Annotated in this window: 37 protein-coding genes; 23 read left to right on the forward strand and 14 right to left on the reverse strand. The window is 69.4% G+C overall.

Translation table 11 applies throughout. From position 1 onward, the window contains the following. The first annotated feature begins 186 nt into the window (after nucleotides 1-186). The 3 genes from nbrcactino_RS16600 (at nucleotide 187) to nbrcactino_RS16610 (ending at nucleotide 3,420) form a co-directional block, all read left to right on the forward strand. A complete protein-coding gene (locus nbrcactino_RS16600; RefSeq protein ID WP_228460883.1) occupies nucleotides 187-1,785 on the forward strand; it encodes an acyl-CoA synthetase in 1,599 nt (532 codons plus the stop codon). A gap of 66 nt (nucleotides 1,786-1,851) precedes the next feature. Further along, nucleotides 1,852-2,481 carry a TetR family transcriptional regulator gene (locus nbrcactino_RS16605; RefSeq protein ID WP_161928076.1) on the forward strand — a complete coding sequence of 210 codons (630 nt, stop codon included), beginning with the start codon at nucleotides 1,852-1,854 and terminating at the stop codon, nucleotides 2,479-2,481. A gap of 12 nt (nucleotides 2,482-2,493) precedes the next feature. Further along, nucleotides 2,494-3,420, forward strand: a complete 927-nt coding sequence (locus nbrcactino_RS16610; protein WP_161928075.1) for an oxygenase MpaB family protein — start codon at nucleotides 2,494-2,496, stop codon at nucleotides 3,418-3,420. Nucleotides 3,421-3,438: 18 nt separating this feature from the next. On the opposite strand, the gene nbrcactino_RS16615 is transcribed toward nbrcactino_RS16610, so the two are convergent. The 4 genes from nbrcactino_RS16615 to nbrcactino_RS16630 all read right to left on the reverse strand — a co-directional run bounded on the left by nbrcactino_RS16615 (nucleotide 3,439) and on the right by nbrcactino_RS16630 (nucleotide 8,613). After that, entirely contained in the window at nucleotides 3,439-4,179 is a 741-nt protein-coding gene (locus tag nbrcactino_RS16615; protein ID WP_161928074.1) for a hypothetical protein, read from the reverse strand. A gap of 63 nt (nucleotides 4,180-4,242) precedes the next feature. Continuing rightward, nucleotides 4,243-5,322, reverse strand: a complete 1,080-nt coding sequence (locus tag nbrcactino_RS16620; protein WP_161928073.1) for a DUF6670 family protein — start codon at nucleotides 5,320-5,322, stop codon at nucleotides 4,243-4,245. After that, nucleotides 5,315-8,161, reverse strand: a complete 2,847-nt coding sequence (locus nbrcactino_RS16625; protein ID WP_161928072.1) for an MMPL/RND family transporter — start codon at nucleotides 8,159-8,161, stop codon at nucleotides 5,315-5,317. Before nbrcactino_RS16625 ends, nbrcactino_RS16620 begins: the two co-directional genes overlap by 8 nt. Before the next feature lie 8 nt (nucleotides 8,162-8,169). Then, nucleotides 8,170-8,613, reverse strand: coding sequence for an MmpS family transport accessory protein (locus tag nbrcactino_RS16630; RefSeq protein ID WP_228460881.1), 444 nt, complete (start codon nucleotides 8,611-8,613; stop codon nucleotides 8,170-8,172). A 166-nt stretch (nucleotides 8,614-8,779) separates the two neighbouring features. On the opposite strand from nbrcactino_RS16630, the gene nbrcactino_RS16635 reads away from it, so the two are divergent. Further along, the gene (locus nbrcactino_RS16635) at nucleotides 8,780-9,121 is read left to right on the forward strand and encodes a winged helix-turn-helix transcriptional regulator (protein WP_161928071.1); all 342 of its coding nucleotides are present in this window, start codon (nucleotides 8,780-8,782) and stop codon (nucleotides 9,119-9,121) included. Between the two features lie 78 nt (nucleotides 9,122-9,199). Here nbrcactino_RS16635 and nbrcactino_RS16640 read toward each other — a convergent pair whose 3' ends face one another. Continuing rightward, entirely contained in the window at nucleotides 9,200-10,018 is an 819-nt protein-coding gene (locus tag nbrcactino_RS16640) for an acyl-[acyl-carrier-protein] thioesterase (RefSeq protein ID WP_161928070.1), read from the reverse strand. Nucleotides 10,019-10,109: 91 nt separating this feature from the next. Between nbrcactino_RS16640 and nbrcactino_RS16645 the strand changes: the two genes are divergently transcribed. From nbrcactino_RS16645 to nbrcactino_RS16665, 5 genes are all read left to right on the forward strand, one after another. Further along, complete coding sequence (locus nbrcactino_RS16645) at nucleotides 10,110-11,774, forward strand: FAD-dependent oxidoreductase (protein WP_161928596.1); 1,665 nt, start codon at nucleotides 10,110-10,112, stop codon at nucleotides 11,772-11,774. 31 nt (nucleotides 11,775-11,805) lie between these two features. Then, entirely contained in the window at nucleotides 11,806-13,077 is a 1,272-nt protein-coding gene (locus tag nbrcactino_RS16650; protein WP_161928611.1) for a glycosyltransferase family 4 protein, read from the forward strand. Continuing rightward, nucleotides 13,077-13,790 carry a class I SAM-dependent methyltransferase gene (locus nbrcactino_RS16655; RefSeq protein ID WP_161928597.1) on the forward strand — a complete coding sequence of 238 codons (714 nt, stop codon included), beginning with the start codon at nucleotides 13,077-13,079 and terminating at the stop codon, nucleotides 13,788-13,790. Before nbrcactino_RS16650 ends, nbrcactino_RS16655 begins: the two co-directional genes overlap by 1 nt. 2 nt (nucleotides 13,791-13,792) lie before the next feature. Continuing rightward, nucleotides 13,793-14,878, forward strand: a complete 1,086-nt coding sequence (locus nbrcactino_RS16660; protein WP_186343415.1) for an alpha-L-rhamnosidase-related protein — start codon at nucleotides 13,793-13,795, stop codon at nucleotides 14,876-14,878. Nucleotides 14,879-15,093: 215 nt separating this feature from the next. Next, nucleotides 15,094-15,951, forward strand: a complete 858-nt coding sequence (locus tag nbrcactino_RS16665; RefSeq protein ID WP_161928598.1) for an LLM class F420-dependent oxidoreductase — start codon at nucleotides 15,094-15,096, stop codon at nucleotides 15,949-15,951. A gap of 88 nt (nucleotides 15,952-16,039) precedes the next feature. Here nbrcactino_RS16665 and nbrcactino_RS16670 read toward each other — a convergent pair whose 3' ends face one another. Next, on the reverse strand, nucleotides 16,040-16,738 hold the full coding sequence (locus tag nbrcactino_RS16670) for an MspA family porin (protein WP_161928599.1): 699 nt from the start codon (nucleotides 16,736-16,738) through the stop codon (nucleotides 16,040-16,042). A 212-nt stretch (nucleotides 16,739-16,950) separates the two neighbouring features. Here nbrcactino_RS16670 and nbrcactino_RS16675 point away from each other — a divergent pair, with 212 nt between their 5' ends. Then, complete coding sequence (locus tag nbrcactino_RS16675; protein WP_161928600.1) at nucleotides 16,951-20,793, forward strand: AAA family ATPase; 3,843 nt, start codon at nucleotides 16,951-16,953, stop codon at nucleotides 20,791-20,793. 59 nt (nucleotides 20,794-20,852) lie between these two features. Here the strand turns inward: nbrcactino_RS16675 and nbrcactino_RS16680 are convergent, their stop codons facing one another. Beyond that, a complete protein-coding gene (locus nbrcactino_RS16680) occupies nucleotides 20,853-21,518 on the reverse strand; it encodes a class I SAM-dependent methyltransferase (protein ID WP_161928601.1) in 666 nt (221 codons plus the stop codon). Nucleotides 21,519-21,593: 75 nt separating this feature from the next. Here nbrcactino_RS16680 and nbrcactino_RS16685 point away from each other — a divergent pair, with 75 nt between their 5' ends. Both nbrcactino_RS16685 and nbrcactino_RS16690 read left to right on the forward strand, forming a co-directional pair. Beyond that, nucleotides 21,594-22,562 (forward strand): NADPH:quinone oxidoreductase family protein, encoded by a 969-nt coding sequence (locus nbrcactino_RS16685; protein WP_161928602.1) that lies wholly within the window; start codon nucleotides 21,594-21,596, stop codon nucleotides 22,560-22,562. A 5-nt stretch (nucleotides 22,563-22,567) separates the two neighbouring features. Continuing rightward, complete coding sequence (locus tag nbrcactino_RS16690) at nucleotides 22,568-23,710, forward strand: acyl-CoA dehydrogenase family protein (RefSeq protein ID WP_161928603.1); 1,143 nt, start codon at nucleotides 22,568-22,570, stop codon at nucleotides 23,708-23,710. A 6-nt stretch (nucleotides 23,711-23,716) separates the two neighbouring features. Here nbrcactino_RS16690 and nbrcactino_RS16695 read toward each other — a convergent pair whose 3' ends face one another. Further along, on the reverse strand, nucleotides 23,717-24,625 hold the full coding sequence (locus tag nbrcactino_RS16695; protein WP_161928604.1) for an amidohydrolase family protein: 909 nt from the start codon (nucleotides 24,623-24,625) through the stop codon (nucleotides 23,717-23,719). A gap of 37 nt (nucleotides 24,626-24,662) precedes the next feature. Continuing rightward, entirely contained in the window at nucleotides 24,663-25,640 is a 978-nt protein-coding gene (locus nbrcactino_RS16700; protein WP_161928162.1) for an NAD-dependent epimerase/dehydratase family protein, read from the reverse strand. Between the two features lie 174 nt (nucleotides 25,641-25,814). Here nbrcactino_RS16700 and nbrcactino_RS16705 point away from each other — a divergent pair, with 174 nt between their 5' ends. The 4 genes from nbrcactino_RS16705 to nbrcactino_RS16720 are packed head-to-tail and all read left to right on the forward strand — an operon-like array spanning nucleotide 25,815 to nucleotide 30,889. After that, the gene (locus nbrcactino_RS16705) at nucleotides 25,815-26,633 is read left to right on the forward strand and encodes a lysophospholipid acyltransferase family protein (RefSeq protein ID WP_371864583.1); all 819 of its coding nucleotides are present in this window, start codon (nucleotides 25,815-25,817) and stop codon (nucleotides 26,631-26,633) included. A gap of 4 nt (nucleotides 26,634-26,637) precedes the next feature. Continuing rightward, on the forward strand, nucleotides 26,638-28,278 hold the full coding sequence (locus nbrcactino_RS16710) for an AMP-binding protein (protein ID WP_161928043.1): 1,641 nt from the start codon (nucleotides 26,638-26,640) through the stop codon (nucleotides 28,276-28,278). Beyond that, nucleotides 28,275-29,735: a wax ester/triacylglycerol synthase domain-containing protein gene (locus tag nbrcactino_RS16715; protein WP_161928044.1), complete on the forward strand. Its 1,461-nt coding sequence runs from the start codon at nucleotides 28,275-28,277 to the stop codon at nucleotides 29,733-29,735. Before nbrcactino_RS16710 ends, nbrcactino_RS16715 begins: the two co-directional genes overlap by 4 nt. Before the next feature lie 11 nt (nucleotides 29,736-29,746). Then, nucleotides 29,747-30,889, forward strand: coding sequence for an alpha/beta fold hydrolase (locus tag nbrcactino_RS16720; protein ID WP_161928050.1), 1,143 nt, complete (start codon nucleotides 29,747-29,749; stop codon nucleotides 30,887-30,889). Between the two features lie 134 nt (nucleotides 30,890-31,023). On the opposite strand, the gene nbrcactino_RS16725 is transcribed toward nbrcactino_RS16720, so the two are convergent. The 5 genes from nbrcactino_RS16725 to nbrcactino_RS16745 form a co-directional block, all read right to left on the reverse strand. Continuing rightward, the gene (locus tag nbrcactino_RS16725; protein ID WP_161928045.1) at nucleotides 31,024-32,355 is read right to left on the reverse strand and encodes an alpha/beta hydrolase domain-containing protein; all 1,332 of its coding nucleotides are present in this window, start codon (nucleotides 32,353-32,355) and stop codon (nucleotides 31,024-31,026) included. Between the two features lie 2 nt (nucleotides 32,356-32,357). Continuing rightward, nucleotides 32,358-32,756: a carboxymuconolactone decarboxylase family protein gene (locus nbrcactino_RS16730; RefSeq protein ID WP_161928046.1), complete on the reverse strand. Its 399-nt coding sequence runs from the start codon at nucleotides 32,754-32,756 to the stop codon at nucleotides 32,358-32,360. Then, nucleotides 32,753-33,622 (reverse strand): NAD(P)-dependent oxidoreductase, encoded by an 870-nt coding sequence (locus tag nbrcactino_RS16735; RefSeq protein WP_161928047.1) that lies wholly within the window; start codon nucleotides 33,620-33,622, stop codon nucleotides 32,753-32,755. The genes nbrcactino_RS16730 and nbrcactino_RS16735 overlap by 4 nt, the downstream gene beginning before the upstream one ends. Beyond that, entirely contained in the window at nucleotides 33,619-34,356 is a 738-nt protein-coding gene (locus nbrcactino_RS16740; protein ID WP_161928048.1) for an SDR family oxidoreductase, read from the reverse strand. Before nbrcactino_RS16740 ends, nbrcactino_RS16735 begins: the two co-directional genes overlap by 4 nt. Before the next feature lie 147 nt (nucleotides 34,357-34,503). Further along, the gene (locus nbrcactino_RS16745; protein ID WP_161928049.1) at nucleotides 34,504-35,970 is read right to left on the reverse strand and encodes an aldehyde dehydrogenase; all 1,467 of its coding nucleotides are present in this window, start codon (nucleotides 35,968-35,970) and stop codon (nucleotides 34,504-34,506) included. Between the two features lie 97 nt (nucleotides 35,971-36,067). Here nbrcactino_RS16745 and nbrcactino_RS16750 point away from each other — a divergent pair, with 97 nt between their 5' ends. The 7 genes from nbrcactino_RS16750 to nbrcactino_RS16780 all read left to right on the forward strand — a co-directional run. After that, nucleotides 36,068-36,667 carry a TetR/AcrR family transcriptional regulator gene (locus nbrcactino_RS16750; RefSeq protein ID WP_161928605.1) on the forward strand — a complete coding sequence of 200 codons (600 nt, stop codon included), beginning with the start codon at nucleotides 36,068-36,070 and terminating at the stop codon, nucleotides 36,665-36,667. A gap of 55 nt (nucleotides 36,668-36,722) precedes the next feature. Further along, the gene (locus tag nbrcactino_RS16755) at nucleotides 36,723-37,937 is read left to right on the forward strand and encodes a cytochrome P450 (RefSeq protein WP_161928613.1); all 1,215 of its coding nucleotides are present in this window, start codon (nucleotides 36,723-36,725) and stop codon (nucleotides 37,935-37,937) included. Continuing rightward, entirely contained in the window at nucleotides 37,937-38,734 is a 798-nt protein-coding gene (locus nbrcactino_RS16760; RefSeq protein ID WP_161928606.1) for an SDR family oxidoreductase, read from the forward strand. Before nbrcactino_RS16755 ends, nbrcactino_RS16760 begins: the two co-directional genes overlap by 1 nt. A 13-nt stretch (nucleotides 38,735-38,747) precedes the next feature. Beyond that, nucleotides 38,748-40,118 carry a cytochrome P450 gene (locus nbrcactino_RS16765; protein WP_161928607.1) on the forward strand — a complete coding sequence of 457 codons (1,371 nt, stop codon included), beginning with the start codon at nucleotides 38,748-38,750 and terminating at the stop codon, nucleotides 40,116-40,118. Between the two features lie 11 nt (nucleotides 40,119-40,129). Then, nucleotides 40,130-40,321, forward strand: coding sequence for a ferredoxin (locus tag nbrcactino_RS16770; protein WP_161928608.1), 192 nt, complete (start codon nucleotides 40,130-40,132; stop codon nucleotides 40,319-40,321). Between the two features lie 47 nt (nucleotides 40,322-40,368). Next, on the forward strand, nucleotides 40,369-40,944 hold the full coding sequence (locus nbrcactino_RS16775) for a Cif family virulence factor (protein ID WP_161928609.1): 576 nt from the start codon (nucleotides 40,369-40,371) through the stop codon (nucleotides 40,942-40,944). A 5-nt stretch (nucleotides 40,945-40,949) separates the two neighbouring features. Further along, nucleotides 40,950-41,962, forward strand: a 1,013-nt coding sequence (locus tag nbrcactino_RS16780) for a hypothetical protein (protein ID WP_161928610.1), incomplete at its 3' end; no start/stop codon positions are given.

The raw sequence follows: 41,962 nt of genomic DNA on the forward strand, positions 1-41,962 counted from the left end.
TCATGATCCCGGTGCTCATGCTCGAGTCGCAGTTTGCGCCCGCAGACGATCCTCATCGACCCCCGCCATCCCAGCTACGTCAACCTGCCGGTCAGCCGCCCGATGCCGACGGCGCGGTAACCGTCCGCCGGGGCCGGTGGAAAGCGGTAACGTGCGCCACAGGAGCAGACCGGTCGCGAGGAGTTGATGGGCATGGCGCAGGGGAACGAGAAGTCCGACGGGCAGAACCGGACCCTGGCGCGCCAACACGCGCTCGGCGACCTGCCTCGTCGAACCGCGTTGCGCGTGCCGGACAAGGTGGCGATCGTCGACGGCGACACCCGCCTGACCTTCGCCGAGTTCGACGACTGCATCGAGCGCACCGCGGGCGCGTTGGCGGCCGCGGGATTGGTCAAGGGCGATCGGCTGGCCCTGCTCAGCCACAACTGTTGGCAGTTCGCGGTGCTCAACTTCGCCGCCGCCCGGGCCGGGGTGGTGCTGGTGCCGATCAACTTCATGCTCGGCGCCGACGAGATCGCCTTCATCGTCGACCACAGCGGCGCGGTGGGTTTCGTCGCCGAGGACGCCCTGGTGCCGACCGCCGACGCGGCGCTGGCCGCCGCGGGTGACGCGCAGGTCCGGGTGCGCGCGGTCATCGGAGCGGGGGCCGAGGGTTGGACCGACATCGCCGACTGGCTCGACTACGACGGCCCGGCGTTCACCGTCGCGGTCGGCGACGACGACCCGGTCCGGATGATGTTCACCTCCGGCACCGAGTCGCGCCCGAAGGGGGCCTTGCTGAGCGGCCGCTCGTTGATGTGGCAGTACGTCTCCTGCGTGATCGACGGGTCGATGAGCGCCGACGACGTCGAGCTGCACACCCTGCCGCTCTACCACTGCGCGCAGCTGGACTGCTTCCTCGGCGTCGACGTCTATCTCGGTGCGACCAGCATCCTGCTGCCCGGGCCCGACCCGGCGACGGTGCTGCGCGCCATCGCCGAGCACCGCGTCACCAAATTCTTCGCCCCGCCGACGGTGTGGATCGGCCTGCTGCGCCACCCCGACTTCGACGGCGCGGACCTCTCCAGCCTCCGCAAGGGCTATTACGGAGCGTCGCCGATGCCGGTCGAGGTGCTCAAAGAACTGCAGGAGCGACTGCCCGACGTGCAACTGTGGAACTTCTACGGGCAGACCGAGATGGCGCCGCTGGCGACCATCCTCGGACCCGAGGAACAACTGCTCCGGCCCGGATCGGCCGGGCGGCCGGCGATCAACGTCGAAACCCGGATCGTCGACGACGCCGACGAACCCGTCGCGCCCGGCGCCGTCGGGGAGATCGTGCACCGCAGCCCACATGCCACCCTCGGCTACTACAACGACCCGGCGAAGACCGACGAGGCTTTCCGCGCCGGCTGGTTCCACTCCGGCGATCTCGGCTACTTCGACGACGACGGCGTGCTCTACGTCGTCGACCGCAAGAAAGACATGATCAAGACCGGCGGGGAGAACGTCGCCAGTCGGGAGGTGGAGGAGGCCATCTACACCCACCCCGACGTCGCAGAGGTCTCCGTCTTCGGCATCAGCCATCCGCGCTGGGTGGAGGCCGTCGCGGCCGCGGTGGTGGCCCGCGAAGGCGTCGAGCTGACCGCCGAGGACGTCATCGCCCATGCCCGCGAGAAGCTCGCCGGCTACAAGGCGCCGAAGTACGTGGTCGTCGTCGACGCACTGCCCAAGAACCCGAGCGGCAAGATCCTCAAACGCCAGTTGCGCGACACCCACGCCGACCTCGCCGCGGGGGATTCCTGACCCCTATCCCGCGGCCGTGACAAGTAATCCTTCACATCCGTAGGAAAATGGTTTACCGTTGTCGGTATGAGCGTCGATACCGCTGCGCGACGAGAACGCGCCGCACACCTCGGGCCCGACCGTCGCCGTCCGCTGGTCCTCGACACCGCGCTGAAGATCGCGGTGGACAAGGGGCTGTCCGCGGTCAGTATCGCCGCCATTGCCGCCAACATGGGGGTGACGCGCCCGGTGGTCTACTCCTGCTATCCCGATCGCGTGGTGCTGCTGCAGGCGCTGATGGAGCGCGAATCGTCGCTGCTGCTCGAATCCACCCTCGCCGCCCTGCACACCGCCTCCGGCGACGACCCGGACCAGGCCTTCGTCGACGGCTACGCCGCGCTGCTCGCCACGGTGGCCAGCCGCCCCGAGTCCTGGCGCCTGGTCTTCGACGGCCGGCCCGACGTCGAACTGGCCAAGCCGGTCGCCGACGTGCGCCACATCATCTCCGAAGCGTCGACCCGCTGGATCGTGCCCGCGCTCCAACGATGGTGGGGCACTGAGGATTTGGAGCGCAAGACACCGGCGCTGATCGAACTGTTCGTCTCGTCGTGCGAGGCGGCCGTGCGCGTCATGCTCGACCCGGCCAACGACCTCACCGCCGAGGACCTCGCGCCGCTCTACGGCGCCATGATGTCTGCCGCGTACCGCGCGGCCTAAGGAGGACCAGCCTTGTTCGACCTCGCCGACTACCGAAGCACCGACTACGGGTTCTTCGGGCCCGACTCTATCTCCTGGAAGCTGTGGACCGCCCCGACCGCGCTGCTCGCCTTCCAGCGCTCGGTGGTGTTGGAGCACTTCGACCCGATCCTGACCGCGGCCGTCGCCGACATGGGCGGCATCTACGACGATCCGCAGCGCCGCCTCGACGCCACGCTGGCGTACTTCGTCACCGTGGCCACGGCCGACTCGCGCACGGCCATCGCCGCCTCCGAACACCTGATGGGGGTGCACGCCAAGGCCACCGGGATCGAGCCGATCACCGGACGCCGCTACAGCGCCAACAACCCCGCATCGCAGCTGTGGATCCACGTCACCGGCTGGCACTCGATCCTCAAGTGCTACGAGATGTACGGCCCCGGCCGCCTCTCCGACGAGGAGGTCGCGAGGTACTGGGCCGAGTCGCGCATCGCCGCCGAACTGCAGACCTGCGACCCGGCCGACATCCCGGCCGACCGCGACGAGGTGCGCGCCTATTTCGAGCGCGTGCGCCCCGGACTGTGCGTCACCGAGCGGGCCTTCCGCGGCATGCACTATCTCCTTCGCTCCGACGGCAACGCCAACCTGCGGCTGCGCATCGGGAGCCGGCTCATGGCCCCGGCGGTGATTGCCACGCTGCCGCGGTGGATGCGCGAGGTCGGCGGGTTCGACCAGCCCGGGCTCGTCGACGCCGCGTGGAAACCGATGGTGAAGGCGGCGGTGCGTGCCACGGCACACCCGGCGGTCGCGCAGCGGGCGATCCTGCCGCTCTCACCGATGACCTCGGCCGCCCTGGCCGCCCACCGTGCGGCGGGCGTGCCGGACAACCCGGTCGTCGTGACGCCGTCGCAGGGCCGCGAGCGCTACGGGACGGTCAACCGCCGCGTCGCCGTCGGCTGATCGTCGTCGTCGCGCGGGTCAGCCGTTGACGTAGGCTCCGAGGACGCGCTGGAGTTCGTCGAAGTCCGGCTTGGTGTGCAGCCGGTTGTCCTTGACGTCGCCCTGGATCATCGTGATCATCGGGCAATCCTTGGTCCGGTTGCCGTCGACCTGCACGTCGGCGACCTTCTTGCCGGTGCGTGCCTCGACGACCCGGCCCTTGTAGCGGCCCTGGTAGACCGGCACGTTGCCCTTGTCGAACTCGCATTCATCGACCTTCTCGCCCGACGACACGTCGTCGAGGCAGGCGACCAGCTGCACCTGGTGCTCGTCTCGGGTGCGCCACGCCTCCGGCGCGGTGTACGGCGCGCTCACCTGCTGCAGACTGGAGCCGGTGCCGCTGCGGGTGAAGATGATGATCGGGTGCGGGCCGGAACCGGTGTGCTCGGCCGCCTGCGGGAAGTAGGTCTTGTCGCAGACCTTGGACAGGTCGCCGGTGTACTTGAGTTCCTTGGCGGGCTTGGTCGACCAGAAGGTCCAGTACACCGAGTAGGCGAGGGCGGCGACGAGGACGACGCTGACCGCGGAGAGGATGCCCTTGGCCGCGCCGTTCAGCGGCTGCGACGCATTCCGGCCGCGCAGCGCGAACGCGATCCATCCGGCAATCGGCGCGAGTGCGCAGACGGCGAACACGATGCCGGGGAACACCCCGCCGTTCTTGAACGCGAGGAGAGAGAGGACCCCGCACGCGACGGTGACCAAAAGGGCGAGACGGATCATGGCGAACCCCCGGTGTATTGGCTGCTAGAACGCGGAAAAGCGTAGCACCGCACCGTCGCCCGGTCAGTCCGTCACGCGCATGTCGATCCACTCCAGGTAGCCGATGCCGGAGACCTCGCGCCCGTCGTAGGTCCCCGAGTAGTCGTAGGACCCGACGTAGCCGTTGCCGTGTCCGTAGCGCAGGGTGTCGTCGACGTGGCACTCCAGTCGCAAGACCTCGCGGCCGTCGCGGCGCGCGATCCAGGTGAAGCCGGCGGGCACCCGCATCGCGTTGCCATCGGGGTCCAACCGGGGTACGGCGGCCAGCTCGACGTCGCAGGTCACGTCCTCGAAGACGTCGGCGCGGCCGCCGACGGTCCGCACGTGCACCGTCCGGGCGGCCACCGCGCCGCGGGCGGTCACGTCGGTCAGCAGCAGTTGGGTCACCTCGTCGAGTTGGATGATCTGGTAGGTGAAGAAGTCGACCGGGAGGCGCAGGAGGCGCCCGACCGGGCGGCGCAACAACGACTGCGGACCCGCGCAGCGCGCGTACTCGACGGTGCCCAACCCGCTGATCGTCGTCGTCGTGTCGTCTACCAGGTCGGTGATGGCCCCGCGATACGGCGCCAGCAGGCTCAGATGTTGATAGACCGGGGTGTGGGTGAAGTAGGAGACCTGGTCGGTCAGGCTCAGGTCCAGTTCGATCTCGAAGGTGTCGTACCGGCCGGCCACCGACACCCGGTTGCCCGACCGCTCGACCGCCAGGTCCGTGGCCCAGCGCAGGCTCGACCCGTCGTCGGCGAACGACCCGTCGGCGGCGGCGTCGTATCCGGCGTAGTGGTGCTGGGCGGCGTGCGCCGTCGAGGACAGCACCGTCGTCGCGAGGCGCGCGTCGGCGCTGGCGTTGGCGCTGACGGTGTTGTCGAAGAGCTCGGTCCCGGTGGCGCCGATCAGCGTCATGACGTTCAGAAACCGGTGCGGCGCAGGCAGACTCGGGATGAAGACGCCGTAGTGCGTCCAGGCCCACCGGTTGGCGCCGACGTGCGGGCGCATCGCCGGGGTGCCGGTGTATGGCTCGCGCGACGCGGTGATGCGGCGGTCGAGCCGCGGGGCCACCCCGTCGACGATGAGTCGTGCGGCGGCGGTCGACATCGGTTTAGCCATTGCTCGTCCTGCTTTCCATGGTGAAGAACTTGGTCGGCCACCAGAACCAGCGGCCGCAGAGTCGGGCGACCGCCGGCATCACCAGCGAACGGATGATCAGGGTGTCGATCAGCAGGCCGAGCGCCACCGTCGTGCCGATCTGGCCGACGTTGCGCGCATCGCTGGCCAACATGGCCAGCATCGTCACGCCGAAGGTGATGCCAGCGGTGGTGACCACGCTGCCGGTGCCGACCATCGCGCGGATCAGCCCGGTGCCGCCACCGCCGCCGTACTCCTCGCGGAACCGGCTCACCAACAGCATGTTGTAGTCGGCACCGACGGCGACGAGGAAGCTGAACGCGATCGGTGTGACCGACCAGTGCAGCGGGTGGCCCAGCAGGCCCTGCCACACCGCCACCGAGACGCCCATCGCCGCCAGGTAGGACAGCGTGACCGTGCCGATGACCGCGATCGCGGCGACTAGGCTGCGCAACAACAGCAGCACCACGCAGAACACGAAGGCGAAAGCGGCGACGACGATCGCGATGAAGTCCTCGTGCGCGAAGGACTCGATGTTGAGCAGCGTCCCGCCCGGGCCGCCGATGCTGACCGTCGAGCCGGCGAGCGAGGTGCCCTTGAGCGACGAGGTCGCGGCCGGGATGACCTCGGCGCTGATGTCCATCGCCTCGCGGCTGAAACCCTCGACCTCCGGCGTCACGACCATGCGGGTGACCTTGCCGTCGGCGGAGAAGAAGTAGGGCATGCCCGACTTGAACAGGGGGCTCTCCAACGCCTGGCTGGGCAGGAAGAAGAAGCTGCCCGGCGAGCCGGCGGCGAAGGACTTGCTGACCTCGTCGATGAAGTCGGTGATCTCGGTGGTCTGCGGCAACAGCGCCGACAGCGTTCCCTTCAACGGCTTGATCACCGCCCGCGCCTGGCCGAGCGCCGAGCGCAGGACCGGGATCTGCTGCGACGCGGTGGGCAGGGCGCGGCTCACCGAACCGGCGCCGGCGGAGAGTTCGGCGATGGCCGACCGCAGCGCGGGCAGGTCGTCGAGGGCCGACAACCCGGCCAGCGCCTGGCGGCAGTCGCGGTTCTGCCGGCACTGGGGCGTGGCGCCGAGGGCCTTACGCGTCGGCGCGATCGACCGGGACAGGCCGTCGACCTTCCTCATCGTCGTATCGGTGGTCGTCGAGAGTCGTTGCGAGGCGCTGGCGAGTTGTGCGGCGCCGGCGTTGCCCTGGGCCAGGGCGTCGGCGAGGCCGTCGACCGCGGTGTTGAGCTCGTCGAGGGAGGTGGAGATCGAGTCGAGGTCGGCGATCCGGTGTTTGAGCAGGGTGGTCATCTGTGTGAACCGGTTGCCGATGTAGCCGATCTGGTTGGTCAGCGTGCCCTGGTCGAGCGGGCGGGCCAGCGGGCGGGTGATGCCCTGCACGGCGTCGATGCCGCGGATCGACGCGACCGAGTCGGTCATTTTGGCCAACGCGATGAGGTCGGCCGGGTTGCGCATGTCGTGGTCGGATTCAACGATCAACACGCTGGGCGCCATCACGTTGGGCGCGAGGTGGCGGTCGGCGGCGGTGAAGCCGAGGTTGGCCGGCGAGTCCGACGGTTGCGCCTTGCGCTCGTTGTAGCTCGGCGCATAGAAGGCCAGCGGGGCGATGGCGACGGCGAGAACGGCCAGCGACGCGGCGAGCACCGGCACCGGCCAGCGCACGACGGAGGTTCCGATGCGGTGCCAGCGGCGCAGGGACTTCTCGTCGCCGCGCGGTTCGGCGTAGCCGCGGCGGCTCAGTAGGGCCAACACCGCGGGTCCCAGCGTCAGCGCCGCCACCAGGGTGACGATGATCGCGATGGTGCACGGCAATCCGGCGGTGCTGAACATCGAGAGTCGGGTGGCCGTCAGGCAGGCCATCGCGCCGGCGACGGTGAGCGCCGAGGCGATGATGATGTGCTGCACGCCGGCCAGCGCCGCATAGTACGAATCCTCCGGGGACAGGCCCTTGCGGCGGTTCTCCTGATAGCGGCCGAGGAGGAAGATGCCGTAGTTGGTGCCCGCGCCCAAGACCACCACCGCAGAGAGGGCGGCGGCGAAGATCGACACGTCGAGCAGGTTCAGCTCGGCGAGCACCGCGATGGTGGAGCGGGCCACGGCCAGCCCGGCGCCGACCGTCAGCAGCGGGACGGCCGCGGTGATCGGTGAGCGGTAGACGATGAGCAGGATCACCGTCACCAGCAACGCGCTCAGTGCCACCAGGAGGAACATCGAGTCGGCGATGGCGATCATCTCGTCGTTGACGACGGCCGACGGGCCGGTCAGGTGCACCTGCACGCCCGGCGGCGGGGAGGTGGCGGCGATGGTCTCGCGGGCGACGCGGGTGGACTCCATCGCCAGTGCGGTGCCCATGTTCCCGTGCAGGTTCACCAGCGCATATGCGACCTTGCCGTCGTTGCTCTCGGCGACCGGCGCCAGATCGGGATCGGACCACAGGTCCATCGCCGAGCTCACGTGCGTCGTGTCCGACGTCAGCTTCTGCAGGACGTTTTGGTAGTAGACCTTGGCGTCGGAGCCGAGCCGGTCCTGGCCTTCGAGGAGCAGGTAGACGAAGTTGTTGGAGCCGCCGCCGTTGCGCTCCCCGCTGCCGAAATAGGTGCCCATCTTGGTCAGCGCCTGCACCGACGACGCGGAGTCGGGCAGGAAGGACTGGGCCTTGCGTATCACGACTGATTCCAATTGCGGCACAGCAAGATTGAGTACGACGATCAGCAGCAGCCAGGCTCCGATGACCGGCGCCGAGAAGCGGTAGAGGAAGCGCGCGAAGCGCGGGCGAGCGGCGGGGGCGTCGGCTGTTGTGGTCATCGGGGGTCCTAGGCGGTGGGGACGGCGCAATTGACGACGGGTTCGCTGTTGCCGTTCCGTTCGACGTCCCGGTCGGTGCCGTTGACGCGGATGGCGCAGGAGGCGTCGCCGGTCGCGTGGACCTGGGCGAGGACGCCGACGGCGACGGTGAAGTCCTGTGTGGTCAGGGTGGTCCGCCAGGGGAGGGTGACTTGTTCGTCGGTCACCCCGGAGCCTGGGACGAGGTAGGAGACGGTGGCGCGGGCGCCGGCGGGGCCGGTGACGCGGTACTCGATGGTCTTGGTCCGGGGTACGCCGACCTGAGGGGCGGTGGGGGCGTGACCGATGGCCCGGTCGGGGATGTGGCTGAGGCGGAGGCGGCCGACATACAGCGCAGACACGGCGAGCACTGCGATGACGACGATCATCATCCAGCGGGTGCGCGGCTTGGCGCGCGGGGTCGGCTGCTGCACGGACACCTCCAAAGTTGGTACGGATTATGTATCGATGACATTGAACGTTGTCAACGTTTTCCGGCGAAGGTGGTGGCCGTCATTCACTGGTGTAGGAAGTAGTGTGGATCACAGTGCCGTCCTCGGCGATGGCGGGCGGTTGCGTGGGTGGCGATACCATTGCTGCATGTCAGAGCAACCAGCAATCCCCGGGCGCCCGGTCCGCGGGTCGGACAGCGGGCGGCCGGTCATGGCCGCGTTCGACCTACTCGGCCGGCGTTGGATGCTCCGGATGCTGTGGGAAATGCGGTTGGGGTCGGTCCGCTTTTCCGAGTTCCGAAACCGGATTCCAGAGGCATCGCCGACGACGATCTCCCAGCGCCTCGACGAGTTACTCGAGGCGCGCATCATCAGCCGGACGAAGTCGGGCTATCGGCTGACCAAGCATGGTGCCGCGCTCTTGCTCGCCCTCGGACCGTTGGAGTTGTGGGCTCAATCGTGGGGGGCGCGCTTCGGCGACGACGGGTGAGGGCCCAGTCGGCGAGATCGAGGGCCCAGTCGGCGGGAATGAGGGCCCAGTCGGCGGGAATGAGGGCCCAGTCGGCGATTAGGAGGTCGGGAGGGGGCCGAGCCAGATCGTCGCCGCGACGATCGGATCAGCGTCGGGCTTGTGCAGGAGCAGCCAGAGCGTCAGTTCATCGCCCTCGCGCACCCGGCGAATGGTCAGCCGGGCGCCCGGCTCGATCGGGCGCAGATACTCGATGACCAGCCGGTGCGGACCCTCGATCAACTCCGGATGGGCGAGGATCTCGTCCTCCAACACCGCCAGGTAGGCGGCGTTGTTGAGGTGCTTGAACGGGTCGTAGTCCACCGCGCGCAGGATGTGCTCGCGGTCCGGCTCGGTACCCGCCGCCGGCGCCTTCTCCGGGTTCATCGACTTCCACCGCAGCCGGTGCTCGGTGTTCATCGAGCTCAACATCTCGAAGGCCGCGTCGGACAGCCGCGTCGGCATGCCCTGGTCGTTGACCAGGATCCAGAACGCCTCGGTCTCGACGAGGCCGTCCTCGCGCGGTTCCGGGTTGAACAGATTGGTCTCGTGCTGGGCGGTCATCCGGACCCGCATGTTCGTCCACCGCGTCGAGAGGGCACCGCACCAGCGCTGCGCGGTCACCGTCGCCGGCCACGAGATCGGGCGGATCACGTCGACGATGGTGCGGCGCACGATCCAGAACGGATCGGACTGCCAGAATTCGGTCGCCTCGATGTTGTCGTTGGCGATGTCCTGCAGATATCGCGCGATCGAATCGAGCCGGACGCGCATGTCCTGATCGATGTCACCGGTCCGCACCCGGTACTGCGCTTCGAAGTACTGCGCGGTGTCGAGCCGGTCGCCGAGGGGCTGGTGTGGGGCGGGGTTGCTGGTCACGATCTCCCTTGTGGATTGGGCGCGGATTGGTGCGCTAGAGTTGTTCTCAAATAGAACAGGTTCTACCTGACGATCCGCGAGGTATCACCAGATGGCGCACGTTATCACCCGGCCGTGTTGCAACGATGGCAGCTGCGTAAGCGTTTGCCCGGTCAACTGTATCCACCCGACGCCGGATGAGCCGGAGTTTCTGACGGCCGAGCAGCTCTACATCGACCCGGAAACCTGCATCGATTGCGGTGCCTGCATCGATGAGTGCCCGGTCGAGGCGATCCTCCCCGACGACCAGCTCGAGGAAAAAGACGAGCCCTACCTGCAGATCAACGCCGACTACTACAAGGACCACGAGGTGGACGGCGGACTCGTCCCGCCGAAGAAGGCCCCGCCGCTGCCGGACAAGCCGCTGCACGTCGCCATCGTCGGCGCCGGCCCGGCCGCGCTCTATGCCGCCGAGGTCCTCGTCCGCAAGCCGTCGATCACCGTCGACGTCTTCGACCGCCTGCCCACCCCGCACGGCCTGGTGCGCTTCGGCGTCGCCCCCGACCACGCGGCCACCAAGCTCGTCGAACGCGGCTACCTGTCCACCGCCAACAAGAAGAACTTCAACTACTTCCTCAACGTGCGCGTAGGCGAGCACATCAAGCACGACGAGCTCGCGCAGCGCTACCACGCGGTCATCTACGCGGTGGGTGCGGCGACCGACAAGCGCCTGGGCATCGCGGGTGAGGACCTGTCCGGCTCGATCTCGGCCACCGAGTTCGTCGCCTGGTACAACGGCCACCCCGACTATGTCGACCTCGACGTTGACCTGTCCGCCGAGCGCGCCGTGGTCGTCGGGAACGGCAACGTCGCCCTGGACGTGGCGCGCATCCTGGCCACCGACCCCGACGTGCTCGCCAAGACCGACATCGCCGAGCACGCGCTGGCCAAGCTGCGTGAGTCCAACATCCGCGAGGTCATCGTGCTGGGCCGCCGCGGTGTCGCGCAGGGCGCCTACACCAACAGCGAGTTCCTGGCGCTCGGCGACGTGGAGGGCCTCGACATCGTCATCGAGTCCGACGAACTGGGTCTCGACCCGATCTCGGCGGCCGCCGGCGACGAGCTGGACTCGACCATCGCCACCAAAGTCCGCCTGGCGAACGAGTTTTCGGAGCGGTCGGCCGACGGCGACCGCCGCATCGTCTTCCGCTTCCTGGCCTCGCCGGTGTCCATCAACGGCGACGACAAGGTCGAATCGGTCACCATCGTTAAGAACGCCTACGGCGACGACACCGACCGGGTGACCGTGCACGCCACCGACGAGACGACCACCGTCGACGCCGGGCTGGTGCTGCGGTCCATCGGCTACAAGGGCCACGCCGACGCGGTGCCCGACCTGCCCTTCGATGACGAGCGCGGCATCGTCCCCAACGACGCCGGCCGGGTCCTCGACGACGGCGAGCAGATGACCGGCGTCTACGTCACCGGCTGGATCAAGCGCGGCGCCACCGGCGGCATCGGCCGCAACCGGCTGTGCGGCGAGGAGACCGCCGAAGCCGTCATCGCCGACTTCATCGAGGACAAGCTCGTCGACCCGCAGGCATCGCGCGAGGAAATCGAGCAGCTCGTCGTGGAGCGCGGGGCACACCTCATCGACCTGGACGGATGGAAGAACATCGACGCCGCGGAGAAGGCGGCCGGACGCGAATCCGGACGCCCGCGGATCAAGCTCACCGACGTCTCGGCGCTCGAGGCCGCAGCCGGATCGGCAGAATAGGCGCATGCCGACCACCAGCGCCTCGGGCGCACTGCGCATCGCACTGCTGTCTTACCGGAGCAAGCCGCACTGTGGCGGGCAGGGTGTCTATGTGCGCCACCTCTCGCGCGAGCTCGCCCTGCTGGGCCACGACGTGGAGATCTTCTCCGGCCAGCCCTACCCCGAGCTCGACCAGGTGGCCATCGACGCCGGCGTGCGGATCACCAAGGTGCCCAGCCTCGACCTGTACGGCGAGCCGGAACCGTTCCGCAACCCGCGCCTGAGCGAATACCGCGACTGGATCGACGCGATCGAGGTCGCCCAGATGTGGACCGCCGCCTTCGGTGAGCCGCTCACGTTCAGCCTGCGCGTGGCGCGGCTGCTGGAGCAGCGGCGCGACGACTTCGACGTGGTGCACGACAACCAGTCCCTGGGCTACGGCCTGCTGCGGCTGCCGACGATGGGCTTCCCGCTCGTCGCGACGATCCACCACCCGATCACCCGCGACCGCGCCCTGGCCATCAAGGCGGCCAAGGGCTGGCGCAAGATCACCGCGGCTCGCTGGCACTCGTTTTTGGCCATGCAGGGCCGGGTCGCGCGTCGGATCCCGGTGCTGCTCACCGTGTCCCGCAGCAGCGAGGTGGACACCCGCAAAGCCTTCAAGATCCCGGTCGGGCGGATCGCGACGATCCCGCTCGGCGTCGACACCGAACTGTTCGCCCCGCCCGGGCAGGCGCAGCGAGAGTCGGCCGTCACGTCGCGCGTCCCCGGTCGGGTGGTGTGCGTCGCCAGCGCCGATGCCCCGCTCAAGGGTGTCTCCTACCTGCTGGAGGCCATCGCCAAGGTGGCCGCCGAACGCCCCGTCGACCTGACCCTGGTGTCCAAGCTCGACCCCACCGGACCGTCGGCCCGGCTCATCGAGCAGTTGTCGATCGGCGAGAGCGTCCGCGTCGTCAACGGCATCGACGACGAGGAGTTGGCCGACCTGCTGGCCAGCGCCGAGGTCGCCGTCGTGCCGTCGCTGTACGAGGGCTTCTCGTTGCCGGCGGTGGAGGCCATGAGCTGTGGCACCCCGCTGATCGCGACGCGCGCCGGGGCCATCCCGGAGGTCGTCGGTGAGGGCGACGGGGCCGGCGCCGTGCTGGTGCCGCCGCGCGACTCGGGGGCCATCGCCCAACAGTTGCTCAGGCTGCTCGACGACGAGCAGGCGCGCACCGACCTCGGGGCCGCCGCCCGGCGCCGCGTCGAGGAGAACTTCAGCTGGGCGGCGGTGGCCGCCAAGACCGTCGAGCAGTACCGCACCGCGATTGAGGGGGAGAAGTAATGCTGACCGTGGATTTCGATCGGCTCGCCGTCGGGCCGGAGACCCAGGCCATCGACATCGGCGCCGGGCAGGGACGGCACTCGTTTGAGATGTTCCGCCGCGGTGCCGACGTCATCGCCTTCGACCAGTCCGAGTCCGACATGGCCGACGTCGGCGAGATGTTCGACGCCATGATGGCCGAGAACCAGGTCCCCGCGTCGGCGAAGGCGCGCGCCGAGGTCGGTGATGCGCTGCACCTGCCGTATGCCGACGACACCTTCGACGTGGTGTTGATGTCGGAGATCCTCGAGCACGTCCCGGCCGACGAGGCCGCGATCGCCGAGATGGTCCGCATCCTCAAGCCCGGCGGCAAGGCCGCGGTGACCGTGCCGCGGTACTGGCCGGAGAAGGTGTGCTGGGCGCTGTCGGACGAGTACCACGAGGTCGAGGGCGGGCACGTCCGCATCTACCGGGCCTCGGAGTTGGCGGCCAAGCTCGAGGCGGCGGGCCTGCTCGTCACCGGGACCGGCCACGCGCACGCGCTGCACGCGCCGTACTGGTGGATCAAGTGCGCCGTCGGCGTGGAGAACGACCGCAACCCGCTGGTCCGCGGCTACCACCAGCTGCTGGTGTGGGACATGATGTCGGCCCCGACGGTGACCCGCACCGCGGAGAAGCTGCTGAACCCGGTGATCGGCAAGTCGGTCATCCTGTACCTGGAAAAGCCTGCATAACGGTGGGCTCCCTCCCCGAGTTGCCCGGTGTCCTGAGCGCGGCACAGGTCGGCGCCACCGGTGCCGCGATCGCCGCGATGCAGGAGCGCTCCGGTGCGCTGCCGTGGTTCCCGGGCGGCAAGACCGATCCGTGGGACCACGTCGAATCGGCGATGGCGCTCTCGGTGACCGGGTTCGACGAGCAGGCCCGGGCGGCGTACCGGTGGTCGGCGCGCACGCAGCGCCCCGACGGGTCGTGGCCGATCGAGTTCCGCGGCGGCACCGTCGTCGACCCGAACATCGACAGCAACTTCTGCGCCTACCTCGCCGTCGGGGTGTGGCACCACTACCGCACCAGCGGTGACCTCGACTTCCTCGCCGAGATGTGGCCGACGGTGCGCGCCGCCATCGACCTGGTCTGCCGGTTCCAGCGCGACGACGGGGCATTCCGATGGGCCGCCGACGCGACGAGTCTCGCCATGTTCGACGAGGCGCTGCTCACCGGTAACGCCAGCATCCTGCATTCGCTGGACTGTGCCGGGCGGATCGCCGAGACGATGGACGACGCGGACAGCGCCGAGCGCTGGGCGTCGGCGCAGGCGCGGTTGGCGCGGGCTTTCGCGTCGGCCTTCGCCGACGTCGACGGGGCGCCGGCTGGCGTCGTGCCCGGCGTCTTCGTCGCACCGTCGTCGCACTCGATGGACTGGTACTACCCGGTGCTCGGCGGTGCGGTGCGCGACGAGCGGGCGCACGCTCTGATCGACCGGCGGTGGGACGAGTTCGTCGTCGCCGGCAAGGGGATCCACTGCATCGACCACCGGCCGTGGGTGACCGGCGCCGAGACGAGCGAACTGGCCCTGGCGCTGGAGTCGATCGGCCGCGTCGACGAGGCGGTGGCGTTGATCGACGACATCGGGCACCTGCGCGATCCCGACGGGTCGTACTGGACCGGCCTGGTCTACGCCGACGGGAAGCGCTGGCCGGTGGAGAAGAGCTGCTGGACCTCGGCCGCCGTCGTGCTCGCCGCCGACGCGATCAGCCGCGCCTCGGCGGGCAACGGAATCTTCCGCGATGTCCGCGCGGCCGCCGAGCCCGTCGCCGCCCGCTAACCCCGCCTTCGCCGACTGGGCCCGTTTTCCCGCCGACTGGGCCCTCATTCGTGCCGACTGGGCCCTCTTTCCCGTCGACTGGGCCCTCATTCCTGCCGACTGGGCCCTCATTCCTGCCGACTGGGCCCTCATTCCTGCCGACTGGGCCCTCGCGCCGCCGGATTAGAACGTGTTACAGTTCTCTCAACTAGACACCTGTCCAGGAGGGGCGTCCGATGGAATTCGGAATCGTGCAGTTCACCAGCGACCGCGGCTTGCCGCCGCAGGTCTTGGCGCCGTTGATCGAGCAAGCCGGCTTCGCGTCGTACTACGTCCCCGAGCACGGCCACATCCCGACGAGGCGCGACGCCGCGCACCCGGGGACCGGTACCTCGGAGCTGCCCGACGACCGGTACATGCGCACCCTCGACCCGTGGACGACGCTGGCCGCGGCCGCCGCGGTTACCGAGCGCATCCGCCTCGCGACGGCCGTCGCCCTGCCGGTGCAGTCCGACCCGATCACCCTGGCGAAGACCATCGCCACCCTCGACCACCTGTCGCAGGGGCGGGTGACGCTCGGCGTCGGGTTCGGATGGAACCTCGACGAGCTGGCCGACCACAAGGTTCCGCCGAAGCGCCGTCGCACCATGCTGCGCGAGTACCTCGAGGCGATGCGCGCCCTGTGGACGCAGGAGGAGGCCGAGTACGACGGCGAGTTCGTGCAGTTCGGCCCCAGCTGGGCATGGCCCAAGTCGACTCAAGACCACATCCCGGTGCTCGTCGGCGCGGCCGGCAACGAGAAGAACTTCAAGTGGATCGCGCGCAGTGCCGACGGCTGGATCACGACGCCGGGCGAGGCCGACATCGAAGGCTCGGTGGGCCTGCTCAAGCAGATCTGGTCCGACGCCGGGCGCGAAGGCGATCCGCAGATCGTCGTCCTAGACTTCAAGCCGGTGCCGGAGAAGCTGGAGAAGTGGCGCGAACTCGGCGTCACCACGGTGCTGTACGGCCTTCCCGACGACACGGTCGAGCGGGCCTCCGGCTACCTCGCGAAGCTCGCCGGGAAGCTGGGCCTGGCCCCTGCCACGGTCTGACCGCGACCCGCCGCCCTGAGAACGCGAACAGCGCGCCGAGCCCCCCGGACTCGGCGCGCCGTCTCACACCAGATCTCGATGACCTCTCTCAGACCTGGCGAGCATTCCCCAATGAGGCGAGCTGGTAGACACCCGTCGTCGTGGTGACGATGATCCGGGCGTAGGGGCGAACAGACACCGGTCCGACCGCGTTGGTCACCGACAGGTGGATCGCATCCCAGAAGACCTCGAACACCGGCGCGGTCATCTCCACCTTCGTCACGTCGACCTCGTGGATCTTTCCGGGGGCGACGGTGAAGCTCAGGTCGACGGGCGGGAGGACGGTGGCCTCGGCGCCGCTCTCGACACCGGCTTCACCGGCCTTCAGGCCGACGCCGTCGGCGCCGCCCTTCACCTCGGGAGCGACCTTGGCAACGATGCCGCCCTGGAGCTTGAGGTCGGGGGTGTGCAGGGTGATCGCGACCCCGTCGGGGGCGACCGCCACCGGGTAGCCGAACTGGTAGCCCAACACGACCGTGGCCTTGATGACCTTGCCGTCGAGCCCGGTGACCGCGGCCTTGGAGTCGACGGTGAAGAACGTCTCCTTGGTGAACGGGTTCGAGTCGAGGGGGGCGGTCGGCTTGGTGTTGGTGATCGCCGAGGCAAGGGTGATGGCGTGGCCGTCGGCGGTCGTCTTGTGCGACACCGCAGCATCGGCCGGGCTCGGCACGGCGCCGAGGATGGCGGCCGCGGCGACGATCGCCAGGGACAGCGGACCCGCGACGCGGGAAGCGATTGCGTGGAACATGGGCTGTACTTTCTTCCCTTCCCCGTTGGGTGATCCTTGCTGATCGGCACTGGTGCGCCGGTCGTGTCACCACTGTGCGGCGCGCCGCCGGCCCACCCCAATCCGCCGGCCTTCCGGCGCGGCATCCGCGCAGGTCAACCGGTATGCAGGGGTTTTCCGGACCGGATCGCACAGAATCCGGAAATCGCCGTCACCTGCGGTAACGTTTCGATGTGACCCCGGCCCCCGACGACGCGACGACGAGGTTCGGCGACCAACTCGCCGCGTTGTTCGACGCGGCCGGATCGCCGACGTTGGAGACCGTCTCGCGCGGGGCGGCCAAGCTCGCGCCGGGACGGTCGAAGGCCTCGGTGCAGCGCATCAGCGATTGGCGCCGCGGCCGCCACCTGCCCGCCTCCTTCGACTCCCTCGAGCCGGTCATCACGTGGCTGATCCTGCGGGCGCAGATGCGCAACCCCGATCACCCGGTACCGCCGCTGCCGCGCTGGCGCCAATGGTGGAGCAGTGCGCGCGAGGACGGTTCGGCGGCCATCCCACCGCCCGGTCCGCCGGTCGAACAGCCATACGCCGGGCTCGCCCCGATGACGGCCGAGCAGCGCGACGTCTTCTTCGGCCGCGACGAGGTGCTGGCCGACCTGGCCGGGCTCATCGCCGACGCGGCCGGACAGGATTCGTTGCGCGATCGCATCGTCGTCGTCACCGGGGTCTCCGGCGCGGGCAAGTCGTCGCTCCTCGGCGCGGGCCTCGCTCGGTTGACCGCTGATCGCGCGGCCGGCGGCCGCTGGCGGGTCGACCGCCGGTTCGCCGTCGAGCTCGTCGACGAGACCGACGAGCCTGGCGAGACCGGCGAGACCGGCGACAGCGCCGAGGATCAGCCCGGCGTCGCCATCCACGTCGTCGACCAGTGCGAGGGGCTGCTCGTCGGTGGCGGATACGACGCCGCGCAGGTCGATGCCGCCGTCGCGCAGATCCTGGCGCTGGCCGCCGCCCCGGGCGGCGTCGTCGTGCTCGGCATCCGGGCCGATATGTACGAGCGCGCCGCCGAGATCGACGTCCTGGCCCACGCCTGGCAGCGGCGGTCGCTGATCGTCGGGGCGATGACCGAGGACCAGCTCGCCGACGTCATCGCCAAGCCGGCCAAGCTCGCCGGACTGCGCGTGGAACCCGGACTGGCCGCGCGGATGATCGCCGACCTGCGCGTCGCCTCGTTCTCCGACGCGGAGAACCGGGCCGGTCAGTTGCCGCTGCTGGCCCACGTCCTGGCCGAACTGGCGCGCCAACGCCGCGGCGAATCGCTCACGCTGGCCGGCTACCGGGCGATCGGCGGGGTCGGGTCGGCGATCGCCGCCACCGCCGAGGACGCCTATACCGGGTTGTCCGACGCCGACCGCCCCGTCGCCGATCGGCTGTTGCTGGCCCTGGTGCACGTGGCCGCCGACCGGATCGTGGTCCGGGTGCGCCTCGACCCGCTGTCCATCGCCGCCGTCGACCCCGACCACGACGCGCTGACCCGTGTCGTCGAACAACTGGCCGCCGCGCGTCTGCTGACCGTCAGCAGTACCGGCATCATCCTCATCCACGACGCGGTGCTCACCCAGTGGCCGCGGTTGGTCGAGTTGATCGAGCGCTCCCGCGTCCTCAAACCGGTCTTGCAGCGGATCAGCGTCGACGCGGGGGAGTGGGAGGGCAGCGGCCGGGACGACGCCCAGCTCTACGACGAGGCCCGCTATCACCGCAGCGCCATCGTCGCCGACGACCCGCTGCTGCCCGCGCGCGCCCGGACCTTCCTCACCGCCAGCGGCGAGCACCTCGAACGGGTTACCCGCCGACGGCGGATGCGCCAGACCGCCACCGCTCTGCTCGCGGTCGCGGCCCTGATCGCCGCGGTCGTCGCCATCGGCGGCAACGTGGCGCTCGGCCACCAGCGCGACGACGCGCGGTTCGCCGAACTGCTCTCCACCGCCGAGCAGACCCGCGCCACCGACCCCGGGTTGGCCGCCCAACTCTCCGTCGCGGCGTGGCGGCTGCGGCCCGACGACCCGGCGGCGCGTTTCGGCGTCCTGCGCACCCAGGATCTGCCGCTGCCCCGCACGGGCGAGGAACTGCACGGCGGTTCGATTTACGACCTGGTCGTCGCCCGGTCGCGCGGCCTCGTCGCCACCGCCAGCTATGACCGCACCGTGCGCCTGTGGCACGCCCCGGACCTGCGTCCCTATCCGACGCCGCTGTACGCCGGCGCCTATGTCACCTCGGTGGCGTTCACCCCCGACGGGCAGCGCCTGGCGATGGCCGCGGGCGACGGGTCGGTCACCGTCTACGACGTCGCCGACCCGGCGCGCCCGACGCTGCTGAACCGCCTCGCGGTGCCCGCCAACGCCGGGACCGCCTACATCCTGACGTTCAACCGCGACGGCAGCGTGCTGGCCACCAGCCACGACAACGGCACCGTGGCACTGTGGGACGCGCGACGGGGATTCGCCCCGCTCGGCAGCGCCGACGGCGGGTCCGGGCCGGTCCGCAGCGTGGCGTTCAGCCCGACCGCGCCGGTGCTCACCGCGGCCACCACCGGCGGGACGGTCCTCGTCGTCGACGTGGCCGACACCCGTGCGCCTCGCGTCGTGGCGAAGCTCGGCGACGGCCGCGATATCGGCTGGCACTCGGTGGCGGTCTCCCCCGACGGCCGGCTCCTCGCCGGGGGGCGCGACAACGGGACGATCGGCATCTGGGACCTCGCCGACCCGGCCGCGCCGGGCGCCGTCGGGTTCACCATCGCCGCCCACCCCGACGCCATCTGGTCGTTGGATTTCTCCGCCGACGGGAAGACCCTCATCTCCGGCGGGCTCGACGGGGCGGCCCGCCGGTGGGCCGTCGGCGACGTGTTGGACCCGCGGATGCAGCGCCAACCGTTGCAGCAGATCGGCCGGGAGATGCGGTCGGGGCGCGGCGGGATCATGGCGGCGGACTTCCTGGCCGACGGCACCCTGTTGACCGCCGGCGGACCGCGCTCGATCAGCGCGTGGGATCTGCCCGCCTCGCCGATGCCGGGCCACCGTTCACCCATCCGGCGGCCCGCCGCCGATGCGGCCGGCAGCGTCGTCGTCACCGCGGGCGCCCTGCGGATGATCGTGTGGCGGATCGAGCACGGTCTGCCGTCACTCGCGTCGACGATCCTGCTGCCGGGGAACCGGTCGGCGCGCGATGTCTCGGTCAGCCCGGACGGCCGGCTGCTCGCCGCGGCCGCCGACGGCGGGGGAGCGGTCTTCGTCTACGACATTGCGGCGCGGGAGGCGCCCACGCTGGTCGCGACGCTGCCGGTGCGCACGCGCCACCTCGGGCTGGTCGCCTTTGCGCCGCGCGGGTCGGTGCTGGCCGCCGCCGACACCGACTCGTCGATGCGGCTCTGGTCGCTCGCGGACCCCGCCTCGCCGCGCCAACTCGGCGCGTTGAACGGGTCGGACGGCTTTGTGCAGACCGTGGCGTTCAGCCCCGACGGCACGACGATCGTCGTCGGGTCGGCGGACTGGCGCGCGTACCGGTGGTCGATCACCGATCCCGCCCACCCCGTCGGACCGGTTGTCGAGAGCGCCCACCAGGGGATGGTGCTCAGCGCGGAGTTCAGCGCCGACGGCCACTACCTCTACACCGGTTCAGACGACTCGACGCTCGTCGTGCGGCGCATCGACGGCACCTCGTCGACGGTGGTGAGCCGGATCGGGCGGCCGTCGCGGGTCACGTCGCTGTCCCGCTCGGCCGACGGGCGCTGGCTGGCGGCGGGGACCGACCGCGGCACCGAGTTGTGGTCGCTGGGGAATCCCGCCCAGCCGCGGCTGGAGGGCGTCGGGTTCGGCGGCCACTCGGATGCCTTGCTGATGCGCACGGTGGCCTTCGGCGGGTCGTCGCAGGTGTTCGTCGGCGGCCACCAACTGCTCTCCTGGTGGCTGATCGATGTCGACCAGCAGGCCCGACGGGTGTGTTCGGCCACCGGCGGCGGGCTCACCAAAACGCAGTGGCGCAGCGCGGCCCACTCGCTCCCGTTCCGCGGCGTGTGCGCCTGACCCGGTTCCGACCTCGAAGCGGTGGTCGGCTGGTCGGCGATGTGGTGGTCGGCGATGCGTTACGCGCCGACGCGGCGCAGGACCCGCAGCGAGCCGTGCGCCGACACCTCCTCGAAGCGGCCCGAGTCGAGGGCTTGGCGGTAGATCTCGTAGGGCGGGCGACCACCGTCGGCGGGGTCGGGGAAGACGTCGTGGATGAGCAGGCCGCCACCGCGGCGGACCCACGGTGACCAGCCGTCGAAGTCGGCCTGCGCGGCGGCCATCGAGTGGCCGCCGTCGATGAAGACGAAGTCCACCTCGCGGCCCCACATCCGGGCGCCCATCGTCGACGAGGCGATCACGCCGACGACGGTCTGCTCGAGGCCGGCGTCGAACATCGTCCGGCGAAAACGTGCCGAGGTGTCCAGGGTGCCTGTGTGCGGATCGACCAAAGCGGTGTCGTGGTACTCCCAGCCGGGCTGGTGCTCCTCGGATCCGCGGTGGTGGTCGACGGTGGCCAGCAGAGCGCCGTGGGCCGCGGCGATCGCCCCGAGGAACACCGTCGACTTGCCGCAGTAGGTGCCGATCTCGACGCCGATCCCGACCGAATCCGGTTGTCCGAGAAAGACTCCCGCCGCCTCGTGCAGGGCCAGCGCCTCGTCGAGGGGGAGAAATCCGGGGGCCGCCAGCGCCACGTCGAGGCGCTCTTGGCTCAGGGTCGGCGGAAGGGTCGTCGCAGCATCCATGCGGTTGATCGTAGCCAAAGTTGAAACACGTTCCACCCCGCCCACTGCGGTACCCGCCACCTGTAGGGTGAGGCTATGAAGGCTCAGGTGCTGCGTGAAGAATCCGGTCCGGACGGGCTCGAGCTCGTCGACGTCGACGATCCCCGGCCCGGACCAGGGCAGTACCTCGTCGACATCAAGGCGTGCGGCGTCTGTTTCCCCGACGTCCTGATGAGCCACGGCAAGTACCAGATGCGCCCGCCGCTGCCGTTCACGCCGGGCACCGAGGTCGCCGGCGTGGTGCGCGAGGCGCCCGAGGGCGGTCAGTACCGGGTGGGCGACAAGGTGCTCGTGTTCGCCGGGATCGGCGGGTTCTCCGAGCAGATGGTCGCGGTCCCCGAGCAGATGCTGCCCCAACCCGAGGGCCTCAGTTTCGCCGAGGGCGCGGCCATGGGCATCAACTTCCAGACCGCGATCTTCGCGCTGAAGCTGCGCGCGCACACCGCCCCGGGCGAGGTGGTCGGCGTCCTCGGCGCGGCCGGCGGCGTCGGCGCGGCGTCGATCCGCGTCGCCAAGGCGATGGGCGCCAAGGTCATCGCCATCGTGCACCGCACCGGGGCCGAGCAGATGCTGCGCGACGCCGGTGCCGACGAGGTCGTGCAACTCACCGAGGGCTGGGGCGAGAAGGTCAAGGATCTCTCCGACGGCGGCGTCGACGTCATGATCGACCCGGTCGGCGGCGAGGTCTTCGACGACGCGCTGCGGACCGTCGCCCCCGACGGCCGCTACGTCGTCATCGGATTCGCCGCGGGCGGGATCCCGACGGTCAAGCTCAACCGGGTGCTGTTCCGCAACATCGACATCGTCGGCGCCGCGTGGGGCGAGTACATCCGCACCCACCCCGGCGTCCCGGCGATGCTGCATGACGAGCTCACCGAGATGATCGCCGACGGCCTGCGCCCGCCGGTCGACACCACCTATCCGCTCGCCGAACTGCCGCAGGCCCTGCGCGACCTCGAAGGCGGCAAGGTCTTCGGCAAGGCCGTCGTCGTGGTCGCGGACTGAGCACGATGCCGGTCGACCGCCTCCTGCCCACCGACGAGGCCCACGACCTCATCGCGCTGACCCGCGAGATCGCCGACAAGGCCCTGCTGCCGATCGTCGACGACTACGAGAAGACCGAGACGTACCCGGCGCAGGCCTTCGCCACCCTGGGCGAGGCCGGGCTGTTGAGCCTGCCGTACCCATCGGAGTGGGGCGGTGGCGATCAGCCGTACGAGGTGTACCTGCAGGTCCTCGAGGAGATCGCGGCGCGCTGGGCGGCGGTCGCGGTCGCGGTCAGCGTGCACAGCCTCGCCTGTCACCCGCTGATGGCCTTCGGTTCCGACGAGCAGAAGCAACGCTGGCTGCCCGACATGCTCGGCGGTGCCACCATCGGCGCCTACAGCCTCTCCGAGCCACAGGCCGGATCGGATGCCGCGGCGTTGGTGTGCAAGGCCGAACCGGTCGACGGCGGCTACTCGCTCACCGGCACCAAGGCGTGGGTCACCCACGGCGGGGTCGCCGACTTCTACAACGTCTTCGCGCGCACCGGCGAGGGATCCAAGGGTATTTCGTGCTTCCTGGTCCCCAAGGACACCGAGGGCCTGGCCTTCGGGCAACCCGAGGAGAAGATGGGGCTGACCGCGGTCCCGACGACGGCCGTGTTCTACGACGCGGCGTTCGTTCCCGCCGAGCGGCGGATCGGCGACGAGGGGCAAGGATTGTCGATTGCGTTCAGCGCACTGGACTCCGGTCGGCTCGGCATTGCGGCGGTGGCCGTCGGTATTGCGCAGGCAGCTCTCGACGAGGCGGCCGCCTACGCCAACGAGCGGACCGCGTTCGGCTCGGCGATCATCGAACATCAGGGGCTGGCGTTCCTGCTGGCCGATATGGCTGCGGCCGTCGACTCGGCCCGGGCGACCTATCTCGACGCCGCCCGTCGACGCGACGCCGGGCTGCCGTATTCCCGACAGGCGTCGGTCGCCAAGCTCATTGCCACCGACGCCGCGATGAAGGTCACCACCGACGCGGTCCAGGTCTTCGGGGGTTACGGCTATACCCGCGACTACCGCGTGGAGCGGCTGATGCGCGAAGCCAAGATCACCCAGATCTTCGAGGGCACCAACCAGATTCAGCGCCTGGTGATCGGCCGCACGCTCGTCCAGAAGTAGCCCGGCTCAGAGCCCGAACAACTGCGCGGCGTTGTCGTGCAGGACGCGGCGCAGCCAGTCGTCGCCGAGGTCGAGCCGGATCAGCGCCTCGATGCCGTGGGCGTAGCGGTAGGGGATGTTGGGGTAGTCTGATCCCCAGAAAACCTTGGCGCCCAAGGCTCTCACTCGGGGCAGTGCCTCGCGGGGGTACGGCGCATCCGCTTCGGCGAAGTCGGTGAAGCTCATCGTCGTGTCCAACCCGATGTTCTCGTAGCGCTCCGCGAGGTCGAGGAAGTCGAGGTACTCAACGGTCCCCATGTGCGCGATGATCAACCGCAGTCCGGGGAACCGGGACAACACGTCGGCGACCGGCCCGGGGCCGGTGTGCCGACCCGGCGCCGGACCCGAGCCGCAGTGGATGATGACCGGCAGGCCGGCGTCGGCGACGAGTCCCCAGACAGGGTCGAGCAGCGGGTCGGACGGGGAGAAGTCGCCGACCTGCACGTGCACTTTGAAAATGCGCGTCCCCGCCTCGATCGCCGCCGCGGTGTACTGCGCCGCGCCGGGCTCCGGGTAGAAGGTCGAGGTGTGCAGGCAGCGCGGCTCGCGGGCGGCGAAGTCGACGGCCCACGAGTTCAACCACGCGGCCATGTCGGGTTTGTGGGCGTAGATCATCGACGTGAACGCGCGCACCCCGAACGCCTCGAGACCGTCGACGCGGGCCTGCTCGTCGGCGCGGTAGGTGATCGGCCAATCCCGGCCCAGCAGCGGGCCGGCCGAGTCGAAGTAGGCCCAGACCTTGTCCATCACATTGCCCGGCATGAAGTGGGTGTGGATGTCGATCACCCCGGGCAGCCCGAGCGGCTCCCACAACGCTCGGACAGCAGCGGCGTCGGCCGGGGAGAACGGTGTCGTCACGTCATCGTCGGAACACACGGACCCAGACTAACCCCGCCCCGGCGGGCGGGTCGGATCAGTCGTCGTCGAACACCGCGTCGATCGTCTCGGTCGCCGGCCGGAAGGTGGCGCCGAGCGACGCCGCGGCGCTGTTGTCGGGGATCGGCGGGTAGAGCAGGTACTGGGCGGCGGATTCGCTGAGTTGGTCGACGCCGGCCGGGACCAGCGAGCGGAAGCGGTCGGCGAGCCGGCCGATCCCGAGCAGCGCGCGGTTGGGGATCGGCACGTAGCGGGTGTGCCGCCCCGAGGCGTGGCGCAGCGCCCGGGCGAGGTCGGCGCCGATGATCCGGTGCCCGCCGGCCAGGATGCGGCGCGGGCCGTGCCCGGGTTCGAGCAGGCGGACGTGCAGGTCGGCCAGGTCGCGGACGTCGACGAGGGTCAGCCCGGCGGTGCGGCCCAGCACCCCGACGCCGGCGAGGGTGCGCACGCCGTCGCCGGCCTCCCCGCGGTGCCCGGCGGCCGACGGGCCGGCGACGCCGGTGGGGTAGACGATGGCGACGGGTGCTCCCTCGTCCTGCAGCGAGCGGACGTAGACCTCCACCGCGGTCTTGGCCTGCCCGTAGGCGCCGGCGCCCCCGGTGACCGGCAGGTCGCCGTGCATGACCGCCGTCGTCGGGGTCCACAGCGCGGCGATGCTCGACACGTGCACGACCGGGTCGATGCCCGCCCGCACGGCCCCGCCGATCACGTTGCGCGCGCCCGCGAGATTGCGCTGCACCAGGGCCCGCTCCCCGTCGGCGTCGGTGCCGTGCAGGGCGACCTCGGCGGCCGCGTGCACCACGGCGTCGCAGCCCTGCAGGGCCCGGGCGACGCCGGCCTCGTCGGTGATGTCGCCGACCACGGCGTCGTCGGCGTCGAACCCGAAAAAGGCTGCGGCGCGGGCCAGCTTGTCGGGGTTGCGCACGAGGAAGCGGATCTGGTGGCCGCGGCGGGCGATCGCGTCGGCGGTCCAGCCGCCGACGAATCCGGTGGCACCGGTGATCAGGACGCGCACGGCGGTCTCCTCTGCGGTGGGCGGAACGGCTGGTGGTCTCGGATGGCGGATCCGGGAAACGTGCTCTATTCTAAAACTAGAACACGTTCTAGTTTCCTCGATGGCCCGCGGGCCGCCGATGGTGAAACGACAATAAAGAGCAGGGAGTCGATCGATACGAAGGGGGTGGCGACCGTGGCCGAAGACAAGTCGCAGCCGGTGCCGGAGAAGGGCTCGCAAGCCCGCTGGGACCCCGAGTGGGTGGCCCGCGTCCTACCGCTGCTCAAGACCATCGCCAAGGTCTACTTCCGCTCCGAGGTGCGCGGGATGGACAAGGTGCCCGACGGGGGAGTGTTGCTGGTCAGCAACCACTCCGGCGGCATGGTCGCCTACGACGTCCCGCTCATCGCGGTCGCCTTCGCCGACGAGTTCGGCGCCGACCGACCGTTGTGCACGCTGGCCCACGACCTGGTGTTCCTGGGGGCGGGAGACACCATCTTCGGCAAGTTCGGCTTCCTGCGCGCCCATCCGCGCAACGCCGTCGCCGCGCTGCGCGAGGGCATGGCGACGCTGGTGTTCCCCGGCGGTGTCTGGGACGCGATGCGGCCCACCTCGGCGTCGGCGAAGATCAACTTCAACGGCCAACAGGGTTACGTGCGCACCGCCATCATAGCAGGGGTGCCGATCGTCCCCATCGTCACCATCGGCGGCCAGGAGACCCAGCTGTTCCTCAACGACGGCGCGGGCCTGGCCAAACTGTTGCGGCTGGACAAGCTGATCCGGGCCACCCGGGCGCCGCTGACCTTCGGCTTCCCCTTCGGGCTCACGCTGGGCATGCCGCCCAACGTGCCGCTGCCGTCGAAGATGGTGACCCAGGTGCTCGACCCCATCGACATCACCGCCGAGTTCGGCGAGGACCCCGACATCGACGCCGTCGACGAGGAGATCCGGTCGCGGATGCAGGCCGCCCTCGACGAACTCGACCGCGACCGTCGATTCCCGATCATCGGGTGAGGCCATGACCGCGTTGCGCAACCGACTCAGCCACTACGCGTGGATCGTCCGCGTCTTGGTGTCCAGCGGATTCCTCACCCTGCTGCGCCCCGACCGCTACCTGCGGATGGGGTTGTCGTTGCGCCGCCAGGGCGGGACGAACGCGGTCAGCGGCATCGGCCTCGCCGCCGCCCAATACCCCGACGCCGTCGCCCTGCACGACGAGGCCGGCTCGCTGACCTGGGCGCAACTCGACGCCCGGGCCGACGCGCTGGCCGTCGGGCTCAGTGAGTCGACCGTCCGGCCGCCGCGCACCGTCGCGATCATGTGCCGCAACCACCGCGGCATCGTCGAGGCGATCGCCGCGACGATCCGGTTGGGCGCCGACGCGGTCCTGCTCAACACCGGGTTCGCCGGGCCGCAGCTCGCCGACGTCCTCAAGCGCGAACAGGCCGACATCCTCATCGCCGACGACGAGTTCGCCGGCCTCATCGACCATGCCCGCCAATCTGATTCGGGCCTGCGGTGCCTGTGGTCGTGGCAGGAGGGGATCGGCCTGCGCGCCGATCCCGGCACCGTCGAGCACCTCATCTCCTCCCGGATGGGGCAGCGCCCGGCGCCGCCGCGCAAACCCGGCCGGATCATCCTGCTGACCTCGGGCACCACCGGCACCCCCAAGGGCGCCAAGCGCGGCGCCAGCGGATCGGACGTCTCGTCGCTCGCGGCGATGCTCGACCGCATCCCGTGGCGCGGCGGGGAGACGACGGTCATCGCGGCCCCGATCTTCCACGCCTGGGGCTTCGGCCAGATGGCCATCTCGTCGACGATGCACGCGACGATGGTCATGCGTCGCCGGTTCGACCCGCAAGGCACGCTCGACCTCGTGCGCGACCACGGTGCGAGCGGGCTCGCCGTCGTCCCGGTGATGCTCGAACGGATCATGGACCTGCCCGTCGATGTGCTCGACGCCAAGCCGATGCCGACGCTGCGGTTCGCCACCGCCAGCGGGTCGCGGATGCGCGCGGAATCGCTCACCGCCTTCATGGACCGCTTCGGCGACGTGGTTTACAACAGCTACAACGCCACCGAGGCCGGTCTGATCAGCACCGCGACCCCGGCCGACCTGCGGATCGCCCCGGACACCGCCGGGCGGCCCATCGCCGGCACCCGGGTGCGGATTCTCGACGACGATCGGCGCCCGCTCCCGGTCGGCGAGATCGGCGTCATCGCGGTGGCCAACGAGTCGGCCTTCGACGGATACACCGGCACCGAGACCAAGGACTACGCCGACGGCTACATGCTCTCCGGCGACGTCGGGCGGATCGACGGGAACGGCCTGCTCTACGTCGTCGGACGCGACGACGAGATGATCGTCTCCGGCGGCGAGAACGTCTACCCGCTGGAGGTCGAGCTGGTCCTCGACGCCCACCCGGGGGTGGCCGAGGTCGCGGTGATCGGCGTCGACGACGAGAAGTTCGGCCAGCGGCTCGCCGCCTTCGTCGTGCGGTCCGGCGGTTCCGACGTCGATGCCGACGCGTTGAAGGCGCACGTGAAGAGCCAGCTCGCCGGGTACAAGGTGCCGCGCGACATCCATTTCATCGAACTGTTGCCCCGCAACGCCACCGGCAAGGTGCTCAAGCGCGACCTCACCGAGGAGGGACGATGACCGGACTGCAGCGACTGTCGGGCAACGACGCCCTGATGCTCAACATGGAGAATCCGACGACGCCGATGCACACCCTCAAGGTGGCCATCGTCGACCCGTCGCGGCGCGGCCGCCCGATCACCCTGGACGAGCTCGTCGACGTACTGCCCCACTACCTCGGACACTTCCCGCGTGCGACACAGCGCGTGGAGGCGGCATCGGCGACCTACTCGGCGCGCCCGTTCTGGGTGGCCGACGAGAACTTCGACGTCAGCGCCCACCTCGACGAGCGGACCGCAGCCGCCCCCGGCGATCGTCGGGCGCTCGACACAATCCTGACCGAGCTGTCCGTCGAACAACTCGACCGGTCGCGGCCGCTGTGGGCGCTGACCCTCGTGAACGGCCTCGCCGACGGCCAGCAGGCCATCGTCGTGCGGGTCCACCACGCCGTCGCCGACGGCTTGGCCGCCCTCAACACGTTCATGACCGCCACCGCCGAGCGGGGCGGCACGGTGGCGCCCGCCCCGGTCGGCGACATCGAGGCGGTGCAGCGCGAAGAACTGCTGCGCACTGCGCGCGCCGAGTCCAAGAAGCTCTTCCGGGAGGTGCCCAAGGCCACCGGCCGGCTGGTCAAGGGCATCGTCACCTCGCGGCGGTTCGAGAACCGGCACCTGGTGCCCAAGCCGATGGAGTCGTCGCGCAACAGCTTCTCCGCACCCAGCGGCGGCGAACGGCGTTGTGCCAGTGCGAGTCTGCCGCTCGCGCAATTCCAGCAGATCGCCGTCGCCACCGGGACCACCGTCAACGGCGCCCTGCACGGGGTGATCGCCGGGGCCAAGCGCGCCGAGATGATCGCCCGCAGCGAGGACCTGCGCTCGCCGGCGGTGACGGTGTTCGGGGTGGCCGCCGACATGGCGTCGACGCGCACCGCGGGCAATGAGATCTCCACCGCGCTGGCCTATCTGCGCACCGACATCGCCGACCCGGTGCAGCGGCTGACCGCGACCGCGCAGAGCTGTGCCGCGGCGGTCACCAAGCGGCGCAGCATCGGCTTCGAGCTGACCGACCAGATCGCGGTCTACACCGGCCGCACCGGCCCGGTGTTCCGCAAGCTGGCGGCCCCGGTCACGCCGCGCGTCGTCAACAACATCACCACGGCCAACCTGCCGGGTCCCCGTGAGACCCGCTGGGTGGGCGACATCGAGGTGGTGGACTGGATCTCGTTCGCGCTGGCGATCGCGCCGGCCGACGTGAACCTCACCGCCTACAGCTATGCCGGCCGGATCAGCATGGGGCTCATCACGACGCCGGAGTCGATGCCCGATCCGGAGGGTTTCCTCGACCGCGTGCGCGAGTCGCTGCACGAAGTGCGCACGGCGTTGGTCGAGCGGGGGATGTTGGCGGCGCAGGACGCCGACCAATCAGCGGCCAAGCCGCCCACCAATCCCGCGGCGAAGCCGCCCAAGAGAGTCGAGTAGCCATCGTGGGTCTGACCATCTGGGATACGACTGTGGCCCGCGTGGGTCTGTTCGCCAACGTCGTGCCGCGGGCCGTCGCCAGTGCGCGCGCGGCGAAGAACGGCGATGAGCGCCTGGGCATTCCGCCGTCGAAGGTCGGCGCGCGCACGGTGGGCGAGTCGGCCGTCGACGAGCTGTTCGTCGCCCTCAACTCGGTGCTGCGCGACGTGTCGGAGATCGACGACCTCGCCGCCGCGGTGCAGCGTTGCGACGCGGCCGCGCCGGTGCTCACCGAGCTCGGGGTCACCGGGGTCAACCGCCCCCAGCCGGTGCCGACGATCTTGCGGCGCAGCCGCAAGCGCTTCACCACGACGGTCTACGACCACGTCGACTTCAAGCTGGACGTCGACCTGCCCGAGCCGATGGCCGCCTATGCGCCCTACCTCGACGGAGTGTCGTCGGCGCGGGTGCTGGCCCACGAGGAGCCGGGCCGGCGCTGGATCATCTGGGTGCACGGTGCCGGGCAGGGCCGTCCCGACGACATGTTCTCGTTCCGGGCCGCCCACCTGCACGAGAAGCTGGGATACAACGTGGTGCTGCCGGTGCTGCCGGCGCACGGCGCACGGCGGCACCCCAACGTCGCCTTCCCGGGTTTCGACCCGTTGGAGAACATCGCGGTGACGATTCGGGCGGTCGCCGAGATCCGGGCGCTGGTGTCTTGGATCGGCGCGCAGGATCCGGCCGAGGTGACCATTGCCGGGACGTCGCTGGGCGGACCGTTGGCCGGACTCGTCGCCGGGTTGGAGCCGTTGGTGTCCTCGGTGTTGGCGTTGGTGCCGATGCTCGGCGTGCACACGACGCTGGCCCACCACATGGACCGGGTCGGCAAGATCGGCCGGGAGGCGGCCGCGCTGCTGCGCTCGGACAGTGTCCGAGCCGTCTCGTCGGTCGTCGACCCGCTGGCGGTGACGCCCTATGCGGAGCCGGACCGGAGGTTGGTGATCGCCGCGCTCAACGACCGGGTGACCTGGGTGACCGCGGCCCAGAAACTGCACCACCACTGGGGTGGCCGGATCGAGTGGTACGCCGGCGGGCATGTCGGCCACGTGTTCTCTGGCCGAGTCCGCGAACTCACCGACGAGTTCTTGGCCGAGGCCGCCGCTGCGACCCCCTAATCGCCGACTGGGCCCTCTTTCCCGCCGACTGGGCCCTGATCTTCGTCGACTGGGCCCTCATCTTCGTCGACTGGGCCCTCTTTTCCGCCGACTGGGCCCTCGATCTCGTCGACTGGGCCCTCGATGAGCGACGCTCAAGCGTCTTTGACGGTCTCGGTTGCTTCGACGACAAGGTCGGGTGTGGCCTCGCCAAGAACCTCGTCGCGGTCCTCGGGCACGATGAATCCGGCCGCGATCGCGGCGTCGGTGGCGTCGGCGTAGCTGCGCAGGTAGTCCGACGACGAGCGGTAGCGCTGGGCGAGCACCTCGTCGGGAATCGGGTGGGTTGACCCGAACAGCAAACAGATCCGCGAAACGGGTTCGGGCACAATGCCGCTCAACACCTGGGTCGGCACCTCGACACACGGGGTGCGGACCCCGCCGCGAACGTTGCCCACCTCGTCGGGAACGAACGCCGGGTCGTCAGATCCATTGAGCTGCAACGGCTCTGCGGAAGGCGGCGGGTCGCCGCCGCGGGCCCAGCGATCCAAATGTCGCAGTGCCGCGCGCAGCACGAACCGCTGTTGGCTGCGGTTCACCGGATCCGGGCAGCCGAGGAATTCTTCGAATGGTCCGATCTGTGCCAGGTCGGCATGGGCGGCCCCGGCCACCTCCCACACCCGCAACGAATCCGAATCTGATTGTCGCGCAAGGTAGTAGCGGAAGTTGGTGAGCAGATCGGTCTCGGTTTGCACGACGAGGACCGGCGCCCCGACGTCGGGGATGCTCGTCGGGTCTCCGGAGAACGCGACGGAGATGTCGGCCGGGCCGCCGATATCCCCGAGGGGGAGTCCGGCAACCGCCCGACTGTGGACCAGGTAGCCGTCGAAGACTTTGTGCACCGGCGCGAAGGCCGACACGTAGGTCGTCAGGGCCATCGCCGACTGCGATTCGCCGACCGCGAGGATGCGGTCGACGATCAGCCCACCCAGCGGCCCGCCCGGCCCCCGCAGCGCGGCGGCTACCGCGGCGAACAGGTCGTAGCAGTACGCGTCGCCCGGGTGCTTCATCTGGGCGTACCGCTGCGGGTCCTTCGCGGCAAGGCCGCTCGGACCGGCATCGACCTCGACCGACCCGGTGCCGCCCTCGACGCCGGTGTACTGCGCGGACACCCCGGCCCACGCGTGGCCGGCCCGGACCAGTTCCTCTGCGACGTAGGTGTATTCCGGTGCCGCGTCGGCTCCGCTGCTCACATTGAGCCATTCGACGACGAGGGTGCCGCTGAACGACTCCGGCGTGCTCGGCCGGCGGACGAGGACGCGAGTGGTGAACTCGGCCGGCGGGGCCTCGCCGTCCCGCGTGAGCCCGGACACGACGCCGGTAGCGGCGTACTCGGTCTCGGTGTAGCCGTGCGCGGCCAGGTCGGGGCCCGGCGTTGCGCTCATGAGGGAATGTCCGGCACCGCCGGTGAGTTCGACGAAATCCACGGTCAGTCCTGCTTCTGCGCCTTGCGCCAATTCTTGATGGCGGTGCCGAAGACGGTGTTCATCTTGGTGCCGACCGGCCAACCGGCGTAGTAACAGAGGAACAGGGCGATCTCCTCGAGCTGCTCGGGGGTCAGCTCCTCTTTGCCCAGTGCCGCCCCGGCTTGGATCTCCGCGACGTCGACGTGGCCGTTTCCGGCCAACAGGCCCAGGAGCAGCAGCCGACGATCACGGTCGGTGAGTGCGTCACGCGTCCACACCTCGGCGAACAGCTGATCGGCGGTGTGCGCGAAATGCAGTCCGGGACCGTCGGACATGTCCCAGCCGTACACCTCCGACATCTTCGCCACACCGCGCTTGCGGTGCTCGGTGCCCTCGCCGCCTACGGCGGTTCCTGAACTCATGCGTTGACTCCTTTGTCTTCGGCATCGGGAACACCGAATCCCGACGCGAGGTTGGCGCGGGCGATGGTGCCCAGGGGAAGGTCGACGTCGAGCTGGCGGCCCAAGGCCAAGGCCAGATCGAGATCCTTGCTGCCCAAGTTCACCACGTGGGTGAATACGCCGTACCAGAAGTCGTCGGGATCGATCGGTGCGGTGGTGTTGCGCAGCATGATTGCCCCGGCACCGCCGGTGATGGCGTCGGTGTGGCGCACCACTTTGCCGAGTTTCTCGATGTCGATCCCGGCGGCCTCGGCCAGGCGCTGTGCCTCCGACGCCGCATTGAATGAGATGAAATGCAGGAGATTGCGCGCCAGCTTCATCCTGGTGCCCGCGCCGACCTCGTCGCCCGCGTGGACGAGCATGTCGCCGGCCAACTTGAACGGCGGCTTGATCTGCTCATAGGCCTCCCGCGGTCCGCCGACCATGATGGCCAGCCGACCCTGCTCGGCGCCGGGTGCGCCGCCGGAGATGGGAGCATCCATCAGGTGGACACCCTGCTCCGCGCAGGTTGCCGACAGCTCAATCGCTGTCTCCGGGCTGATCGTCGAATGGACGGTGATCACCGTGCCCGACTTGGCCGTCGTGAGCAGGTCGCCGACCACCGAGCGCACCTGCGCGTCGTTGACGACGCAGATCCCGATGACGTCGGCCTGTTCGCCGAGCGCGGCCAGCGAGTCGGCCTTGGCTGCACCCTTCTCGACCAGCTTGGCGACGGCCTCGTCGGACAGGTCGAAGACGGTCAGGCCGCCCGGCCAGGCGGCGAGCCGCCCGGCCATCGGGCCGCCGATGTTGCCCAGGCCGACATATCCCAGACGAACGTCGCTCATGGTCGGTAGACCTGCCCGCCGTCGACGTTGAAGATCTGGCCGGTGATCCAGTTGGCCTCGTCGGAGAGGAGGAACTTGCACATGCCGACGTGGTCCTCCGGCTTGCCGAATCGCTTGAGCGGCAACTGCTTGACCATGTCCTCGACCATTTCGATCGGGGTGGTGGTGCGGGTCGCCTCGGTGTCGGTGGGCCCGGGGGCAATCGCGTTCACGCGGATGTTGTTGCCGCCCAGTTCGGTGGCGAGCTGGAAGGTGAGGTTGTTGATGCCCGCCTTGGCGAGGCCGTAGAAGCCGCTGTAAAGGTAAGCGGCGGTGGAGGACTGGTTGACGATCGAGCCGCCGTCCTTCATGTGCGGGTAGACCGCGCGGGTCACCGCCAGCGCCCCGTCGAGGTTCACGCTCATGAACTTCTTGTAGTAGTCCCACGGCACGGTGATCAGGAAGTCCAGCTTCATCCCGCCGTAGATGGCGGCGTTGTTGACCAGGCCGTTGATGTTGCCGTAGCGCTCGACGGCGGCTGCGGCGAGTGCCTCGGCGGATTCCGGGTCGGAGACGTCGGTGTGCACGTACAGACCGCCGATGTCGGCGGCGACCTTCTCGCCGGCCTCGTCGTTGAGGTCGGCGACGACGACGTTGGCGCCCTCTTCGGCCAGGCCTCGGGCGTAACCCTCGCCGATGCCGCCGGCGGCGCCGGTCACGATGATGGTCTTGTTGTCGAAGCGTCCTGAACTCATTGGGTTGTCCTATCTATTGGGTTGGTTGGGTTGGTGTGGATGGGATTGAGGGCCCACTCGACGAGATCGAGGGCCCAGTCGACGAGATTGAGGGCCCAGTCGGCGGGAATGAGGGCCCACTCGGCGGGAATGAGGGCCCAGTCGGCGTCATGCCGGCCTCGCGACGGCCTTGGACTCGAGGTATTCCTCGAAGCCGGCGACGCCCATCTCGCGGCCGATGCCCGACTGCTTGTATCCGCCGAACGGGACGTCGGCGGCGTACCAGATGCCGCCGTTGACTCCCATCGTCCCGGTGCGAACCCCGTTGACGACGTGGTTGATCCGCGTCTCGTCGGTGCCGTAGACCATGCCCGACAACCCGTACGGGGAGTCGTTGGCGATGCGGATCGCGTCGTCGTCGCCGTCGTGGGGGATGATCACGAGGACCGGGCCGAAGATCTCCTCCTGGGCCACCCGGGCGGAGTTGTCCAGGCCGGAGATCAGCGTCGGTTCGACGAAGTAGCCCTTTTCCTTGCTCGCGGGCCGACCGCCGCCGATCTCGACGGTGCCACCCTCGTCGACGGCGAGCTTGATGTAGCTCTCGACGCGCTCGCGCTGCTTGGCCGAGATGAGCGGACCGCAGATGGTGCCCGGCTTGGCCGGGTCGTCGGCGGGCAGGCCGGCCATCGCGTCGCGCGTGGCGGTGATGGCCTCGTCGAGCTTCTCGCGCGGAACCAGCAGGCGGGTGGTGATCGCGCAGCCCTGGCCGGCGTGGGTGACGACGTTGAACGCCGCCATCGAGCAGGCGCCTCGCAGGTCGGCGTCGTCGAGGACGATGAACGCGGACTTGCCGCCGAGCTCGAGGAACACCTTGGTCAGGGTTTCCGACGCGGCCACCATGACCTTGCGGCCGGTGGCGGTGGACCCGGTGAACGACACGATGTCGACGCGGGGGTCGCGCACCAGCTGCTCGCCCAGCGCGTGATCCGACGAGGTCACGATGTTCACGACGCCTGGCGGGAAGTCGGTCTCCTCGGCGATCACCTTGCCGACCAACGCCGCGGCCCACGGGGTGTCCGGGGCGGGCTTGAGGACGACGGTGCAGCCGGCCGCGAGGGCCGGGCCGATCTTGGCGAAGTTGATCTGGTGCGGGAAGTTCCACGGCGTGATCGCCCCGACGACGCCGGCCGCCTCGTAGCGGATCTCGCGCACGTTGGGGATCCCCATCGGCTTGGCCTCACCGAGGTCTTGGGTCCACTGGTAGTTGTCGGCGAGATCGGCGAAGTAGCCGAGGTCGTTGACCGGGCCCTCGAACTGCGGCCCGCCGGTGAGGAAGCTCGGGCAGCCGATCTCTTCGGTGGCCAGCGCGCGGAACTCCTCGGAGTGGGCGAGCAAGGCGTCGCGCAGCTGGCGCAGACAGGTGGCGCGGAAGGCGTGGTCGCGCGACCAGTCGGTGGTGTCGAAGGCGCGGCGGGCGGCGTCGATGGCGGCGTCGAGATCGTCGGCGCCGGCGTCGGCGGCCTGGCCGATCACCGCCTCCGTCGCAGGATTGACGATGTCGAAGGCGCCAGCCGATCCGGGGACGAGTTTTCCATCAATGAGCAGTTCGGAGCTGGTTTCCGGGCGCAAGGCCATGGGTTTCTCCCTTGTCGGAGGTCTGGATAACACTGTCTGGTCCATCGTCTGGACACCTGTCTAGACGTGAGTACGAATGTAGTGTAGCGTGGCTCACATGTCCACTCCTGCACCCACCTCGGTTTCTCAGGAATCCACTCGTCGCCGGCTCTCGGCCCAGCAGGCCGAGACGGTCGCCAAGCTGACCGACGCGGCCGTCGAGGTACTGCGCACCGAGGGCTTCGACGGCCTCACGGTCCGCGCGGTCGCCAAGCTCGCCGGCGTCGCCCCGGCCACCGCGTACACGTACTTCAGCTCCAAGAGCCACCTCGTGGCCGAGGTGTTCTGGCGCCGCCTGGCCGAGGGAGTCCCCGAACCCGATCCGGAGCTGTCGACCACCGACCGCGTCGTCGCGCTGCTGCGCTCGGTCGCGCTCATCGTCACCGGCGACGGCGACCTCGGCGGCGCGGTCACCGTCGCCCTGCTGGGCACCGACCCCGACGTCGAGCACCTGCGCCTGCGCATCGGCGGATTCATCCGCCGCCAGCTCGCCGCGGCGCTCGAGGTCGACCCCGAGAACCCCGGCCCCGTCGTCGAAGCGCTCGAAATGCTTTATGCCGGCGGCCTGGTCCATGCCGGTATGGGCCACATGTCCTACGAGGACACCGCCGACCGCCTCACCGAGGCAGCGCTACTCATCATGCGCGACAAGCGATAACCCGACCCACCCATTCCCAGCCCAAGGAGAATCCGTGAGCACGACCATCGCGGGGATGCAGCACCAGCTGCCATTCGACCCGTACGCCTATGACTTCCACGAGGATCCGTACCCGACCTATGCCCGGCTGCGCGCCGAGGCGCCGGTCTACTACAACTCGGACCTCGATTTCTGGGCCCTGTCGCGGCACGAAGACGTGCGCAACGCCTTCCGCAACAACATCGCGCTGTCCAACGCGTGGGGCGTCTCGATGGACCCGAGTGCCTATGGACCGGATGCATCGAAGTCGATGTCCTTCCTGGCCATGGACGACCCCAAGCACATGCGCATCCGCAAACTGGTGTCCAAGGGCTTCACCCCGCGGCGCGTCAACGAACTCGCCGACAACATCCGTGCGCTGACCAAGCAGCACTGGGACAAGTGCCTGGAGGCAGGCGAATTCGACTACGTCACAGACTTCGCCGCCAAGCTGCCGATGGACGTGGTCAGCGAACTGCTCGACGTCCCCCTCGCCGACCGCGCTTACCTGCGCGAGCAGTCCGACCTGCTGATCCACCGCGAAGAGGGTGTCCTCGACATCCCGGAGGCCGCCGTCCACGCCTTCCTGGGCCTCTACACCTACTACACGAATCTGCTCGCCGACCGTCGCAAGAGCCCCGGCGAGGACCTGCTGTCGGCGCTGCTCGACGCGGAGGTCGTCGACGAAACTTCCGGCGAGAACGTCAAGCTCACCGACGAGGAGATCGTCGGGTTCATGTTCCTGATGGTCGTCGCGGGCAACGAGACGACGACGAAGCTGTTGGCCAACGCCGTCTACTGGGGCTTCCGCAACCGCAGTCAGCTCGACCGCGTGCTCGCTGACCCCGACATCGTCCCGCTGTGGACCGAGGAGACCCTGCGCTTCGACAACTCGACGCAGATGGTGCTGCGCCGCGTCGTGGAAGACGTCGACTTCGGCGGCACCGTCATCCCGGCCGAGCACCGCGTACTGCTCCTCGTCGGGTCGGCCAACCGCGACACCGATGTGTTCGGCGACGACGCCGACCAATACATCCTCGGGCGCGACGTCGCGCAGAACCTGATGAGCTTCGGCCTGGGCACCCACTTCTGCCTCGGTGCCCACCTGGCCCGGCTCGAGAGCAACATCGGCCTCGACGGGGTGGCCCGCAGCGTCCGCGACTACGAACTCGACCTGGACAAGGCGGTGCGCGTGCACTCGGTCAACGTCCGCGGGTTCGCCAACCTCCCGATGAAAGTGCAGGCCCGCTGATGCCGAAGTTCCAACCGCACCCGGAGCGGCGGCCGGTGTTCGTCGCCGGCGCCTCGTCAGGCATCGGCGAGGCGACCGCGCGCTGGCTCGGCGCCGCGGGATACCCCGTCATCCTCGGTGCGCGCCGCGTCGAGAAGTGCAAGGAGATCGGCGAGTCGATCATCGCCGACGGCGGTGAGGCCATGGCGGTCGCGCTCGACGTCACCGACAACGACTCCGTCGTCGAGGCAGTGCGAGAAGCCGAAAGTGCCTGGGGGCCAATCGAGATCGCGATCTCCGGGGCCGGTGACCTCGGTATCGGCCGCGCCCACGAGATCCCCGTCGAGAAGTGGGCCGAGCAGATCGACATCCACCTCGTCGGCGCCTTCCGCCTCTACCGGGCGATCGTGCCGGGCATGATCGAGCGGCGCCGCGGCGACTTCGTGTTCATCGGCTCCGACGTCGCGGTCCATCCGCGGCCCTGGTCGTCGGCCTACGTGGCGGCCAAAACCGGCGTCGACGGCCTGGTCGCGACCGTCCAGATGGAACTTGAGGGCACCGGCGTGCGCGCCAGCATCATCCGCCCCGGCCAGACCATGACCGGGATGGGCATGAACCTCGACCAGGGCGAGACCGAGGCGATGCTCAACGACTGGATCGCCTTCGGCCTGGCCCGGCACGGCAACTTCCTCGCCCCCGACAACCTGGCGCAGGCCATCGGCGCGATCGTGGCCATGCCGCCCGGCGCGCACATGCGCGTCGTCGAGGTCGAAGCCGAGGGCAAATTGACCAAACTTCCCCAGCCGCAACAGCAGTGAAAGGTGTGAACCGATGACTACCACGACAATCCCCAGGCGGGTCTCCGGCGGCGATGGCGAACACGGCCACCTCGACGACCTGACCAACGACCCGATCGGCCTGTTCTGGCGCGTCCGCAACGAGTGCGGCGACGTCGGGCTGTTCCAACTGGCCGGTCGCGAGGTCGTGCTGGTGTCGGGGGCGAGCGCGAACGAGGAGTTCTTCCGCGCCCCCGACGAACTGCTCGACCAGGCCGCCGCCTACCCGTTCATGACCCCGGTGTTCGGCGAGGGCGTCGTCTTCGACACCAGCCCGGAGGAGCGGTCCAAGGCGCTGCACAACCAGGCGCTCAAGGGCGCCCACATGAAGCAGCACGCGGTGACCATCCCGAACGAGGTCGAGCGCATGATCGCCGACTGGGGCGACGAGGGCGAGATCGACCTGCTCGAGTGGTTCGGCGAACTGACCCTGTACACCTCGTCGTCGTGCCTGATCGGCAAGAAGTTCCGCGAGAGCCTGAACAAGCGGATCTCGGAGATCTACCACGACCTCGAGCGCGGCACCGACCCGTACGCCTACGTCGACTACCACGCCGACATCGAGAGCTTCCGCCGTCGTGACGCGGCGCGGGCCGAGCTGGTCAAGTTCATGGCCGGCGTGCTCGACGAGCGGCAGGCGAACCCGGAGACCGACAAGGAGAATCGTGACCTGCTCGACGTGCTCGTCTCGCTGAAGAATGAGGACGGCTCGCCGATGTTCAGCGCCGACACCGTCACCGGCATGTTCATCTCGATGATGTTCGCCGGGCACCACACCACCCAGGGCACCTCGGCGTGGACCCTGCTGGAGTTGCTGCGCCACCCCGACTTCATGGCCGAGGTGGTCGCCGAGCTCGACGACATCTACGAGGACAAGGGGGAGGGCAAGCCCGAGTACTCGTTCGCCGCGATGCGCCAGATCCCGTTGCTGGAGGCGGGGATCAAGGAGGCGCTGCGCCTGCACCCGCCGCTGATCATCCTGATGCGACTGGTCCGCGAGGACTTCGAGATCGAGGACACCCTGGTGAAGGCCGGGCAGCTGATCGCGGTCTCGCCGGCGGTGAACAACCGGCTGCCCGAGGACTTCCCGACGCCCGACTCGTTCGACCCCTACCGCTACATCGACCCGCGCCAGGACGACATCATCAACCGCTGGACGTGGATCCCGTTCGGCGCCGGCCGGCACCGCTGCGTGGGCGCCCAGTTCGCGATGATGCAGATCAAGGCGATCTTCTCGGTGTTGCTGCAGAACTACGAGTTCGAGCTGTCGCAGGACCCGGAGTCCTACCACAACGATCACTCGAAAATGGTTGTGCAGCTGGCCCAACCGTGCCGGGTCCGCTACCGCCGCCGGCAGCGCGACTAGGCGGTTCGACGATGAGAATCGAAGTCGACCTGGACCTGTGCCAGGGGCACGGGATGTGCGAGATGGAGGCTCCCGATGTCTTCGAAGCCCAGCGCGACCACGTCCTGATCCTCAATCCGACGCCCGACGACAGTGAGCGCCCGGCCATCGAAGCGGCCGTGCGCTATTGCCCGACCCAAGCCCTGCGGATCGTCGAAGACTGATGCACCGGCGACCGCAAACCCCCACCAACAAAAGGAAACGACCGACCATGACCGAGATCAGCGCCTCCACCAGCCTTGGCCCGTTCGACCGCGCCGAACTGGAGGAGATGAAATCGCGTTGGCTGGCCGCCAACATCGAAGCGGAGAAGGCCGGCGACTGGAAGCCGCTCGCCTCCTACTACGCCGAAGACGCCACCTACGGCTGGAACTACGGGCCGAACAAGGACTTCATGGCCGTCGGGCGCGACGAGATCCGCGACCTGGCCTTGGGCCAGGAGATGGAAGGCCTGAACGGGTGGACCTACCCGTACCAGACCTGGGTCATCGACGAGAAGACCGGAGACATGATCGGCCTGTGGAAGCAGGTCTACGAGCGGACCCGCGAAGACGGCTCGAACTACGCGCTCGAGGGCATCCAGGGCAGCTGGTTCAAGTACGGCGGCAACTTCGAATTCGCCTGGCAGCGCGACTTCTTCGACTACGGCAACGTCAGCGCCCTGTTCATCGAGCTGATGACCGATAAGGCGATGAGCGACGAAATGCTTGCGCGCGTGGAAAAGTCGGCACCGGGGAACCTGCCGGGGTGGTACGACTTCGGCAAGGCGCCGGTCAAGTTCTGGTGACGACGATGACCGACACAGCCCCTCTCGGTCGTTCTGGATACGCCGACTTCACCGCGCCGCAGCTGGCGACGCTGGTGCCCGAACTGCTCCTCTCCGGGCAGTTGATCGACCGCAGCGGCATGGCACATCTGATCACCGCCTTCGGCCGCGAGGGCATGACCCAGGTCGCCATCGAGGAGTGGATGGCGGCCAGCCCGGTCTACACCGGGCGGATGCGTGCGGCGCTGGGGATCGACGGCGACGGCGTCGTCGACATGTTCAAGTGCTTGCAACTCGACATCGGCGCGCCGCCGCAGTTCATGGACTTCCGCTACGTGGTGCACGACGAGTACCACGGGGGATTCATCCTCAACCACTGCGGCGCGTTGATGGACGTCGAGCCGATGGGCGACGACTACGTGACGTCGATGTGCCACGACATCGAGGACCCGACGTTCGATGCGACGGCGATCGCCACCAACCGTCGGGCCCGGATCCGACCGGTGCACCGACCGCCGCGGGTGCCCACCGACCGGCATCCGCACTGCGAGTGGACGGTGACGATCGAGCCGGACCGCGAGGAACTGCCGCTGCCCGAGTTCACCATCCCGGTACTCGAAACCGCCGCGGCCACCGTCGAACTCAGTCCGATCGATCCGACGGCGACCGACGGCAAGGTCGACTACCGGGGCGACCTCGTCGAAGACCTGGTCTTCGGTGAGTTCTCCCGGGGCGCGCTGCTGCGCATCGCCGAGGAGGTGGCGCTGCAGCACCACCTGCTGGCCATCGGGTTCCGGCTGTCGGTGCTGCGCCGGGCCGGGGACGAGACGGCGCGCGAGATCACCGGCAAGCAGTTGATCGGCATTTCCGGGATGACCTCGGAGCGGTTGCGCGACGCGCTGTCGATGGGGGACAGTGCGTCCGATCTCGCGACCGTGCTGCGCGCCCATCCCATCCTGGGTCCGCGCCAGTACACCGGCGTCGTCGTCGAGGAGGTCGACGGTGCGGGGGTGCGGATCCGGATTCCGCAGGATTCGCC

The sequence above is a fragment of the Gordonia crocea genome (assembly GCF_009932435.1).
GTDB lineage: Bacteria > Actinomycetota > Actinomycetes > Mycobacteriales > Mycobacteriaceae > Gordonia > Gordonia crocea.

What these genes read in the sequence shown, in the direction of transcription:
- nbrcactino_RS16600 (WP_228460883.1), top strand. Translation starts at nt 187, where the DNA reads ATGGGCATGGCGCAGGGGAACGAGAAGTCCGACGGGCAGAACCGGACC.
- nbrcactino_RS16605 (WP_161928076.1), top strand. Translation starts at nt 1,852, where the DNA reads ATGAGCGTCGATACCGCTGCGCGACGAGAACGCGCCGCACACCTCGGG.
- nbrcactino_RS16615 (WP_161928074.1), bottom strand. Translation starts at nt 4,179, where the DNA reads ATGATCCGTCTCGCCCTTTTGGTCACCGTCGCGTGCGGGGTCCTCTCT.
- nbrcactino_RS16620 (WP_161928073.1), bottom strand. Translation starts at nt 5,322, where the DNA reads ATGGCTAAACCGATGTCGACCGCCGCCGCACGACTCATCGTCGACGGG.
- nbrcactino_RS16625 (WP_161928072.1), bottom strand. Translation starts at nt 8,161, where the DNA reads ATGACCACAACAGCCGACGCCCCCGCCGCTCGCCCGCGCTTCGCGCGC.
- nbrcactino_RS16635 (WP_161928071.1), top strand. Translation starts at nt 8,780, where the DNA reads ATGTCAGAGCAACCAGCAATCCCCGGGCGCCCGGTCCGCGGGTCGGAC.
- nbrcactino_RS16645 (WP_161928596.1), top strand. Translation starts at nt 10,110, where the DNA reads ATGGCGCACGTTATCACCCGGCCGTGTTGCAACGATGGCAGCTGCGTA.
- nbrcactino_RS16655 (WP_161928597.1), top strand. Translation starts at nt 13,077, where the DNA reads ATGCTGACCGTGGATTTCGATCGGCTCGCCGTCGGGCCGGAGACCCAG.
- nbrcactino_RS16665 (WP_161928598.1), top strand. Translation starts at nt 15,094, where the DNA reads ATGGAATTCGGAATCGTGCAGTTCACCAGCGACCGCGGCTTGCCGCCG.
- nbrcactino_RS16670 (WP_161928599.1), bottom strand. Translation starts at nt 16,738, where the DNA reads ATGTTCCACGCAATCGCTTCCCGCGTCGCGGGTCCGCTGTCCCTGGCG.
- nbrcactino_RS16680 (WP_161928601.1), bottom strand. Translation starts at nt 21,518, where the DNA reads ATGGATGCTGCGACGACCCTTCCGCCGACCCTGAGCCAAGAGCGCCTC.
- nbrcactino_RS16685 (WP_161928602.1), top strand. Translation starts at nt 21,594, where the DNA reads ATGAAGGCTCAGGTGCTGCGTGAAGAATCCGGTCCGGACGGGCTCGAG.
- nbrcactino_RS16690 (WP_161928603.1), top strand. Translation starts at nt 22,568, where the DNA reads ATGCCGGTCGACCGCCTCCTGCCCACCGACGAGGCCCACGACCTCATC.
- nbrcactino_RS16710 (WP_161928043.1), top strand. Translation starts at nt 26,638, where the DNA reads ATGACCGCGTTGCGCAACCGACTCAGCCACTACGCGTGGATCGTCCGC.
- nbrcactino_RS16715 (WP_161928044.1), top strand. Translation starts at nt 28,275, where the DNA reads ATGACCGGACTGCAGCGACTGTCGGGCAACGACGCCCTGATGCTCAAC.
- nbrcactino_RS16730 (WP_161928046.1), bottom strand. Translation starts at nt 32,756, where the DNA reads ATGAGTTCAGGAACCGCCGTAGGCGGCGAGGGCACCGAGCACCGCAAG.
- nbrcactino_RS16735 (WP_161928047.1), bottom strand. Translation starts at nt 33,622, where the DNA reads ATGAGCGACGTTCGTCTGGGATATGTCGGCCTGGGCAACATCGGCGGC.
- nbrcactino_RS16740 (WP_161928048.1), bottom strand. Translation starts at nt 34,356, where the DNA reads ATGAGTTCAGGACGCTTCGACAACAAGACCATCATCGTGACCGGCGCC.
- nbrcactino_RS16745 (WP_161928049.1), bottom strand. Translation starts at nt 35,970, where the DNA reads ATGGCCTTGCGCCCGGAAACCAGCTCCGAACTGCTCATTGATGGAAAA.
- nbrcactino_RS16750 (WP_161928605.1), top strand. Translation starts at nt 36,068, where the DNA reads ATGTCCACTCCTGCACCCACCTCGGTTTCTCAGGAATCCACTCGTCGC.
- nbrcactino_RS16755 (WP_161928613.1), top strand. Translation starts at nt 36,723, where the DNA reads ATGCAGCACCAGCTGCCATTCGACCCGTACGCCTATGACTTCCACGAG.
- nbrcactino_RS16760 (WP_161928606.1), top strand. Translation starts at nt 37,937, where the DNA reads ATGCCGAAGTTCCAACCGCACCCGGAGCGGCGGCCGGTGTTCGTCGCC.
- nbrcactino_RS16765 (WP_161928607.1), top strand. Translation starts at nt 38,748, where the DNA reads ATGACTACCACGACAATCCCCAGGCGGGTCTCCGGCGGCGATGGCGAA.
- nbrcactino_RS16770 (WP_161928608.1), top strand. Translation starts at nt 40,130, where the DNA reads ATGAGAATCGAAGTCGACCTGGACCTGTGCCAGGGGCACGGGATGTGC.
- nbrcactino_RS16775 (WP_161928609.1), top strand. Translation starts at nt 40,369, where the DNA reads ATGACCGAGATCAGCGCCTCCACCAGCCTTGGCCCGTTCGACCGCGCC.